The organism is Bdellovibrionales bacterium, assembly GCA_016716765.1.
Classification (GTDB): domain Bacteria; phylum Bdellovibrionota; class Bdellovibrionia; order Bdellovibrionales; family UBA1609; genus JADJVA01.
Genome location: JADJVA010000020.1, coordinates 1441788 through 1490785 on the forward strand (window position 1 = coordinate 1441788; position 48998 = coordinate 1490785).

62 protein-coding genes, 3 tRNA genes and 1 pseudogene (1 of these 66 only partly in view) are annotated in these 48998 nt (G+C 44.7%); 31 read left to right on the forward strand and 35 right to left on the reverse strand.

Annotated elements, in window-relative coordinates; all coding sequences use genetic code 11:
- The 3 genes in view from IPL83_15600 to IPL83_15610 are tightly spaced (at most 1 nt apart) and all read left to right on the forward strand, a layout consistent with a single transcriptional unit that may run on beyond the window.
- A protein-coding gene (locus IPL83_15600) for an ATP-binding cassette domain-containing protein (GenBank protein MBK9040562.1) crosses the window boundary here: on the forward strand, positions 1–134 show its final stretch. Its footprint begins 847 nt before the window's first position; the window shows 134 of its 981 coding nt (coding positions 848–981); its start codon lies beyond the left edge, outside the window; the stop codon is at positions 132–134.
- A complete protein-coding gene (locus IPL83_15605; protein MBK9040563.1) occupies positions 128–934 on the forward strand; it encodes a hypothetical protein in 807 nt (268 codons plus the stop codon). Before IPL83_15600 ends, IPL83_15605 begins: the two co-directional genes overlap by 7 nt.
- A gap of 1 nt (position 935) precedes the next feature.
- Positions 936–1712, forward strand: a complete 777-nt coding sequence (locus IPL83_15610) for an ABC-2 family transporter protein (GenBank protein MBK9040564.1) — start codon at positions 936–938, stop codon at positions 1710–1712.
- A 92-nt stretch (positions 1713–1804) separates the two neighbouring features.
- Here the strand turns inward: IPL83_15610 and IPL83_15615 are convergent, their stop codons facing one another.
- The 3 genes from IPL83_15615 to IPL83_15625 all read right to left on the reverse strand — a co-directional run bounded on the left by IPL83_15615 (position 1805) and on the right by IPL83_15625 (position 5121).
- Positions 1805–4009, reverse strand: coding sequence for a hypothetical protein (locus IPL83_15615; GenBank protein MBK9040565.1), 2205 nt, complete (start codon positions 4007–4009; stop codon positions 1805–1807).
- 166 nt (positions 4010–4175) lie between these two features.
- Positions 4176–4904 (reverse strand): hypothetical protein, encoded by a 729-nt coding sequence (locus tag IPL83_15620; GenBank protein MBK9040566.1) that lies wholly within the window; start codon positions 4902–4904, stop codon positions 4176–4178.
- A gap of 140 nt (positions 4905–5044) precedes the next feature.
- Positions 5045–5121: transfer RNA gene (locus tag IPL83_15625), tRNA-Arg, on the reverse strand.
- 270 nt (positions 5122–5391) lie between these two features.
- On the opposite strand from IPL83_15625, the gene gmhA reads away from it, so the two are divergent.
- Both gmhA and IPL83_15635 read left to right on the forward strand, forming a co-directional pair.
- On the forward strand, positions 5392–5979 hold the full coding sequence (gmhA, locus tag IPL83_15630; GenBank protein ID MBK9040567.1) for a D-sedoheptulose 7-phosphate isomerase: 588 nt from the start codon (positions 5392–5394) through the stop codon (positions 5977–5979).
- 56 nt (positions 5980–6035) lie between these two features.
- Positions 6036–6128 (forward strand) — tRNA-Ser (locus IPL83_15635).
- A gap of 55 nt (positions 6129–6183) precedes the next feature.
- On the opposite strand, the gene IPL83_15640 is transcribed toward IPL83_15635, so the two are convergent.
- On the reverse strand, positions 6184–6399 hold the full coding sequence (locus IPL83_15640) for a DUF2905 domain-containing protein (GenBank protein ID MBK9040568.1): 216 nt from the start codon (positions 6397–6399) through the stop codon (positions 6184–6186).
- Positions 6400–8225: 1826 nt separating this feature from the next.
- Here IPL83_15640 and IPL83_15645 point away from each other — a divergent pair.
- Positions 8226–8417, forward strand: a complete 192-nt coding sequence (locus IPL83_15645; protein MBK9040569.1) for an ATP-binding protein — start codon at positions 8226–8228, stop codon at positions 8415–8417.
- A 164-nt stretch (positions 8418–8581) separates the two neighbouring features.
- On the opposite strand, the gene IPL83_15650 is transcribed toward IPL83_15645, so the two are convergent.
- The 9 genes from IPL83_15650 to IPL83_15690 form a co-directional block, all read right to left on the reverse strand.
- Positions 8582–9343 (reverse strand): hypothetical protein, encoded by a 762-nt coding sequence (locus tag IPL83_15650; protein MBK9040570.1) that lies wholly within the window; start codon positions 9341–9343, stop codon positions 8582–8584.
- 93 nt (positions 9344–9436) lie between these two features.
- Positions 9437–9856, reverse strand: a complete 420-nt coding sequence (locus tag IPL83_15655; protein MBK9040571.1) for a hypothetical protein — start codon at positions 9854–9856, stop codon at positions 9437–9439.
- A 172-nt stretch (positions 9857–10028) separates the two neighbouring features.
- Positions 10029–10724, reverse strand: coding sequence for a nitroreductase family protein (locus tag IPL83_15660; protein MBK9040572.1), 696 nt, complete (start codon positions 10722–10724; stop codon positions 10029–10031).
- A complete protein-coding gene (locus IPL83_15665; GenBank protein MBK9040573.1) occupies positions 10697–11812 on the reverse strand; it encodes a hypothetical protein in 1116 nt (371 codons plus the stop codon). Before IPL83_15665 ends, IPL83_15660 begins: the two co-directional genes overlap by 28 nt.
- Before the next feature lie 3 nt (positions 11813–11815).
- Positions 11816–12271: a YceI family protein gene (locus IPL83_15670; protein ID MBK9040574.1), complete on the reverse strand. Its 456-nt coding sequence runs from the start codon at positions 12269–12271 to the stop codon at positions 11816–11818.
- 107 nt (positions 12272–12378) lie between these two features.
- Positions 12379–13050 (reverse strand): cytochrome c, encoded by a 672-nt coding sequence (locus IPL83_15675; protein MBK9040575.1) that lies wholly within the window; start codon positions 13048–13050, stop codon positions 12379–12381.
- 44 nt (positions 13051–13094) lie between these two features.
- Complete coding sequence (locus IPL83_15680) at positions 13095–13589, reverse strand: YHS domain protein (protein MBK9040576.1); 495 nt, start codon at positions 13587–13589, stop codon at positions 13095–13097.
- Between the two features lie 13 nt (positions 13590–13602).
- A complete protein-coding gene (locus tag IPL83_15685; GenBank protein ID MBK9040577.1) occupies positions 13603–14355 on the reverse strand; it encodes a hypothetical protein in 753 nt (250 codons plus the stop codon).
- A gap of 31 nt (positions 14356–14386) precedes the next feature.
- Entirely contained in the window at positions 14387–14923 is a 537-nt protein-coding gene (locus IPL83_15690) for an anti-sigma factor (GenBank protein MBK9040578.1), read from the reverse strand.
- A gap of 172 nt (positions 14924–15095) precedes the next feature.
- On the opposite strand from IPL83_15690, the gene IPL83_15695 reads away from it, so the two are divergent.
- Positions 15096–16007 (forward strand): LysR family transcriptional regulator, encoded by a 912-nt coding sequence (locus tag IPL83_15695; protein MBK9040579.1) that lies wholly within the window; start codon positions 15096–15098, stop codon positions 16005–16007.
- A 111-nt stretch (positions 16008–16118) separates the two neighbouring features.
- On the opposite strand, the gene IPL83_15700 is transcribed toward IPL83_15695, so the two are convergent.
- The 3 genes from IPL83_15700 to IPL83_15710 all read right to left on the reverse strand — a co-directional run bounded on the left by IPL83_15700 (position 16119) and on the right by IPL83_15710 (position 17656).
- A complete protein-coding gene (locus IPL83_15700) occupies positions 16119–16379 on the reverse strand; it encodes a DUF1398 family protein (GenBank protein MBK9040580.1) in 261 nt (86 codons plus the stop codon).
- A complete protein-coding gene (locus tag IPL83_15705) occupies positions 16327–16452 on the reverse strand; it encodes a TMEM165/GDT1 family protein (GenBank protein ID MBK9040581.1) in 126 nt (41 codons plus the stop codon). The genes IPL83_15700 and IPL83_15705 overlap by 53 nt, the downstream gene beginning before the upstream one ends.
- Positions 16453–16849: 397 nt before the next feature.
- Positions 16850–17656, reverse strand: coding sequence for a DUF4423 domain-containing protein (locus IPL83_15710; protein ID MBK9040582.1), 807 nt, complete (start codon positions 17654–17656; stop codon positions 16850–16852).
- A 149-nt stretch (positions 17657–17805) separates the two neighbouring features.
- Here IPL83_15710 and IPL83_15715 point away from each other — a divergent pair, with 149 nt between their 5' ends.
- Positions 17806–18219, forward strand: coding sequence for a hypothetical protein (locus IPL83_15715; protein ID MBK9040583.1), 414 nt, complete (start codon positions 17806–17808; stop codon positions 18217–18219).
- A 93-nt stretch (positions 18220–18312) separates the two neighbouring features.
- Entirely contained in the window at positions 18313–19788 is a 1476-nt protein-coding gene (locus IPL83_15720) for a hypothetical protein (protein ID MBK9040584.1), read from the forward strand.
- A 20-nt stretch (positions 19789–19808) separates the two neighbouring features.
- Here the strand turns inward: IPL83_15720 and IPL83_15725 are convergent, their stop codons facing one another.
- The 3 genes from IPL83_15725 to IPL83_15735 form a co-directional block, all read right to left on the reverse strand.
- Positions 19809–19946 (reverse strand): hypothetical protein, encoded by a 138-nt coding sequence (locus IPL83_15725; protein ID MBK9040585.1) that lies wholly within the window; start codon positions 19944–19946, stop codon positions 19809–19811.
- A 659-nt stretch (positions 19947–20605) separates the two neighbouring features.
- On the reverse strand, positions 20606–20923 hold the full coding sequence (locus IPL83_15730; protein MBK9040586.1) for a hypothetical protein: 318 nt from the start codon (positions 20921–20923) through the stop codon (positions 20606–20608).
- Between the two features lie 2 nt (positions 20924–20925).
- The gene (locus IPL83_15735; protein ID MBK9040587.1) at positions 20926–21846 is read right to left on the reverse strand and encodes a site-specific integrase; all 921 of its coding nucleotides are present in this window, start codon (positions 21844–21846) and stop codon (positions 20926–20928) included.
- Positions 21847–22992: 1146 nt separating this feature from the next.
- On the opposite strand from IPL83_15735, the gene IPL83_15740 reads away from it, so the two are divergent.
- A complete protein-coding gene (locus IPL83_15740; protein MBK9040588.1) occupies positions 22993–23106 on the forward strand; it encodes an IS3 family transposase in 114 nt (37 codons plus the stop codon).
- A gap of 4 nt (positions 23107–23110) precedes the next feature.
- Here the strand turns inward: IPL83_15740 and IPL83_15745 are convergent, their stop codons facing one another.
- From IPL83_15745 to IPL83_15770, 6 genes are all read right to left on the reverse strand, one after another.
- The gene (locus IPL83_15745) at positions 23111–23335 is read right to left on the reverse strand and encodes a hypothetical protein (GenBank protein MBK9040589.1); all 225 of its coding nucleotides are present in this window, start codon (positions 23333–23335) and stop codon (positions 23111–23113) included.
- Entirely contained in the window at positions 23325–23573 is a 249-nt protein-coding gene (locus tag IPL83_15750; GenBank protein ID MBK9040590.1) for a helix-turn-helix domain-containing protein, read from the reverse strand. The genes IPL83_15745 and IPL83_15750 overlap by 11 nt, the downstream gene beginning before the upstream one ends.
- 5 nt (positions 23574–23578) lie before the next feature.
- Positions 23579–23860: an AlpA family phage regulatory protein gene (locus IPL83_15755; GenBank protein ID MBK9040591.1), complete on the reverse strand. Its 282-nt coding sequence runs from the start codon at positions 23858–23860 to the stop codon at positions 23579–23581.
- The gene (locus tag IPL83_15760) at positions 23860–24276 is read right to left on the reverse strand and encodes a hypothetical protein (protein ID MBK9040592.1); all 417 of its coding nucleotides are present in this window, start codon (positions 24274–24276) and stop codon (positions 23860–23862) included. The genes IPL83_15755 and IPL83_15760 overlap by 1 nt, the downstream gene beginning before the upstream one ends.
- Positions 24277–24290: 14 nt before the next feature.
- Positions 24291–25763 (reverse strand): AAA family ATPase, encoded by a 1473-nt coding sequence (locus tag IPL83_15765; protein ID MBK9040593.1) that lies wholly within the window; start codon positions 25761–25763, stop codon positions 24291–24293.
- 66 nt (positions 25764–25829) lie between these two features.
- Entirely contained in the window at positions 25830–26477 is a 648-nt protein-coding gene (locus IPL83_15770; protein MBK9040594.1) for a hypothetical protein, read from the reverse strand.
- A gap of 277 nt (positions 26478–26754) precedes the next feature.
- Between IPL83_15770 and IPL83_15775 the strand changes: the two genes are divergently transcribed.
- From IPL83_15775 to IPL83_15805, 7 genes are all read left to right on the forward strand, one after another.
- A complete protein-coding gene (locus tag IPL83_15775; GenBank protein MBK9040595.1) occupies positions 26755–27111 on the forward strand; it encodes a helix-turn-helix transcriptional regulator in 357 nt (118 codons plus the stop codon).
- A 5-nt stretch (positions 27112–27116) separates the two neighbouring features.
- On the forward strand, positions 27117–27728 hold the full coding sequence (locus tag IPL83_15780; protein ID MBK9040596.1) for a hypothetical protein: 612 nt from the start codon (positions 27117–27119) through the stop codon (positions 27726–27728).
- Positions 27725–28231: a thermonuclease family protein gene (locus IPL83_15785; protein ID MBK9040597.1), complete on the forward strand. Its 507-nt coding sequence runs from the start codon at positions 27725–27727 to the stop codon at positions 28229–28231. The genes IPL83_15780 and IPL83_15785 overlap by 4 nt, the downstream gene beginning before the upstream one ends.
- Positions 28228–28989 carry a hypothetical protein gene (locus IPL83_15790; protein MBK9040598.1) on the forward strand — a complete coding sequence of 254 codons (762 nt, stop codon included), beginning with the start codon at positions 28228–28230 and terminating at the stop codon, positions 28987–28989. The genes IPL83_15785 and IPL83_15790 overlap by 4 nt, the downstream gene beginning before the upstream one ends.
- Positions 28990–29285: 296 nt before the next feature.
- Positions 29286–29510, forward strand: coding sequence for a helix-turn-helix domain-containing protein (locus IPL83_15795; protein ID MBK9040599.1), 225 nt, complete (start codon positions 29286–29288; stop codon positions 29508–29510).
- Positions 29511–29557: 47 nt separating this feature from the next.
- Positions 29558–29911 carry a hypothetical protein gene (locus IPL83_15800; GenBank protein MBK9040600.1) on the forward strand — a complete coding sequence of 118 codons (354 nt, stop codon included), beginning with the start codon at positions 29558–29560 and terminating at the stop codon, positions 29909–29911.
- A 192-nt stretch (positions 29912–30103) separates the two neighbouring features.
- Positions 30104–30652, forward strand: coding sequence for a recombinase family protein (locus IPL83_15805; GenBank protein ID MBK9040601.1), 549 nt, complete (start codon positions 30104–30106; stop codon positions 30650–30652).
- A 229-nt stretch (positions 30653–30881) separates the two neighbouring features.
- On the opposite strand, the gene IPL83_15810 is transcribed toward IPL83_15805, so the two are convergent.
- Positions 30882–31547: a TetR/AcrR family transcriptional regulator gene (locus IPL83_15810; GenBank protein MBK9040602.1), complete on the reverse strand. Its 666-nt coding sequence runs from the start codon at positions 31545–31547 to the stop codon at positions 30882–30884.
- A gap of 68 nt (positions 31548–31615) precedes the next feature.
- Between IPL83_15810 and IPL83_15815 the strand changes: the two genes are divergently transcribed.
- From IPL83_15815 to IPL83_15850, 8 genes are read left to right on the forward strand one after another with little or no spacing between them, the layout of a single operon-like run.
- Positions 31616–33007 (forward strand): ABC transporter permease, encoded by a 1392-nt coding sequence (locus IPL83_15815; protein MBK9040603.1) that lies wholly within the window; start codon positions 31616–31618, stop codon positions 33005–33007.
- A gap of 32 nt (positions 33008–33039) precedes the next feature.
- A complete protein-coding gene (locus tag IPL83_15820; GenBank protein MBK9040604.1) occupies positions 33040–33756 on the forward strand; it encodes an outer membrane lipoprotein-sorting protein in 717 nt (238 codons plus the stop codon).
- Positions 33753–34985 carry a hypothetical protein gene (locus IPL83_15825; GenBank protein MBK9040605.1) on the forward strand — a complete coding sequence of 411 codons (1233 nt, stop codon included), beginning with the start codon at positions 33753–33755 and terminating at the stop codon, positions 34983–34985. Before IPL83_15820 ends, IPL83_15825 begins: the two co-directional genes overlap by 4 nt.
- 12 nt (positions 34986–34997) lie before the next feature.
- Entirely contained in the window at positions 34998–35681 is a 684-nt protein-coding gene (locus IPL83_15830) for an ABC transporter ATP-binding protein (protein MBK9040606.1), read from the forward strand.
- On the forward strand, positions 35681–36292 hold the full coding sequence (locus IPL83_15835; protein ID MBK9040607.1) for a chalcone isomerase family protein: 612 nt from the start codon (positions 35681–35683) through the stop codon (positions 36290–36292). The genes IPL83_15830 and IPL83_15835 overlap by 1 nt, the downstream gene beginning before the upstream one ends.
- 38 nt (positions 36293–36330) lie before the next feature.
- Complete coding sequence (locus IPL83_15840; GenBank protein MBK9040608.1) at positions 36331–36735, forward strand: hypothetical protein; 405 nt, start codon at positions 36331–36333, stop codon at positions 36733–36735.
- A gap of 8 nt (positions 36736–36743) precedes the next feature.
- On the forward strand, positions 36744–37280 hold the full coding sequence (locus IPL83_15845; GenBank protein ID MBK9040609.1) for a hypothetical protein: 537 nt from the start codon (positions 36744–36746) through the stop codon (positions 37278–37280).
- 16 nt (positions 37281–37296) lie between these two features.
- The gene (locus IPL83_15850) at positions 37297–37677 is read left to right on the forward strand and encodes a hypothetical protein (GenBank protein MBK9040610.1); all 381 of its coding nucleotides are present in this window, start codon (positions 37297–37299) and stop codon (positions 37675–37677) included.
- Between the two features lie 221 nt (positions 37678–37898).
- Here IPL83_15850 and IPL83_15855 read toward each other — a convergent pair whose 3' ends face one another.
- A complete protein-coding gene (locus IPL83_15855; GenBank protein MBK9040611.1) occupies positions 37899–38177 on the reverse strand; it encodes a PepSY domain-containing protein in 279 nt (92 codons plus the stop codon).
- Positions 38178–38375: 198 nt separating this feature from the next.
- Here IPL83_15855 and IPL83_15860 point away from each other — a divergent pair, with 198 nt between their 5' ends.
- From IPL83_15860 to IPL83_15875, 4 genes and pseudogenes are all read left to right on the forward strand, one after another.
- Positions 38376–39104 (forward strand): cytochrome b/b6 domain-containing protein, encoded by a 729-nt coding sequence (locus IPL83_15860; protein MBK9040612.1) that lies wholly within the window; start codon positions 38376–38378, stop codon positions 39102–39104.
- Between the two features lie 33 nt (positions 39105–39137).
- Positions 39138–39680 (forward strand): annotated as a pseudogene (locus tag IPL83_15865) (hypothetical protein).
- On the forward strand, positions 39677–40159 hold the full coding sequence (locus IPL83_15870; protein MBK9040613.1) for a hypothetical protein: 483 nt from the start codon (positions 39677–39679) through the stop codon (positions 40157–40159). The pseudogene IPL83_15865 and the gene IPL83_15870 overlap by 4 nt, the downstream one beginning before the upstream one ends.
- A gap of 170 nt (positions 40160–40329) precedes the next feature.
- A complete protein-coding gene (locus IPL83_15875; protein MBK9040614.1) occupies positions 40330–40707 on the forward strand; it encodes a hypothetical protein in 378 nt (125 codons plus the stop codon).
- Between the two features lie 499 nt (positions 40708–41206).
- Here IPL83_15875 and IPL83_15880 read toward each other — a convergent pair.
- A tRNA-Ser gene (locus IPL83_15880) sits at positions 41207–41296 on the reverse strand.
- A gap of 138 nt (positions 41297–41434) precedes the next feature.
- Between IPL83_15880 and IPL83_15885 the strand changes: the two genes are divergently transcribed.
- Positions 41435–42760: a hypothetical protein gene (locus IPL83_15885; protein ID MBK9040615.1), complete on the forward strand. Its 1326-nt coding sequence runs from the start codon at positions 41435–41437 to the stop codon at positions 42758–42760.
- 190 nt (positions 42761–42950) lie between these two features.
- On the forward strand, positions 42951–43835 hold the full coding sequence (locus IPL83_15890; GenBank protein MBK9040616.1) for a hypothetical protein: 885 nt from the start codon (positions 42951–42953) through the stop codon (positions 43833–43835).
- Between the two features lie 881 nt (positions 43836–44716).
- Here the strand turns inward: IPL83_15890 and IPL83_15895 are convergent.
- The 7 genes from IPL83_15895 to IPL83_15925 all read right to left on the reverse strand — a co-directional run bounded on the left by IPL83_15895 (position 44717) and on the right by IPL83_15925 (position 48826).
- Complete coding sequence (locus IPL83_15895; GenBank protein MBK9040617.1) at positions 44717–45157, reverse strand: transposase; 441 nt, start codon at positions 45155–45157, stop codon at positions 44717–44719.
- 11 nt (positions 45158–45168) lie between these two features.
- Complete coding sequence (locus IPL83_15900; protein ID MBK9040618.1) at positions 45169–45333, reverse strand: transposase; 165 nt, start codon at positions 45331–45333, stop codon at positions 45169–45171.
- Positions 45279–45809 carry a transposase gene (locus IPL83_15905; protein MBK9040619.1) on the reverse strand — a complete coding sequence of 177 codons (531 nt, stop codon included), beginning with the start codon at positions 45807–45809 and terminating at the stop codon, positions 45279–45281. The genes IPL83_15900 and IPL83_15905 overlap by 55 nt, the downstream gene beginning before the upstream one ends.
- On the reverse strand, positions 45802–46053 hold the full coding sequence (locus tag IPL83_15910) for a hypothetical protein (GenBank protein ID MBK9040620.1): 252 nt from the start codon (positions 46051–46053) through the stop codon (positions 45802–45804). Before IPL83_15910 ends, IPL83_15905 begins: the two co-directional genes overlap by 8 nt.
- 709 nt (positions 46054–46762) lie before the next feature.
- Positions 46763–47116: an ABC transporter permease gene (locus IPL83_15915; protein ID MBK9040621.1), complete on the reverse strand. Its 354-nt coding sequence runs from the start codon at positions 47114–47116 to the stop codon at positions 46763–46765.
- A 699-nt stretch (positions 47117–47815) separates the two neighbouring features.
- Entirely contained in the window at positions 47816–47974 is a 159-nt protein-coding gene (locus tag IPL83_15920) for an ATP-binding cassette domain-containing protein (protein ID MBK9040622.1), read from the reverse strand.
- Positions 47975–48523: 549 nt separating this feature from the next.
- Complete coding sequence (locus IPL83_15925) at positions 48524–48826, reverse strand: hypothetical protein (protein MBK9040623.1); 303 nt, start codon at positions 48824–48826, stop codon at positions 48524–48526.
- Positions 48827–48998: the final 172 nt, after the last annotated feature.

Sequence of the window (48998 nt, forward strand, 5' to 3'; positions counted from 1 at the left end):
GAGTGATGGAATTTTTATCTCTGAACTATGGAACCCTCCTGCAAGATATCCAGATCTCTGGAGTTCCTCTGGAAGAGGTCATTCAAAAGCGCTACTCTCGCACACGAATTGAAGCGAAACAGACGCGATGTTAAGATCTGTCTACCAAAATTCAATTCTGGAAATTCGGTACTATTTTTTACTGATGTCTTTTAGTCTCCGCGAAAACTATACCGACCTGCGCGCTACGGGAGTTACCTATTTCCTCTTTTGCTTCTTCATTTGGCTCCTTTCGCTCGTATGGGTAAAGTTTCATCCTCAGAGCAGCCATTTTTCACACGCTCAAGTCTTTCTCTATCTCGGTGTGACAGAAATGCTGTTTATGAGCTTTCTCAGCAAAAAGATGATCTTGCGAGGCACTGAGGATTTCTCTCTTTTTCTTGCACGCCCTCGTTCTTGGCTGGCTCGGGAGATCTGCTCCAATATTGGAAACTGCCTCGGCAAGAGAATCATGTATTCATTATTTCTCCTTGCATTTTCTTTCTTACTCGGCGCTTCCCCAGCCAATAAAATGGAGTTTATCGGAAGAATCATCGAACTCATCCTCCTCCTTGCAATTCCACAAGCTCTGTTGGTCACTCTCTTTAGTGCTTTTCGGCTCTCTTACACGCAAACAGATTATTTTATTCTTCCATTTTCTAAATTGTTCTTGGCCCTCGGCGGTGTTTTCGGTCCTCTCAGTGATTTTGCAGATCCCTGGAAGAAAATCTTTCTCCAGCTACCTGGATCTGATCTCTTCTTTCAGCCCGCCTTTTACGCAGTCCACGGACACTTCTATCAAACAACAGGAAACATGTGGCTTTTTCGACTACTGCTCATTGACTCTGTTTTGATCCTATTGCTCCTTCTTTTCTACAAAAGGGGACGTAAACTATTTCAGGCCTGGGGAGGATGACATGAGTCTCATCGGCCGCTCAGCTCGGTTTCACTTCAACTCTCACTGGTCGAGTCAATCTAACTTCTGGATTGGCATTACTGGTATGCTTGTGAATAATTCCCTGACTCTTCTCGGTATTTGGGCCATGCTTTTCGCGGGAAAAACTTCCCTCATCGAGGCGAGGGACACTTTTTTTATTATGAATTCTGTTCTCATGTTGGCTTGGGGTGCGATTCACGTGTTTCTAGGTGGAGTCGCAAACCTGGATACTCAGATCAACCAAGGGAGTCTCGATCTTGCTATGGTAACGCCAAGAAGCCCCTTCTTGACCCTATCTCTCACCAGTTCCGACTTGCCCGCTTGGGGCGACGTAATTTTGGGAAGCCTGGGTCTGGTTATTTTTTCCTTTCACTCAGGATTTCTGTTTTTTCTTCACAGCCTAGTCATGGTCTTTTTCGCCTGTGTTTCTCTTTACTCCTTTTTTCTTTTCTCTGGATCTTTGGCCTTTTGGTTTCGCCGAACCGAAAATGCTCATGCCGTCTTAATCAATATGTGTTTGGCGTTCAATACTTATCCTATTTTTGGCGGAAGCGAGAGCGGATCGCGTTGGGCCATCTTTCTAACTCCCATCCTTCTCGCTGGTGTGATACCAGCTTCCTTTTTAGTACAACCCACACTAGAATTACTGGCTTTGGAAGTGATTGGCAGCCTAGTTGTTCTATTCGCAGCAAAAAAGTTTTTTTACTTGGGGATGAAGAGGTATCAGAGTTGCTCCATACTCGGACTTCAGAGATAAAGATCTGCGGTTTATCTAAGGTTTATTTTAGGTTTATTTTAGGTTTGTCTTAGATCTATTTTCGAGATATTTCCTGAATTTCTTGAATTAGATTACATCTCTTTTGAATTCTCCAAGCCTTCTCTAAGAACTTGTCGAGTTTTTTCAAGTCCTGGGCTTTCCCGCACTCTTTTTTGGAGCGAATTAAAGATTTCCGAAGCTTCAAACGACTTCCCTAATTGAATAAAATGGAAAACATCACCGAGAATAATATTATCTCGAATTGAAAATCGAAAATCCTCATCCTGGAAGGATTCTCTTGGTTTCAATTCCGGATCGATAGACTGGTAGTTGTCTTTTTCATTCTGCCAAATTTCTCTTGCTTGTTTCATTTCACTTTCTTCAATTGTCCTGTTGATTGTCCCTTCGGCAAATGCCACGTCAACAGTGGGCACCTTGAATTCACTATTTCCGAAAACCCAATTTGCGTATTTCTGATTTGGTTTCTGGTAACGAAGCTTGGCTACAATTGATAATCTAGAAGAATCCTTTCCAATTCGCACCTGAAATGGGATATCTATGAAATTCTTTGTCGGTATTATATTTTTCTGATCTGACGAGAACAGCCAAGATCGATGCCTATCCGTTTCCATCAAATTGCCTTCGACATCCCTTGGTACAGACCTCAATACAACCGTCTTAACTTCATCCAGCAGATTGTCCTTGTCTAGGCTGCCATATTGAAAAATCAGATTTCCCTTTTCATCCTTGATACCTATTTCTGGCCAAGCCAGAACCAAATCGCTCTCTGGTCCGGCAGGGAAGGAATGCCCGACGCCAATGTTGGCAATTCGAACAATAAAATCCACTTTTCGACCCATAAATACACTGGGCGATAATATGCCAATAAAAACTCTTTTATCTTGAATAAATTTTTGAGAGTCCATCATCTGAGTTTCTTTTTCAAACAGTTTGGCCATTGTAAATCCTGCGGATAGAAATCGATGGCTTGCTACTTTTCCTTTTGTCTTAGCTGAAACATCAGCATTCGTACTGATCCCTTCCATATGGCAATTCTGACAGGTTTTAAAATTCGCAGACGCTGATTGTCCATAATGCCCATCTCTCCAACTGGGATACTGTAAGCGCATATGGCAGGCAGCACAGTATTTCGCCTCCTTATAATCGGATTTCATGTACTCCAGTTTATGTGATGAGGGTTTCAGTTTAATAATGCTATTGTGCAACGAAGCAATTGCTTCACTTTTGGATTCTGAAAACAGGAATTCATTTTTTTCCTCAACTTCATAGGACACCCACTGCCCACTCACTTTTACTTTGCTCATTTTATGACAAAGAACACAGGATGCTCCCTCATGCTTTTTGAAATCCCCGTAATTGTGATTGATTTGCCCTGTTACGAGACCCACAGGTGAATGGCAGGCGGCACAAACCTTAAACACCTCAGGCCCCTTGTGATTGGTATGAGGCGTTTTAAAAAGACCCTTGTCCGCCTCTGAATTCAATAATTCTGCAGTCTTTATCACAAAGGGATTAGGCGTTCTGTAGTGCACCGATTCTTCCCACTGCTTATAGATTTCCTCATGACAGCCACTTGCACCGCAACTCTTTGAATTGGTAAAACCATCAAGAGATAGGAGATTCCCCTTAGCAAGAGAAACGTGACTCGGAGAAAGAATACTTTCTGTCTGAGATTTCCGGCCCTTGTTGAGATAGTTTTTGTAAACGTATCTCGCTTCGATTGCCAAACCAAGAGTCAAAGTGAAGGCCACCAAAGTTGCCGTCCAGCGCACCCCTGAGTAGACTATTTTTTTTACAGCCTTGTGAAAGACATTCTTCTGGAACGGCAACAAGGAGTCCCAAACGAATCGAATAATGAAATAGACATAGGCCGAGAGAAATAAAACTGCCGTAAAGGATGAAAGAACATGAAACCACCAAATCCATTTAATTCCTGTCACTCCAACCCACAGCATAGGAAGTGCAGTCCCGTACGAAATAGTCAAATTCACAAGCGAGAGGACGCCAACCCACCAAACCCTCCTTTCGCCTTTTGAGAAACCGTGAATCCGTAGGCGAAAATGGAGCATAATGATCGAGAATATAAGAAAAATACCCAGATAGGCATGAGCTAAAAGAACAAATCCAGAGATAGAATTTAGTCTGTCACAAAATAAAAGAATGATTCCCGTGATCAATTCAAACGCGATCAGACACAATCCAAATCTAAACGATCCCGTTTTCCAATCCCGGGAAGTTTCGATTTTTCTTATCTCCTTCACAAATGAATCCGACAAAAATGTGGCCTTCTGCAAGAGCAGGTTCTCAAGTTATAGAAGCGATTATAATAATATTCTCTCAATACGGAAGAGGATAAGCGCAACCGATGAGAGAATTATCAGAGTGCGCTAAGTCCAAGGCTTGGCATCCCGAAATACCTGGTAAGAATTGAAAAGCAAAACTCTAGAGATTGCGCGTCCAATCTTGATATAACTGTATGGCATCAATAGGCCTTATTTCGCGCACCGGTTCAAGTTCAAGGTCGATTTCAACAGGAGCAGCAGGGTCGGTAATTGCCCGCATCCATTCGGCCAAAGTCAGAGGCTTCGGCGATATCGCTACATCAAAGATCCATATTCCGTCACCGTCACCATCGGACCTTCGCGCGTAAGGCACGATGTGCCAACCCCACTGATACTCATGCTGATCAACCCAAGAAGTTCCAGTTAGATTTCCTGCCGCTATCAAACGGCCAAGATAGATATCGCGATCACTCGAAAAAATTGAAATTTCTTCAGCCCGGGAGTTACACCCCCAAACTATGTTTGCTAGACTTCTGAGTGGCTTCGTTACACAGAATCCCGCCATCAAAGAACTCGCTTCAGAGCCACTTAAAACAGTGGTCAAATCTGGTACCGATTCAAATTTTCTCTTGGTTCTCTCAATAAACGACTGCCTCGCTTCTTCAATAGTCTTCCATTGTGAACGAGGTGCCTGGGAGAAATAGAGATCAGGAGATTCATATCTTAAAGGTGCTTTCCAATTGCGAGGCCGCTTTTTCACAAAGACAGATTCGGGAATGGTGGCCCCTCTTAGCAGATGGAAACAATCACCACGACCTGGCATCTGGCCTTCACCAAGTATAGGAAAAAACAGGAGAACAAATCCAATGAAATATTTAGAATAATTCACTCTATTTCCAACTACTTAGCGCGGCCATCGTCATCCAAAAATTCGTGTCAGAATAGACACTTAACTAAAAAGTCTGGGCTCAGTTTTTAAAGAGCCGTCTTCCCATTCAGGAAAATTCCATACGTATTCAATAATGAAATTGGCGCGCCCGGAAGGAGTCGAACCTCCGACCACATGATTCGTAGTCATGTACTCTATCCAGCTGAGCTACGGGCGCGCACGCAAAGAATCGACTGGCACACTTTTAGACATATTGTGCTAGGAAATCAAGGTCTCTCTTTCGTCTTAGTGTCCAGCTCAAGAGTCCCATCCGGTTTTGCTCAAAAGCCATAAATCCATATATCTGTAAATCTACAAATCTATAAATCTATAAAGCCAAAGGTGACAATCAAGGGTCCTTTAGGCATGTTGAAGTTGATGATTTGACCAGAGGGCCGTTCCTGTTCTGCCGAACAAGGGGCCTGACAAGCGATGCTGAGGTTTAGATATGACATTTACTTCTCTTTGGAAAAATTCCCTGACTGAGTCTCGCCAGATTCTAGATGAATTTATTAATGATTCCAGTCAGTTAGATAAGTGCAGCCAGTTTTCTCGTCTTCTCATTGAGACCTTTAAAAGCGGTGGTCACCTCTTTACATGCGGAAACGGCGGAAGCCACTGTGATGCAATGCATTTTGCGGAGGAGTGGACGGGTCGATATCGCAAGGATCGGAAACCCATGGGTGCAATCGCTCTGGGAGATGCAAGCCACACTACCTGCGTTGGAAATGACTATGGGTTTGACTCCATCTTTTCCCGACAGCTTGAGGGCCTCGGCCGTGAAGGTGATTTGCTCGTGGGACTCTCCACAAGTGGGAATTCACCCAATGTCATTCGAGCAGTTGAAATGGCTAGAAACATGAATATCCGTACTGTAGGCCTCTTGGGACGCGACGGTGGGGAACTCAAAGACATCTGTGATCTATCAATCACAGTGCCAGCAAAAACGTCTGATCGAGTGCAGGAAATGCATATCAAGATTATACACACGGTGATTGAGACTGTTGAGCGGGAGATCTTTCCAGGCAACTATTGAACCTTGATTCTACCAATGTCCTGTGGCAGTGTTCCCGAAAGCTAACAGGGTCACCTGGAGAGGTGGGTGAGTGGCTTAAACCAGTTGTTTGCTAAACAACCGTATGGGGTAAACCCGTACCGCGGGTTCAAATCCCGCCCTCTCCGCCATCTGAATTTTTGACTCTTCAAAAGCTGACAAACCTGAGTACCAAATGTTGGATCTCTAAGGTCTAGAAACAAGCCAAACGATAAAACTCAACACGAGACTTAATAAAATACTTGTCGCTAGCGGAAAATGGAAACTAAAGCCAGGCTTTTCGATATGGATATCGCCCGGAAGGCGACCCAATATATTCAAAAACGGAATTTTGTCAGCATAGACAAAAAAGACCCCAACAATCACCAGAATGGTGCCAGCCCCTATCAGCAGTTTGCCTATGACAAAACTCTTTCGGTCGACTGATAGGAAATTGCCGAATTATCCGGAGGCCCTTTTCCGATCATAGATCTCCGCAAGTCGAAACCAGCAGAAGCCGACGCTCTGCTCGATCGCACAAGAATTGGATCTTGGAGCGACTCCATCTAGGTTGGTCCCACAGACAATCTTCGAAGAGATTCCGGTGTCGATTCCGTGCAAGTTTTACCGCTATCTTGAGAGGCAGCATTTTCCAGTCCGACCGTCTGCTTCGGGGCTCATCACCTGAAATCATTCCTCCCCGGGGAATGCTTGCAGGTGGACTGGGCGAAGGCTCTCGATGTTAGATCAGGACGGTCGCAAACGTACCATATGGGCCTTTATCGGGATTTTGGGTCCAGTCGGTACGATGGTTCGAGTGATGGACAAGTGCGATTTTGTGCAACGGTGAAAGCGATCCAATCAATGCTCTTTGAGGTTGGGTGGGGTTCCAAGGAAAATCACCTCTGACAATCCAAAGGTATTCGTGAATCGTGCCTCGGGCACGAGCCGATTTGAATGCCGGTTGGGATTTGCATCGCATACCGGTTTTACGATAGAGGCCCTCCCTCCGGCGGATCCACAGAAGAAGGGCAAGGGTTGAACGTACGGTGCAATTGGTTCGGCGGCTTTTTGAGTCCTTTGATTTGAAGGAATTTTCAATCGAGAAAGCCCAAAGCCATATTGATTTGAAAATGAAGATTGCCAACTGTCGCAAGCACGGCACTCATGGCGAGAAGCCTGTGGGGTTTTGAGAATCAGGAACAAAAGACATTGCGTGACTTGCCCCAGGTTCCTTATGAGATCGAGACCATTTTGAATGGTTTGTTCGCCGTGATGGATATGTGAGGTTTTTGAATAAATACTATCGAGTTGACTTGAGGTTGTCGGGCCAAGTGTGCTTTGATTGGTAACGGAGAAAAGCTTTCGATTTACTGCGCTGGGAGGCTGGAAGTCTATGATGTAATCAAAGACAAGTTCCAGCGCCAGGCGTGCAAGGATCCTACAATCCTCGAACGAAACGAATTTGCAGAATCACGCCCATTACATCAAGCAGGCAGAGGCTATCGGCGGCAATGTCGCTCGAATGATCCAGATCATTTTATCGAGGGGGAAGGTTTTGAGACACTGGTGGTCTGGGGAATCCTGACGTTGAACAAAATACCAGAATGCCTTGATCGACAAGGCCTGTGCGTCTGCAATTGAAATCAGTTCGATCGTTTTCGCACGGTCCTCGTTTTTGAAGATGACACCAAAAGTAAAAATGGAGACTGAAAATTTTAATACAACGGGCGGCAAGTTCACAAGGCCGATGAGTGAGTATAGGGCTCACTTACGGGTCGTGAAATGATGTAGCCAAAACCAAGAGGGAGCGTGGAGTGAGCATAGAACAATCCGTCAGCAACTGACGATGCTAAGGCTACCGTCGGCAGCTGAGAATTTAGAGTCGGTTTTGGCAGCCAGAAAAATCAAGTCCGATTTTCCTGGCTGACGACATTATTTGAGCATGAGCTGAATACGCGCAAGGAAAAGCGATTGAACGTAGGATTAAAAGGCGACATTCCCAAGAGGAGAACATTGGAGCAGTTCAATTGGAGTTTTAACAAGAGGATCAATCGCGAGAAGATCGAAGGGCTTTCGAGTTGCAAGTTCGTAAGAGGACAATGAAATTGCATTGTTCTGGAGTCCAGGAACTGGCAAAACCCACTGCGCAATTGCTTGGGCATGAAAGCCAGTACTGGGCCACAGTGTGTTTTGTTCGAGCGTAAAAGACTCAGTGCCAAGATCGGATGGCCCGGGAGCGGAACACTTTGGATAAATTGTTCAAACAAATTTTGACGTCCAAACTTTGGATCCTTGACGACTGGGGCGTAGTGACGATGCCACGGGATGTGAGTGAAGAGATATTTGATCTCTTTGATCGACGCAAATACAACTCGGCGATGATCTTGACCAGCACCGAGATGTCGAAGAATGGCCCAAGTCTTTTTGCCAGATATTGACATCGAAAAAACTGAAGTATAGACCTCCAAAAATCAGGCGGTCCAGTTATATGAGATTAGCCGGTCCAAGTATGTGAGACGGGACACTATGGATGAAAATTCCATGGAGATACTGATACCATTGACTTCCCTTAGAAGGCAATGGCTCGAGAATAAAGCGACTGTCAGAAGGAGAGACCGTGCTGCCTGCAGCCCGCAGTGCTGGCAGCCTCGGTTTGAACAAAACCAATTTCTGCAACGTCTTTGAACAAGGGTTTTCTCAGGTAAGAAACCGGTAATTCAAGCCAATCGTCAAAGCCTAAAATATGGGTGGCAGATCTACCTGGTTCATACCAGCTATCGACTACAAAATCTTCCTTGGTTCTCAAATTGACAATCCGAGAGGCCACATGGCCCCCATTTAACCAGTCCTTATGAATCGGAGGACGCTTTGTGACCATTCTGGCCAAAAAGAAGTGTTGTAGGAGTCCGCGCTGAGACAATACTTCGATAAAGGAGTTATACGTTATGGTTCTATTCCAACAGTTGAATTGAAAACCACCAAACAGCTCCCCTTTAATATTAGTCCAGTTGCTGCCTTCCGCATCATCCTTTAAATAAGTGTTTTGCTCAAAAATTTGAGAGGCCATCCTCAAGGCGCGAAGCTCAGAGACTTCGCTCAAGCTGAGACGACCAGATTTCAATGAATCTCTTTCGCTTTCAGATAAATTCATTTCATCTATCCGAATTTTAAACTGCAAATCTATCTCTGCCTGAATGCGGTCCGAAAGGCAAATCCATCGCGCCATTTGCAATATAGGCTCCTCATTGCTCTCAATTTTATAACAATCTCCGATTTCGCCGGCACTCCTTTTTTCTTGGATTTTAGCAACAGCTCGCGATTGAATGTCTGAGAGCCGAACGGAGCGCATTCCTGCAGCAGCCATCTCTGCCTGTCCTTGAAATTAAGAACAACCCCAAAAAGAAGAGATATTTTTGAATGCTTTTGGTTCTCCCCAAGAGGCTTACGTCAGGCTTATTCAAAACAAGCCCTTCACCTCGCTGAGAAAATGAGCACATAAACCTTCAGGCATTGCGATGCCTTGAGGAGCGGCTACCCCCAAAGCCCAAGTTAATAAGGGCCTAATTGCATCTGGCGATACCGGTTCTTCGGATTTCAGCCGAAGAACATACCCGTTTCTTAAGGGGTGGATGCCTACTTTTATCCTAGGCCATCCTTCCACGTCGGGAAAAACAAAGTTGACAGACTGAATACCTTGGCCATCGCTTAACTGACCATTTCGCACCTTGCACTTGGCTCCCGTAAAATCAATATTCCATTGGAGTCTGCCTACGCACTCCTGAGGGTCAACGCTATAACTCCTCGAAGCCTGCGCAAGCGCATCAGAACAAGAAATCAAAGCAACCAGACTTAGGTGAGCCAGAACGAATAATTTCATGGCTCACGTCTACCGCAAGATTTTGAGCATTGGTATAAGATTGAAAATCTTATATAAGCAGATCGATTGGATCTGAATTCAAGGCTCGCGCCAATATTCAAGCTCCATAGGACCTGGAAATTCACAGGAAAATTTGGCCACTGCAAGGTGACTCCCTCAAAATTCAGTCCGGTCAGTACTCCCCCATAATTTGGTCTAAATTTTTTCTATGAATATCTGGAACTTTGACAGGCTTCTTGGCATAGCCTGTCACCACGATCATGAAAGGCCGAAACGAGTGGTTTAGATTCAACACTGAATTTAGGAAAAACATCGGCCTCGGAGTATGGGTCAACGTTGCCAGTCCAGCATTGTGGAGTGCCGTAATCAACAATCCGACAGAGATTCCCGTAGATTCAACTGGATAATAGGTCCGTTGATTATATCCGTCTTCAGTCTTAATTGACACCCGACTAAAAACAGCTATCAAAGCAGGCGCCTCGCTCAGATAGGGTTTTGAGGCATTGGTTTCAAGAGGTTTGAGGTCCCGAATCCACCCCTGACTCGCGCCTTTGGCATAAAATTCCCCTTCGACTTTCTCGGCCGCTTCTCTGATTCTATCTTTCATAGACTGAGAAGTGATCAAAGCAAAATACCAGGGCTGACGATTTGCTCCGCTAGGAGCTGTCCCAGCAGTTTTAATCGCATTCAGGACAATCGCCCGATCTATTGGTTCCGATGAAAACTCACGGATGGTTCTTCTTGCAGACATTTGCTTGAAGAACACTTCTGATCGTGCAACTGGATCAAAATCGGATTCACTGGAAAGAATGCAATTATAAGTATCGATCACAAATTCACCTACAGATAAACATGAAATAGAAACCATCCGCTGTCACTCTGGCCGACAGGAAGGCTCCGATTCACCCCTTTTTTGTACTCGACCTGAAACTCAAAGTGAGGAAGTGGCAAAAATTGTAAACCTATTCCAACCGACGACTGCTGTGTCCCTGAATCATTTAGATCTGTCTGCAAATGTTCTCCAAAAAGGTAGGGGAAAAGTCCCTGAATCGCTTGGTATCCAAAACTCAATGTTGTGGCCGTCAGCTCCTTCTGGTCAGTCGGAAAATCTGAGAGATGAGATTCTTCATAGGAAGTTTCAAATTTTAATACCATTTTTTTGTTTGTGGCAATAATTCCATTCAAATTGAACAGACCTCGTCTCTTCTCCTCGCTCTCCCCAAGCAGAATGTTTGCTCCCAATTTTGAGTTCTCGAAAAAGTATTTTGAATATCCTGCTGATATGGAACGTTCTTTGGACTTTTCTCGTGGAATATCAATTCTGCCAAGATCTGCCGACACAAAAATTTCATCGGCCTCACTGAATTTGGAGATTTCAAGTACATAGGATTCACTGTTTGACCCGAAACCAAGAGGTTGCTTTGTGACCCTTGTGTGATTTGGGTCATTGAGACCAAAGTTAAGCCGAAATTTGCCAAGTCTTAACCTTAGTTCATCGGTCAATTCCCAAATCAGATAGTGACGCTCTGACAAAAAATCGCCCCTCATGGGGGTTCCCGCCGGTCCATCCTGAACACCCGCGGTCCCCACAATCCAGATCTTCGCATAATTTAAACCCAGTTCGATATTCCTTTGCATGACAAACTGTTTGCCCTGTTTGATTTGTGAGTTTTCAAAATAGGTTTGAACAGCACGATAGTCCCCGCCAATTTTTAATTGCTTTGTATTTCTCGCCAGCCCAAACAGAGGGTGTTCTGAGCTTTTCCAACTCCAAGCACTCATTAATTCTTTTGATAGCGAGCGCCCGTAGTCAGTTAAAAGTCCCCCGCCAGAAGGCGAGATATGGCAGGCCATACAGTTCAAATATCCATGGGTCAGAGTTTCAACAAATCCAAACGATGGCACTGCTGACAAAACGAAGCCCGCCAAAAGAATTGCACGTAATGTACCTAACACAATTTACTCCATTTTCATGACTGATGCTTCGACTTTAATCTCCACTTCTTCAGCCACCGTGATTCCCTGAAAACTTGGTATTTCAATATTAAAGTCAGAAAGTTTGATTTTGAAATTTGCAGAGACGATCCTCGACTCCCCACTGACGACGGCCTCACCCTCAATCGGCCGGTCCATCCCATGAAGGCTCAAAATCCCTATGAATCTTCGTGATTCATTTGGCTGATTTGGTATTGCAAAATCTCGAACTCTGAGCGTCGCTATCGGAAATTTTTCGACTTCTAAATATTTGTCTTTTAAATGATTGTCCCTGAGATCGATTCCCGTCTTGAGAGATTTTAGGTGGAATTGAATCTCTCCGGATATAGTTCCATTCATTTCGCTCAAGGAGCCAGTTGCGCCATCGCCAGTTCCCTTGATTGAGATGAGGGCCGGCCTTCCTTTCGCAACAAATTGCACCACACCCTTGTCTGAATGAAAATTGTAAACAGAGGCTTGAGCTATGAGAGAGAGTAGAATAGAGAAAAGGAAGAAGCATATAATAAGATTTCATTTTTAATTCCCTCCTAAGGAAGTCCCATGGCAATCCATGTACTCAGTGCTTTAAATTCTTCGTTGGAAATCTGTGGAATATTCGACCAAACCGGGGGCATGGGCTCAACGTCATACAAAATGTTCAAGAAATAGCTATTCTGTGGAGTATCAATATCCAGTAATTTTGATCCGTTGCCGAAGACGCGATTCCGACTATCAAATATTGCCTGGCGGCTCGATAGATCCAAAAATTTTGCTTGCCCCTCTGGATTGTGACAAACAAGACATTTGGGAAAGAGTATATTTTCTGAAATTGACTTCCAATTCGGTTCTATTGAAATTGGCAAAGACGGTTTGGAGGGTTCTCCGTCAAATTCAGGAGCTCCTCGATCGATCCAATCGATCAGATCTACCTTTTGCCTATCTGTGAGTGGGCCCCCATTTTTAGGCATTCGATTCGTTACCACCGCAGATCGGATAGCCGCGATCTCACGTAGGACTCCTCCATAGGAGTTGTACTGAGAATGACAGGAAATGCATCTCTTAGAGAAAATGGAAGTCGTAATGCTGGCAAAATTGGAGACTAAATTGCTTTGAGTTGATTGATTCTCTCCAATTTCCGTATTCTTTTGCTTCAGGTAATCTCCACAGGAGGATAGAAATGCACAACATATTATCAATGTCAAAAAGCCATTTGGCCGCATACTTCTACCCTCCCCTCTCTTCGCTATTCATTGAGACTCAAAACCTAGTTTCTGGGATCCTCGCCAGAGAATTTCTTCCAAAATTCGTCCGCCCGCTTTTCATACCCGATGACGTCACTGTCAAAATTTTGCTTCGCTCTCTTTGCGATAAAGAAGTGAAGTCGATTTCCGTGAATGGTATAAATCATCGGCTGAATGTCGACCTTACTTCCGGATGCCATCGCATAGGCACACCAGCCACCGTAGGTCGGCTCGTATTTGTCAGGATTCTGAACGAACTGATCTAGGTTTTGAGCTGTGGAAAAGAAATAGACGACACCCATGTACTCCAACCGCAAATCCGGTTGACCGACTTGTGGCTGACTGCCCCCTTCCGGAAAGTAGGAGACTGGATCGTATCCTTTCAGGCCAATACCTGATTGGATGTTGTACTCTCCCACATTTCTTTCCTGTCCGACGGCTGTCATAACCGAAAGCAACCCCGCTAAGGCGATTCCCGCCAACGCCCGTAGATCCAATCTGACCTGAGAGTTATTCATTTCATTCCTCCAGTTAGTGTTTCAACTTTAATTTGGCTTGAATTGCACCGGACACCGGAAACAGAAGGCTCTGGACTTGGAATTCCCCGTATTTCATCTCAAGCGCATTTATCAGACTGGGGAAGTACCCCGCAAAAAAGCGAATTTTACCTTGATCTCGATTAGGAAGCGATAGTTCTCGCAAGCACGAAACTGCATCTTTGGCTGATGGGCAGAGTTCGTCCACGTCTGGATACACCATTCCTGTCGGGATTACTGGTTCCTTAAATCCGCCTGTTAGGACTGGGTGGTCGTTTTGGATAATTTCACTGCTCACATGATGCTTCAGCGCAACCAGGCTATGGCTATTCAGAGAAACAACTCCGCAGACATCTTTTGTTTTTCCATACATGGTCTCAAAATGAACACTCTGCTGCCTTGGATTCATAACCTGAACCTCAATCGACCTGGATTCGCCAGGGAGAATGGGGGTTGTCGTTTCTGCGACAAACTTCACTGCAGCATTCGATTTCAATTCGTTCATTCGAGTCATTCGGTTTCCGGTCTGACACAATTGAGTAAAGCCGACTGATGGAACTGAACCAATTGGTGCTGCCGATAGACCGTCTCCCTTTACATATATAACCGCTGGCGAAAGCGGCATCTGTGATCCATTGGTTATTGTGAGTTCGTATTTTTCAATTGCCTGCGCGAAAGCAGTGGCCGAGACAGCCAAGCAGGTGGCCACCAAAATTCTCATGATTGTTGTTCTATTTCGAGTTGTCATACTATGATCTCCGATCTATTGAGTTATTGAGTTATTGAGCAATGTTATCAAAAATGAGTTCTGTTCCAGGGGCTGTTTCTCTTGGTATGTTGACCTTAAGAACCGCGAGGCCAGATGGATTCGGATCAGAATCTGGATAGGGCTCGACCGTAACGACGACATTGTGGCCCCCATCGACCAGATTGTGGCCCAAGGTAACAAAATCAGATCCTGGTACCTGTGGAAAATTCAGAGCCAATGGTCCTGCAAATTTTCCTGCTGCATCGGAGTCGATTCCGCCGTTTGAACGAAAGAGACCGGTGGAGAACTTTTTCCCGGTGCAATCGTCGACAATCCACCCTTCGTAAACCTGATTTTTTGGCAACTCAGGCAGATCAAGTGAAAATGAGCCAGAGCCTGGATCAATAAACCAAACACCCCTATTTGTTGGTCCATTGATTTCTGTCGGCGCCGCAATCAACACTTTTCCGTTTGCGCTCTTGAGATCCATGCTTCGCCCGTTGGCAATTTGTGTTCCCAAAACCCATCCCAGCAGACCCAGGCTTATCTTTATGTAGCAATGTTTCACTTTCCCCTCCTTTTATGCGTGTATTCGCACAATAGAAAGTACTTTGAAACAACCCGTGTGTAATGATTAGAGATACTTACTATTGAGATTAGCATGGCTAATCTTTAGGATCGTGAAAAGACCAGAAAGTCTACTTTCGTTTTAATCAGCGGCATGATAAACGAATTTGTATATGGCGCGAGACATCCATGTTGATCAAATAAAGAAGCTGTGGATATTAGATCTGGTCATCCAAAAGGGTAGCCTAAGGAAGGCTGCTCTTCATGCGAAAATTTCACCCAGTGCCATTTCGCAAACTCTTTCCTCTTTGGAGCAGGCATTTGGTAAATCTTTGCTTATCCGCGATCGTGGAAAGGCAATTCCGACCCAAGATGCATTAGCAATTCTCGAAATCGTAAGGCCTGCATTTGATGCGTTTGATCGTTTGCGATTTTACACCGGTGCACCTGCTCCAAAGATGAGTTGGCTAAATTTTGGAACCTATGAAAGTATAGCAATGGATCTATTGCCTGGTTTGATTCACAGCTTGAGGGAGAAACTGCCGGATCTGAGGCTTGGACTTCGGATCAGCAGGACTTCTCACCTTCTTACAATGGTGCGAAAGGGCGAACTCTGCTCTGCATTGATCGCTGAGGTCGATGATCTCCAGCGATTTTATGTGAAGGATGTTTCAGAAGATAGGTTGGGTTTGTATGTTTCGAAGGTCCACCCCATTTCAAATTACGGATGGAGCGCCATTCAGGAGTTTGGCTTCGGCTCTTTAGCCCCTGGTAAAGATGGCCTCCCGAGATATTTCACAAAGTTCGTCCGGCAACACGAACTCACAAAGCCTACGATATTGAGTGATAGCTTTGAAACTCTCCGTGCGGCAGCGGCGGCCGGCTCTATTGTAGCGGTTCTTCCCAACCGCGTGGCAAAGAGACTTGATGATTTAATTGAGATTTCACCAAAACGATCTAACGGAAAACTACCAAAGGAGACGGGACAACACAGGATCTACGTTGTCAGTCAGACAAACTGTGACAGAGCTGAAGCAGACTTTATTGCGGAAGTAGCAGGAAAACTCCTGAGCGATCATCGTTAGACGCTGGTGGAGACAAGCTGCTGAATTCAGAACCGAATGCATAGTTTGAGCGACCTGACCCATCCCTCGAAAATAACTGGAGCCTCTCGCAAAATTGGTCGCGTCCCTTATTTACTTTTTTACTTCAACGGCGGGATATTCTTCAAAGTACTTTTCGCCATTCACACCGTAGTAAATGACCTTACGTCCGACAAAATCAGCATCGTACCCAATGACTCCGGCTTGCCATGCGGATTGCAGAAACTCAGGAAACGTACTTCGACCCTCTTGATCAGTCCTAATCGCGGCAAGGAGAGCCTCGAGATTAAACTTTGGAATTTCATGAGTGCCCGTTACAAGAGGGCTTCCTTGTTGATCGCACTGCCAGCACAAGCGCTAGAAGCTGAGTTTTATCTCCCATCTCACTTACAAAAACCAAAATAAACGAATTGATTACCGCTTCTATGAAAACCTCACTTGAACCGAATTTTAGTCAATATGCAAAGTAGATGGTTCGAAACAAAGATTCAAGAGTTCAGTTGGCTCGAATGTTTTAGAAATTGGCGGAGAGAAGTCGGCGAATTTAGAACTGAAGCAATTTTGTGGGCCGCTTAACAGTCAACCCTCTGATACTCCACGACAAGATTCTGGTTCCCAATTTTGCAAATTCTGGTTCCGCGATGAAGCGATTCTGCTTCCCATTGTGGTTCAGAATATGAAGAGTGGCTCCCTGGGGACAAAAATGTCATCGACCAGCGGTCTTTTTGAGAGCCAATAGCTTTTGGGACGGCCAAAACTCGCTTGAGAGAACTACATCGAACGCTAAGTCAGGACAAAAAAATTAATAGACTGTTTTAACGGACTCATTGAATCAATTTATAGAAATCGAAATTCAATACATAGCCAGTTTCAACTTTAGATTCACCAACAATACTGACTGTCTTTTTGAGCGTATCGAGAATTGCTTCCTTTACTCGAAATGCGCCGTCATGGGATATGCTCAGACAGGCTGAATAATGCAGGTCCTCTTTGTTAAGAAATTGTAGGTTGGAAATACAGTGCATTCTCCAGTTGATATGATGCTTGAGAATCATTTCAGATTCATTCCCAAGATGAACATGGCGTGGCCCAGGCAGGAGAAGGTCCTTCTCACTCTTGAGCACTCCAATTCTCAAAAGAAACTCCACAATCTCGGCAACGCGCACCCTTGGGAGACGAAGGGCTTCCGCAAGCGATGGGACGGTCCGATAGTTGGGAAGAGAGCATAGAACGTGTGCGGCTCCATAAACGGCGCTTGAATAGAAGTGCTCCCTGTCTTTCTCCGAAATCGCATTATCGACATTAAGTCGCTTACTAATATTTAATCTCTCATCTCGCATTTTTTGAATTTTGGATTCAAAACGCTTCTTCAGTTTCGACGAACCAGCCCGATCTTGGAGCAATAGCAAAATAAAATATTCGCCCTCCTCCTCTGTGTGTCCAAAGAATGTGTTTATGGCCTCAGCCTGTTCAAGTGAAAACTCAGCTTTGCCTTTGAGGACTTGAGATACATACGTGGTGTGGATTTGAATTGCTGCTGCTAACTCTTTACGTGAACCAGAGCGGCTTCCTTCCGGTCCAAGCCGCGAGATTAAATATGCTCTGTAACTTAGAAATTCCCAGACCTGCATTCAACAATGATATCAATGTCTTGTACGTAAATAAATAAAAACTCTTATTAAAGCATGATAATTTATCAAATTAATCTATAAATATTGATGCATTGCATACATATTGGCCTCAGAAACGCGGCGACAACCGCAAAACAAAGGAGTACGAAATGAAAAAGGTAGTTTTGGCAATGGCGCTTGTGATGTTTGGAACAGCAGCCAACGCTATGAGTCCTGGCCGTTATGAACAGAAGCTCGGCGATGGTTCGACAGATATTCTGTTAATCAATCAAGACGGCTCCATGAGCATAGAGCAAACCAGGCAGATTGGCGGTCCAGGTGGGATTTCCAATGAGGGCGTAGTTCCCTATCCAACTGTGTGCCGAGTGAAAACGTGGGGCAAATTTGTTTCACAGGACGCACAGTACATTCAGTATCAAGCGAAGTATATGCACCAGACAGACTTGCCGGGCCTTCGAGAGACAGAAGAACATTGTGACCGATACATCGGGGAATTCAATGGCCGTGCGCTTACAGGTCAAGTTCGATTTTCCCTCAAAAAGTCTGATTACACTCGAAAGTAATCCGTCCTATGAATAGCTCGGCATCCGCGAATAGCAACGGCGATTCCGAGCTACCTAATTTTAAGCACAATGGTTGCACTAATGAGGCTAGTTATGGGTTCAATAAGGTTAAAAATCGCTATTATCGCGCTTATCGGCGTTACGATCATGTCCTGCACAAGGAATGTGACGAATAACGTCCCTGGTGCCAATCCTTCGACACCTAAATCCCAACCTTCCGGCCAAACGACCGCACCGAATGGGCAGTCTGAATATGGCGGCGTTATCAATGGTGGAGGCGGGAAAGGCGTACTTTGCAAAAAGAAAGATGGCCAGACCCTTGAAACGCTAGACCTCTATGAAGCTCGGACCCTTTATCATCTTACACTGCTTAATCTGGGGACTTCTGAAGAGACCGCGAAGGGAAAACTTGCAGAGCTTTTGGCTCGCCACTTTTGGAACCCATATAACGTCGAGATCTCGCTGTTCACAAGATACATGAAAGATTCGATGATTCAGGAATTTTTGAGCAACATTCGCTTCATTGAGTCAGGCAAAAAACTCAAGCTGGTAAACGATTCGTTTGAACCGACATTAGAAAACGGGTGTGAATCGGTTCAGATTGCATTCTACTACGATGAAAGCGTTCTGCTTGTAGATAAAGCTCTCTGGGAACAATTGAACTGGACTAACAAAATGGCTCTCATTGCACATGAAGCTTTGTACTTTTTGGCTCGTCAGAGTGGAACCAAGAATTCAATGAGCACCCGCAAGCTCGTTGGGTTGTTATTTTCTACAAAAGGGCTGCGGCCTTTGGCTGACGGTTCTCCGCGTGATTCTAAGAATTTCTTGGATTGCAAAGTAGAATCTAATGGCTTTTCTCGCGGGCATTTCTTTATGTACCCAGGGCAAGATCAAGATGGGACAAAAGGAATCGATTTGCTGTTCTTTGACCTGGGAACTGACGGCTCCTTGTTCAGGACGTCAGCGTTTGCGACAGATCTTTCCTTCGTTCAAATTCAGTCACCCCGATTCCTTGGCGTGCGAGAAGCTGCATTGATTAAAGATACGTATCTGGTTCGAGATCGAATCCGCCTGAACTTCAAAGGCATACGCGATGGTAGCCTCAAGGCTGACCTAAGAATTTTGCAAGGTGCGGGAAGTTCTATTGCGGCAAATTTTGATGTCACTTGTCCATTGCCCGCCGACTTCTCTGGCTTAGAGCCACAAGATACCGAGCCAGGTCGATTTGAACAAAAACACGGAGATGGTTCTATTGATGTTCTGACAATCAATCGCAATGGCTCTTTGATTTTAGAACAAACGCGCCAATTGGGTGGAACGGGTGGTGTCACCAACTTCGGCGTGGCTCCCTACCCAACAGTTTGCCGTTACAAAGAGTTCGGCATGATTCTTTCTCAGAATGACAACGAGATTCAGTACATGGTTACTTCCGGTGAGCTTGGCGATCTACAAGGACTTCGTGATACGCAACATTGCACTAGCTACATCGATGCCTTTAACAGGGAAGCTGCTGATGGTTCGCTTCGGTTTACAATTCGGAAGTCCGAATTCATCAAGGTTCAATAATAGAAAAGAATCGCTCCTTATTACCAAGTGAAGGTGTACTGCCCATCAACGTAGAAAATTTGCCCATAGATTGTGGCTGTTGACCCATTGTCGAGAACCACTTCGAGCTTTCCGTCGTAACAAACGGGAGCAATGCCAACGCTGGCGGTGTCAGGCATACCGAGACCGTTCCACCTTATGTGATCGCGCCAAGGGAGTTGATCACAAAAATGCCAAGATTAGTTTGGCCCGGAAAATTGCTTCGATTGCATTGTGCCTCCTGAAAAACAACGACAAGTACAACGAAAACTATTCTGATTATTTAAAGGAGCGCAAGAAGTTACGAAAAGAATTTCTTGAACAAAACTTCGGATGAAGTTCAAGGTGCAGGATAAGGCCCAATATTTTCTTGACGGTCTAACGATAAAATACGTCCATTTGAAGACTGGCACGCCTGCGCTTTTAATCCAGCATTGTTATGGCGCGAAATATCCAATGGAGCGGCATTATTATAAGTTGTCAGCCATCCCGAAGGGGACTTGGAGTCTGAAGAGGCCCAAGCAGAAGAATGAATGCGCTAGAAGCATAAATCCGATCAAAACAATGGAAGAGGTTCATAGAAAAACTTCCATGCATATTCGAACAAGAAAGATACTAGACACGACGACCGGGGATGCAAGCCTCAGATCTCAGTTTAGCCCAAGAAATTGGGACATGGAATACTATTACCTGAAGAAGCTTGCTTTCTTACAGAAGAGTTGGCGGATTCTGGAACCCGCTTTACATTTCAATAAGTTAGGTTTTACCGAAGCGAGTGTCTCCCAAAATCGTAATTTCGTCATGTGACGTCATTGCCTCTCGGCGATTTTAATAACCTCAATTTGATGAGTCCATTTTTTTGATAGTACTCCTCCCTTATCAGTTCAGCAGTTCGATCTAAATCAGCTTCATACTCCTCGACAGTAATTCCAGGAGACTCTTCCTGGATCGTACGCCAGTGATCCTCCCACTCCTCTTTTTCTAGTTTTTTAATCAAACGCTTTAACGCGGCTAGATGGCCACTCGGAAGTGAAACGATCTCTTTGATTCTGCCCATAGCAATCGACCTAGCTTCATTGTAGCCAGCACGAAAATTTGAAATATCCGTTTCAGTCATACTCAACTCCTATCTCCAAATAGCTTAACAACCTTTGCCATTGCCTCGTCGGCAGTAGTGAACTTCAACGAATCAGTGACACCTTCAACCTCAACCCCTGCCAAACGAATATATCGCTGCATGGTTTCGAGTTCCTTCCATCCACATATCTTCATCACCCTTGCGGCCTCGACGCCATTACGGAGCAGCTGTGTGGCAAAACAGGCGCGCAGCGCGTGAAAGTTCACTTCGGGGATTCCAATCAGTTTGCAGAACTCTCTCAGTACCCGTGCTTGTGACCCACGCTCCCAGTTGGTGATTCGCGGTAGGACGTAATTTGATGTTGCCGAATGCTTCGCTCGAAGCTCTTTCAGCAGTCTCGCAAGTTCGTCATTGATCGGCACTTCGCGCCAGTATCCGCCCTTTGTCGGTCCGATTCGTTTGAACCTGCCGTTGTATGACTTATTGATAAAAAGTCTCCGGCTATCAAGATCAACGTCACTCCATTCGAGAGCCAAGGCTTCACCGCTGCGGGTTCCAGTATGAAGACTGAATAACCAAATTGGATACCAGGGGTGGTTGTAACCTTGGGCTGCTTCTAGCAATTTTCTGATCTGCTGTAGATTGAGAATTGGCTTTTGCTTTTCGTGTTTGCGGCCGACCAGGGGGACGTCTTTCGCGGGACTATGCTGGATCCCTTTAATTCGGCCAGCAGTGATTGCCCAATCGTAGATCGTGTTCAGTGCACTTCTTAGCTTAAGTTGAACTCCACGCGACTTTCCCATCTCGAAATGAATATGGTGCAAACGCTGAACTATTTCAGTGGCGGTAATCTCAGACGCTGATCGCTTCCACCAGTCAGAGATGTACTTGCGAAGCACCTGACCGTAATCATCGAGCGTGGATTTTGTAATTACTCGAACGGTAAAAATTCTGTTTGTCACAACCCCGGTCTCCCAGTCTTCAATGATCTGACCAAGTGCGGAGCCCAAGTATTTAGAGTTCCCCAAAAATAGTGGACAGTTTTCTTCGAGCGGTTTAAACAAACCGATGGGAGATAACAATGAGTTCAAAGAGAAGGGTTTTTTCAGAAGAGTATAAGGCCAAGCCATTGATTTAGCAGAGAAAATGGGAACAACAAAGGCCTCACAAGATCTAGGTATAAATCCGGCAAATATTCGTCGATGGAAAATCGAAGCGCAATCAGGTCGCGCCGCTGCGAGCGGCGCAGAAACTATGAAGAACTGGAGCTTGAGGTTCGAGAACTCAGAAAGGAAAATAGTATTTGAACAAAGTCAGCGATGTTCTAAAAAAAGCCTAGGATCATATCAAAGGATCAAATGAGAAATTCCAAATGATTTTGGACCTTTCAAATGAAGTTCCTATCAACCGCCTGTGCAGACATTTTGGGGTGAGTACCAGTAGGTATTACCAATGGAAAGCGAATAGTCAGTTCAAATTCTTGACGAAAAAAAGGAAATCTGCAAGAGTGAGGAGATTTTCAAAGCTAGCAAAAGTACCTATATGGCTCACCAAGGATCTTTCATGAGCTGAGGAGCAAGGGATTTTCTGTAAGTGAAAATACTGTTGCGAAGTATATAGGGAGATGGGATTGGATGCCCGATTAAAGAAAATATCGAGTGAGAACGACTAATTCGAACCACGAGGGCCTAATTGCTTCCACGAGTTTTCAGGATCGAGGATGATCTGCCCAAAGACTCTAATCAGGTCTTTGCCGGAGATATCACTTATCTGAGATTTGGATCTGGCTTTTTCTATCTGGCCATAGTTCTCGATGTTTGTACCGAAAGTTGTGGGCTGGTCGGTCACTGACAGTTTAGAAACCACCGGGGTCTTGAATGCTCTGCAGATGGCATTGGCTAATTGCGGAAATAGAGCGAAGATCGTCTTTCACTCGGACCGCGGGATTCAGTACGCGAGCAAATTATTTTGGCTTTGCTAAAGAAGAAGGATGTGATTCCGAGCATGAGTCGCAAGGGAAACTGCTACGACAATTCGATTGTTGAGAGTTGGTTCAAGTCATTCAAGTCTAGTGTCTTTACCGTCATGACTACAAAACCGAAGCAGAGTTGAGAATCTTAGTTTTTGAGTATATTGAAACCTGGTACAATAAAAAAAGATTGCATTCATCGCTTGGCTATCAAAGTCCTTTGGAGTATGAATCAACACTAAATGCCGCCTGAGAAACTATCCAGTTTTTCTGGGGAATTCCATTTCACGGCGAGCTACTTCTCGTTGAGCCTCATCAATTAGCGCATCTCTGATTTTGATTGCCTGTTCAATCGTGCGAATGTTCTTACTACTCTCGCGCTGGGTAACAATCGCCGGATCGATCTTGCCCTTAACTTTGATCCTCACTAAAAACTGATGGGGCCCACTTTCTGCAATTTGCTTGATGCCTTTAGTATCCATACAAATTTCCGACCCGACATTTCTCTATCCACCGGTCCAATTCAATTTTCTTAAATAAGAGCCGACGGTTAACCTTGTATGCGGTGATTTGTTTGCGAAGAACTAGGTTTCGCATGGCTCCCTGTGATTTTCGCAAATAAACTGCGGCCTCCGGACACGTCATGTATGGGCTCTGGGGTTTGTTGAGACTCAAATTTTGCCCCGTGCCTTCGGCTCTGAGTGCAGATATCTTGTTCATGGACTTTATTCCCTTCTGCCCACGCTAAGTGGGCTCAAAGAAGTTGGATCATATCCCTCGACATCCCGGACGGCACCGGAGTGTCGATGCTTTTTTGCGGGCTCGTGAACCTGCTGCGAAAGCCATTTCTGAATTTCACTTTCATACCAACCCACAGCCCTAATGCCGATTCGACGACGCTTTGGGAATAGGCCCGCTTTTTCTTGGCGCGAGATTGTTGCCGTACTCAATCTAACCAATGCCTCTACTTCGGGACCTCTGAGTATTTTTTCTTTGAGGAGTTCCATTAGTGTAGCTCCTCAGAAGAAGTTGTGTCCGCTTCATTGAGATACCACTCGTAGTGGCCTGAGCCTATTTTGCCTTTGGTACCGACTCTTCGAGCCCTTAATCCCAAAGCGGCCTTAGCTCTTTCAAGTGTTCGCTCGGATATACCAAGCACAGCAGCTTGCTGCTTGAGATCCTTTGTCTCTGCTGGACCAGAAGCAACCGCCTTCAATAGGAAATCTTTAGCCTTCTCAAGGAGTTCTTGCTCGGCCTCTCTATTCGGATAGAGAACATCTTCAATAGTCAGGTCACACTTACCAGCCCAATCAAAAACTCCGTCGTCCAATCTGAATTGAACTGCTTGCGCCCTCTTTGACAGATTGGATTTAACATGGAACACGACGCGTATAGATTCATCCGTAGGATGTTCGCCCACCATTAAGATTGATCTTGCTACGGCAGCAAATCAATGGATCCAAGCCCCCGATAGATGGCGTGATCTTTGGAGCCTCCCTTGTTCAGATGACGTACTATCAATACGGAGCAAGAGTGTTTTTCTGCAATTCGCGCAACAGCCGAGAGTCGTTCCCGAACCTCATTTGCGCGATGAATATCAACCCGCCCCCCGATAAAGGATGTCATGGGATCAAAAAGCAGCAGTGCAGGTTTTTGAGCTGCAACCATCGATTCGATTTCAATAAGCCCCTTCTCATCAAAGACAATCGGCTTACTATAGATATGCACATGGTCCAGATTTGCCTTTAGCATTTTCAATCGCGGCACGATCGTATCTGCAGCACCATCTTCGCCACAGAAAACTATAACCTCATGGGAATCAATTTCAAAATCGAGGACCGGCGGCCAAGGATGCTCCCCTCTACTGATTGCAGCGACAATGGCCAGTGCTAGGTGAGACTTCCCAACGCCCGGATTACCGTCGAGCATAGTGATCTTGCTGATGGGGATTCGTGAGTCCCATAAGAAACTGATTTTTTCCACCAAAATATTAATTGCCCTCTGTAAGCCGCTAAAGCATTGATGAAGATCAAATTGTTTGGCGGCCTTCATTAGTTTGAGAAAGTCTGACTTTGTATGCCGTCTATCGAAGAAATACTCATCAGGATCTTTTGCATCTGGAAGTACTATGTTGAAGCATTTGCCGACTCCAACCCGCTTTGCGATCTCCAAGGCGGCATCTTGCCCAGGCTGATCAGAGTCCAGACAAAGAATGACTCGCTCCTTTTCGCGCAGCTGATCAATCCATGTCTGAGGAATGTTGCTGACTCCACCAGTAAGTCCCACGGCGTTTTTTATTCCTACCTGGTGAAGGGCAATCGTTTTAATCTCCCCCTCAGTCAGGATGATCTCATTAGAGTTCTTGAGAGCATCGTTATTGAAAAGAGTTTTTTGAGTTCCCTTCTCCTGTCGCCATTTTTTCTCAAGTGGCGGCAGTGATCGATACTTTATGTTTACTGCAACGCCGTCTTTGAAATGCGGTATTGATGTCCAACGTTCAGAGCCGCGTTTTTCGATTCCTAATTTGAAGTAATCAATCGAATCTTGATTGATCCCGCGAATTCGGTAAAACTGCTCCCCATCTAGGTTGCCCTTCAACTCACTGTGAAGCCTTAGTGCTGTCTTGGTTAGATCAACAACTTTATTTGCTTTTGACGGATCCTCCGTGAGGTTCTCAGTATTGCCCGCATGTTCCTGACTCCTAATTTTCGACTGGAGTTTGGAGAATGAACCAGACTCATCACAGACCCAGCATTTGAAGCATCCTTTTGTAGCATGGACTTCTAACTTTGAATTGCTGCTGCCGCAAAACAGACAGATCTTTAATTTATAATTGTTCTCGCTGCTGTCCATCTCATATTGGATTTGATGTTTATCCAGCAACTCTTTGACGTTCTTGTTTTTAGGCATTGTGCCTCCTTGTTGGAAGACAACCCTAAAGTAAGTGACCTTAAAATACTGTACGAGTATGAATTTTTATTTCTCTGTGATTTTTGGAACCTTTAGATGGCTGCGCATCTTGCCCAGCACTTCCGTGAAATTGCGATGGGATGTTCCGAGTGGTTCCCCAGCTAAATCAGGCCACCGGTTTCTTTGTTCATGTAAGCCTTTCGCCAACTTAGCAACTACAGGATTACGATTTTTATTTATGTATTTTTCTGGACCTTCTTTAAGAAGTTCCTTGGCGGCGGACAAAATGGCTTGATGGAGAGTTGGCCATTTTCGCCCTGTTCTACGGACTTTCTTAACTCCGTAGTTTTCAGTGACAACGCTGCCAATGTCGGAAATAACTGCATCTTTTATTCGCTCAACTTCTTGAGCTGAGATTCGCAGATCTCCTCTTGATAGAGAGTGATCATCAAAACGGCTGCTACCTTTGAGACGGAACTTTTTGATCTCTGGCGGATACTTAAACACAACTCGGTCGATCGTTTTGTCCGCCGCCGCCAAGAGCGGCCGCCATGATTCTTCGTCAAGAGGGTGATAGTTGTCGTGGTCATACTCTGACCGAGCTTCAATCCTAACGGGGTTATCGAGCAGCCAATCGCAGAGGGTATCAGTTGTAGTATCAAAATGCTTAGCAGCATCCCTCAATGTGAGGTATTTGACCTTCTTCAAGCTCATTGTGTCTCCCAATCACATCCCAAAAAGAAAACTAGTGCCAGGTCGGTGGGATACCAACTCTTCAAGCCGTCGCTCTAGGCACAGTGACCTTATAGCTTAAAAGAGACGGGCTGATCAAGCGACCATACTCTAAGCACAGCATCCCAAATCAGTTCGCTCCGGTGCTATTTGCAATCACCTCATTGAAAATAAGAAGAACCGAATCGAAACGGATAACCGAAACTGACCTCTTGGTCGATTTTGATAAGCCCGAGAAGACTTTTGGAGGAATTCGTCATTGGCAAAGCGTAAACCTGCAAGAAAACGAATAGAGAGTCCATTTCGTAAGAATCTAAAGAAGATTCTTGAGGAGCGGGGCATAGCTCAAAAGGCAGCTGCAGCTATTGCAGAAGTGACACCTGCTACCATGTCGGACTGGGTATCGGGTGGTTCAGTTCCACACGACCATCAAAAAATACAAAAACTTTGTCGAGCTTTGAAATGTGACTTTGAGTGGCTTCTTACTGGTAGCCAGAGCCGCACTGACATTAAAGACATCTCAATGACCGAACTATTTGACAGTGAGCCTGACCCGTCCTTCAGCGGCATTTTTGAAATCAGCGCAAAACGGTTGCGGCGTAAGACTAAGGAGTAATACCTATGAAGACGATATTGTTCATCCCCTTATTGATGACGTCGATTGCTTTTGCAGAGGGCAAATACAACCCTGTTGTGATCGGCGATAAGAACGTTGAGACCACTGCGACCAAAACACCATCTGCCATTGAGTCGGCCATTCAAGATCATGTAGTTGCCGAACTCGGAGACCAACCAAGATATAAAAGTGGCGGCAAGAGGATGCTATCGATCAATTTGATCGAACAGGTCGCCGGACCGAACAAGGGCAAAATCCTTGCGGATGTCAGTTACATCGCCGACCCCAACATCGTTGGTGTGATCAACAAAGACGGGCTGATCATCGATGCAATGAGATTGCTCAAGGTCATTTCTCAGGACAAGAGGATCAAGGCGAAGAAGATCGTCACTGTCCTGCTACGACCATACGTGGTCACAATCGACAATAAGACCTCTGAACAGGTCGCCAAATTTCAGATCGACTTATCGGCCCTCGCCGGAATCAAATGGGACCAGATCGACGGCGCAAAATTCGAAACGATCTTAAGCTCCAAAGGCAGCATCACGATGGCTCCCTACATGGTTCAGAACGGTGGTAAATTTCTGATTCTCAAACGGGAGCAACTCGATCTATGAAAACACTTCTCTTGGCTGCCATCTTGATGATTGCCGCTCCGGCTTTTGCCGAACTCGACGAGGTTCTTTCAGTAACCAAAGACTGCAAGCACGATTCGACAACTTTCCGCTGCGTAAAATTCATTAAAAATTATGATGCTGACACGATCACCGTGAAGATTCCCGATGTTCATCCACTGCTTGGTGAGAAAATATCCGTCAGGGTTCGAGGAATCGACACCGCTGAAATGAAGGGCAAGTATCCTTGTGAAAAGGATCGGGCCCGTGAAGCTCAAGAGCTTGTAGGCAAGACTTTAGAAGCAGCAAAGCGAATAGACCTCAAGAATGTTGATCGAGACAAATACTTCAGAGTTCTGGCCGATATATTCATTGATGGCAAATCACTGAAGGATCTGCTCACGGAAGCAAACCTTGGGTATTCCTACAACGGTGGGACCAAAAGAGATGTGAACTGGTGTGAGTTCGGTAAAAAGAGAATCCCGGCATCAAAGGACACTCAATGAAGCGGATGATTCTTTTAGCTCTGTTGATTACGGGGTGCTCATCGGTTCGGAAGATTGATGGCAATCAGTTTTTAGATCACGAGGCCAACGAGCGGACAAATCTTCCACAGCATGGCTTCCTTAAGGCCGATCCTAACCAAGATGTTTGCGGCAAGGACTCAACCATTCGCGGTGGATATTTTGTCATCCCCAGAAAAGCCAGGTCCGGCGAGACAGAATCTGAATTTAACAGGTACCTAGTTGCCGAACAGATTAGAGCTCGAGTTTGCGCCAAGGTCAGCCTGTGGTGCTCAACTCAAACCGATCTCTTATGCAGGGCCGATGACCAAAATTGCAAAGATGAGAACGGCCGCATGGGACAACGATCAACTTGCAGAGTAAAGCCCGGCGACTTGTCCGATGGCAAACTCAGTCCCATCCTTGATAAAAGCGGTGATGAGCCCCGTATAATGTGTGGGACTGCTCAAGATGAATATATCGCACCTCTTGCGTGGACCACATCGACCAATAAAGCCTTTGTCAGAGATCGAACCAAGTGGATCCAGTTCTGCCAGAAGTTCAGGCCAGAAGACGAGTGCGCTGCAATCATTAAAGAGAATGAAACATCATCTTTTTTAATCCAACCGGATGCAACTCGTTGGGTAATTGATGTGCTTGTGAATGAGAAGGCTGTCGTAAAAGAAGACGGAGATGCGATATATTCGACTATGGAACTGAATGTCGCGCCAGCTTGTGAACTGATGGAGAAGCGGCACTAGGCAGTCAAAATAGGCACCCCCAAATTCTGATACAAATCCACCCTATTTTGAACGTTTCACCCCCTCTTACCCCCATCACACCCTAACGAACAACTTTTCAGAATAAACGCTATTTTTAGGCATAGCCATCGTCGTGCGCCGCTGTAATTTACTGAAACCTTGAATGATTTTGTCATCGTGTTCAAAAGACGTGGGGTATGCGTTCTGATTTTCAAAACCCGGGAACTCGCCCTTGTCTTGATGGTGATCAAAATTGCTCAAATGTGAGGTTTGGTTTACACTTTCAACAGGGGGTGATGATGAAAAATCCACTGAGAGCAGCCAGAGATTTCTACAACGAGAAATATAAACGAGATCAACTCACTCAGACTGAACTTGCTCGCCGAGCAGGAGTGAGCCGAGAGACTGTCATTCAACTCGAAAAGGGAACGACTATGCCGAGAGTCGATCTAGCAATAAAACTTAGAAGAATCTTGAAGGTGCGATCCGTTGAGACTTTGTTTGTTGTGCCAATGGAATAGACTAGGCATACCCCTTTTGTTACAATTAAAAGAGCCAAGGAGGGGATATGCCATACGACCTAGACAACCCATTCAAAGAAATTCTTGCTCGCAAATCGCGGCCACTAGCCAACGCTTCCAATGATGCGAAGAGGATGTACCGCTGGGAAAAGCAGAGGCACTTTCGAGCACACCTGCCGCTGACGTTTGATTGCCTTAACAGCCTCGATATGGGAGCCCTTCGCTTTCTTGGTAGTCAGTTCAGAAGTTACATCGGTGAAGAGGCGCAGGAGTGGACGCATAACGATTACGTCAGGTTCATTGGTGGGGTTCAGCATGAACCGATCAATCTGATTCCAGCAGACCCAATTCCATTTGGAGAACTGCCGGTACTTAGAAAAGCCGAAGGCTTTGGGATCTGATCATCGCGCAGGACTTATAGCCACAGCTCGTAAACGCCCTCTCCTGCCACGCAAAATCGAGTTTGCGCCATACCCTCTTTTGTTCCTTTGCCTGGTCCCTTTTGAACCGGAAGATCGGTCTGAAAACGAACGTATTGGGAACTTCGGTTCGGAGGCCGTGTCTTCATTCACATAACGGGAGAGAATAGGGACATGGCAAAACAATATGTGTACGCGAGAGTCTCGACCCAATCTCAAGAAACTGAAAATCAGGTGATCAATCTCAAGAGGCAATATCCAGATGCCACGTTTGTCGAAGAAGTTGCCAGCGGCGCGAAGGCACGGCCCGAGCTTGAAAAGTTGGTTCAACAACTTCAGCGCGGGGATGAACTTATCGTATCAAGTTTAGATCGATTGGGTCGCAAGACGGCTGAGATCCTGACATTGATTGATAGCCTTGAAAAGCGAGGGATCATTTTGAAGAGTCTGCGTGAGGGGCTCGACTACTCGACAATCAGTGGACGGCTGGTCACGCAAATCTTGGTATCGGTGTCAGAACTAGAAAGATCTTTGATTAGCCAAAGAACTAAAGCGGCATTGTCGGCCAAGCGTGAAAAAGGAATCATAGGTGGCCGACCCAGAATTCACGGCCAAGAAGTTGTCGCTCGTGCTCGCGCACTAAGAGCGGAGGGTAAATCCCTTGCGGCCATATCTCAATTGGTCGGCATTTCAAAGACGCGATTGCATCAACTGCTGAAGTAACCCCCCCGGTGTCTTTATTTAGGATAGTTCTCAGGGGATCAAGGCCACTCTGGGCTGTCAGTAATTTTTTTATTCTAGTGCTTAATCTAATTGCTATCCTCTTGTACATCAATTTGGAAGGTTAAATGTCTGGATGAAGTCTTATAACATTCTATAAAAACCAATAACGATCATAGCTTCCCCTATGTACCGTCTGTAGAACCCATTCCTAGACAGTTAGAGAGAGGACTCAGCGCGGGCCGATTCCATTCATTAAAACATCAAAAATTTCCGCAATTTCATCTTCGTCGTTCCATTTTGGATTGGATCCCATCACGTGCTTTGCCAAAACATAAGCCATGATGATTGACAGCATGGTTCTTGCGACAGTAGCAGATTTAAGGTTACTCCTGATTTGACCTGACTTTTGCAGACTCTCCACGGCTTGCACAGCTTCTGCCCAGAGCTCTTTTTCCCACAATTTCACGACTTGGTCCCGCAGCGCCTCGTTCTTCAAAATTTCGCCCAAGATAAATCGAATCTTTCCTTTATTTTCACTCGCCATATTCAGCCGATCACGAAAAATATTTTTAAACATTTCTGCAATGCCCGTATCTGAATTTTTCAAAAGAACTTTTAACTTATTAATCTGGATCGGTACCACAACCTTGAGCAAGACCGGAAACATCACCCGCTTAAGCAGGTCATCCTTCGACGGGAAATAGCGAAATAATGTACGCTCGGTAACTCCGGCCTTTCTTGCGATCTCTGCTGTCGGTGTATCAGAGGCCCCTTTTTCTGCAAACAAGCCTTCAGCCGCAGAGAGTATCGATTTCTCTTTTTGAGACAAAGCTTGGTCATATCGCGCGGCCTCTTCAATCAGATCCTGCATGTTAATTCTTTTATCTTTTCGCACCTTTAGCACCTCGTTTATGAAATTCACCCAACGTTATTTTGGGCATAAGTATAGTATTCACTATACTTATGAAAAACCTCTGGTATAGTAACTACTATACAACAGAACAACTCACACAGCAAGGTGGGCAAGAGATGTTAGACCTTATTAAAGTAGCTATACGCAATGTCGGTCGTAATACGAGGCGAGCCCTTATCACCATGATCACTGTTTTTATCGGGGTTTTTGTGGTGGTCGGAATTCGAGGCCTATTGAATGGCCTACAAGACGAAATTAAGGGCGGGCTGACTCGAAAAATGCACGGTGACATTCAGGTTCATCGCTTAGGATATGAGGATACCCTAGAAGCCAATCCTTATAAGATTCTTCTTCCATTTTCAGAGACCATTATCCAGACTATAAAAAACACAGAAGGTGTGGCCGAATTTACACCTCGCCTTAAAGTTATGGCCCTTTTAAATCACCAGAAAAGTCAGTCGACTACTCCGGTCATTATTAATGGGTTTTCTTCTAAGACAGAACTTGCCGTTGTACCACGGTTTCAGGACTCTTTGCAGCAGGGTAAGATGATAGACTCTGAGCTAGAAAAAGCAGCCGAGACTGTTCAGGATGACGATTTAAATGAAGCCAAAGGCCTTGATGATCCGGCACCACAACACAAAGTTTTACCCAAAGCCGTGGGCTACCATCAACTGATGGTTACGCCTAGTTTAATGCGCGGATTGAGTGCTGAAATTGGTGATGAAGTTGTGGTTCTTTTGCAGGACAAGGACAATATGCAACAAGCCGTGGTGGCGACACTGGTGGGCGTGATCGATTTTGCCATGCCTGGTGCCCAAGCTCGGATGGCCTGGATGGATTTTAGCACGCTACAGGCGACAGCTGGGGTAATGGGACAAGCTTCTGAAATCGCCATCCGAATCCATGAAAAAGCAGAGGATGAAGTTGTCAAAGAAAACTTAACGAAAAAACTGGATGCAAATCTAACAGTTCAAACGTGGGTAGAGCTTGCCGGCTTTTTGCGGGATTCGCTGATCTTGCAGAATGTAATCTTCAATCTGGTGTTGTTTATCGTATTTTCAATTATGATTTCTGCCATCGTGAACACGTCACTGATGACCGTGATGGAGCGTACTCGTGAAATTGGAACATTGATGGCGTTGGGTTATCGAAGAATCCACATCACTCTTCAATTTCTGATCGAATCCGTGGTCATTGGACTGATTGGTGGTATGGCCGGAATGATATTGGCTGTTTCGATCTTGCTCTATCTTAATGCGAAGGGCTTGGTTTTTGCCCTGCCTGGCCAAACCGTCGCGACGGTCCTTTACCCTAGTGTCAGTATTTGGTTCCTGATTAATGTTTTTTTTCTAGCATTGGCTTCGGCTTTAGTGGCTAGCTTTATTCCGGCCTACAGAGCTAGCAAAATGAAGCCCGTGCAAGCTCTGACCTCTAATTGATTTGGATTTTATGGCTTCGCCTGGAGGACACTATGAAGTACATGTTTTTAACTCTTATACTTTCTTTGACTACAGGCTATGCCTATGCCGAATCTGCAACCGAGATTGTTGCTAAAGTAGAAAAGAATTTGTCGCCACCCAACTTTCGGGCCCTTTATCAATTCACAAATCATCGCTTAGACGGCACGGTTGCAACCTATGATGTTCGATTTTCAATCAAAGATGCCAACCATAGCCATGGCTACTTTCTAAAGCCCGAGCGCGAGAAGGGCCGCGAAACTCTGCGCTTAAAAGATACAATCTGGACCTACATGCCCAGTGTTGCCAGAGCCGTTCGAGTTGCTGATCGCGAAAGTTTTGCTGGCGGCGATTTTTCAAATGCTGACGTACTACGGGTCGATTGGCTTGCGCAGTACAATGCCACCTTAGCGAAAGACAGTAAAAATCAAAGCATTATTGATTTGGTCGCAAAAAACAGCGATGCGGCTTACGCCAAGATGCGACTTTGGGTGGATAAATCCACAACACAACCGGTGCAACAGTATTTTTACGATACCAAAGGGACACTTTTGAAAATCTGCAAATATGGATCAGTCAAAACCTTTGGCAGCATCTCGCGCCCTACGCGAATGGAAATGGAAAACGTGATCACCAAACAGAAATCCGAAATGCAAATTATTGAACTTCACTTTGATAGCAAACTTCCAGACGGACGTTTCGTCGTCGATAATCTTGGAAAAGAAATATGATCCCCCTGAATCGCCAGATAATGGTAATTGGTCTTTTTCTACTTTCCCTAGGAGCACTGAATACTTTTGCTGCTGCCCCCGAGGTTATCGAGGAGGCAGAGGGACTTGCTGAAGAAAACCCAACGACAGAGGTGCCTCACGACCAGGCTTCATCTGCTCTAAATCAGCATCGTACCAGAGCCTATGTTTTAATCGATGGCTCACAATCCATCGGTGGTTCCGATGATCAAATATATTTTCCCAATGCTCAGCTGAGTTTCTCGGGGGACTTTCAGCTCAAGACACAAAGTTTTCTTCTCGTTGATGCGGTCGGAAACTATGACAACAAAAATAGAGAATTTGATTACCTCCTTAAGCAAGTTGGATTTCGCTCGCGACTAAGCGAGAGCGTCCAATATTTCGTTGGCAAAGAGCGAAATCGCCGATCTCCGGGATTGATTGTGTCCCCAAGTGATTTTATCTATTCAAATACGAATCTACCTGGCCAGCGAGAGGATCGAAAAGGAGTTTGGCTTGCACGAGTTTCATATCAACAAATCAATCATAGCTTCGATGTCATTGCCTTGCCCGTTCAATATGAAACCTCTGAAGGATTGCCTGAATCTCGTCAGGACAGCACCGACGGTGCCGTTCGTGGTTTAAAACAGTTCGACAATCTCGATATTAGCTTCATGCTGGGCCGGTATCTGGGAATTCGTCGAGCTGGAATGTCTGCTCAAACCCTTCTAGAAAATAAATACAAATTCTATCTAGAGCTCGGCACGCAAGAAGAATCAAAGCTCTACAATAATACAACAAGATCAAACCCAATCCAAACTCTTCTCGGCGCGGACTTTGAAGGCAGCGAAGATTTTTCTTTACGCATAGAATATTATGAAAATGGTCAGGGACTCAACGCGGATGAATTTTCTCAAATGGTGCGAACTTTTGCGCTTTTTCCTGCTATCACGGCAAGCCGAACAGGTCCGCTAAATCCTTTTTTACGTCAAAAATATCTTATTGCGAGCCTGTCTGTGCCGGAAATTCACGACAGATATAACCTGACGCTATCAGCAATTAAAAGTCTCGAGGATGACTCAAGCCTTGGGATTTTTAGATTTGAATATATCGCCAGTGACAAACTTCTGATGGGTCTGAGCCTAAGCCAAGTTCAGGGCGGAATTGGGTCACAATATCAATATCGTAATTATGACCATCAAACCACAGTGGATCTGAAATACTCTTTTTAAAATGGAGAATTTATGATTGAACTAAAAAATGTCTCGAAGACCTACAAAACCGGAAAAACTTTCGTGCAAGCGCTAAAGTCAGTCAACTTCAGTATTCACAAGTCGGATTTTGTTCTGATCCGAGGCCCTTCAGGGTCAGGCAAATCTACATTACTCAACATCGTTGGTCTGTTGGACAATCCCAGCGAGGGCGAGATACTGCTGAACGGAAAGCCTGTGAGCTTCGATGATTTTGATAAACTAGCCACTTTGCGCTCAAAAACAATTTCATTTATTTTTCAGTCGTTCAATTTAAATCCTGTACTGACACTTGAAGAAAACGTCATGGTGCCACTTATGATTCGCACAGACCTTACTCGAGAAGAAAAGAAGCGTCGAGTTTCTGATTGGATTAAGAAGACCGGGCTTTATGAACACCGCCATCATCGCCCCGATGAATTATCCGGTGGTCAGCGCCAACGGGTGGCGATCGCGAGAGCCATGGTGACTGAGCCCGAACTGGTCATTGCTGATGAGCCCACGGCTAACCTAGACTCTAAAACAGCACGCTCAATCTTAGAATTTATGAAACAACTCAATCAAGAAAAAAAGGTGACGTTTCTATTTGCCACCCACGATCCGGTGCTAGACGAATTTGCGAAGACGCACGTTGAGATCAAAGATGGAGTTTTAACCATAACGGGAACAAACAGCTAATGACAGCGTTCACTCGAAAATCAAATATCATCACATGGATATTTGTTTGCTTAATCGCGAACTACGTGTGCTCTGCACAGGCGGTAGAGTTCGAGGGCTTCGAGTTTCCTAGTGCTATTAAAATTGAAAATGAAACATTGGTGCTTAACGGTTTGGCGATTCGCAAGGCGACTATTTTTAAGATCAGAGTTCTGGTCGCGGCACTTTATTTGCCCGAGGTATCGAGTGATGCTGAATCTATTCTGAATTCATCTGGACGCAAACAATTGCAAATTCGCTTTCTCAAAAATCTGAGCGCAAAAACCATTGGTAATACCTGGGCAGAACAACTGATGAAAAACTGCACTAAGGATTGCAATCTCATTATGCAAAAGTCCAAGGAATTAGAGGGCCTTCTAACCGACATTAGAGATAAAGATTTGTTAATAATCACCTTCTCCAAGATACAGGTCACAATAGCTGGGAGCAATCAGAAGGGCGGCATGATTGAGGGTGCCGAATTCGCACAAGCTTTTCTGCAAATATGGATCGGATCAAATCCTCTCAACGAGGACTTAAAAAAGAGTTTGCTTACATTACCAACAAAAAAATTAAAAGGAGCCGTAATATGAATAAAAAAGAAGAATTAATAGATGGTAAAGAGGGCATGTTGATTGGTCGGAAAAACTTGATTGCGGGTTTTTGGGTCATGGCTACATTTATGTTTTTGGGATTTATATTGGTCTATCTTAGGGACTTTGCGCCGGGGGCTGCGGAATGGGCCGCGCAATACTCAACGGGCAAGCATTTTGAAACTCGCTTGGCGCACGTACATGATACTTTGTTTGGATTTTTGAATATAGTTATTGGGTATTTGCTTTTCCAAATCCGAATTTGTAGAAAAGGCGCCAGAGTCATATCCATTTCGGCACGATTAGGAGTGTTGATGCCATTTGGAATTTTGGGAGAGGTCACATTGGGAACATCGCCCATCTTTGTACTGGTTGGCGCCGGCAGCATGACTTTCTCGATACTGCTTTTTGGTTTTGCAATTTTTAGACACAAACAAGCTTGAGGGTAAAAATGAAAAATAAACTTGGAATAATTTCTCTGATTTTGTGGGTCCTGACCGTGGGTCTATTTGCCATATTTTTTGTCAAAGGTACGACCACTGTTAGTTCAGACCAGCGACGGGCAATATTGTTATCACCTAGTGAAAAGGACCTTGTCCTAGGTGAAATGCGAACAATGCTGACAGCTGTGAACGGAGTGCTTGGGGCATTGAGCGAAAATGATATGAAAAAAGCGGCTCTAGCGGCGTCTTCAGCTGGAATGGCAATGGCCGTCGACACCAGTCCCATACTAATGGCAAAACTGCCCTTAGATTTTAAGGAATTGGGAATGGGAACTCACAAAGCCTTTGATGATATTTCAACTGCCATTGGTAAGGGTACCACTCTGCCAGAAATTTTAAAGAGCATGCATCAAATTACAAATAGATGCGTGGCTTGCCATGAGGTTAATCGATTGGCTTCTACAGAGTTGCATTTTAATAAGATGCAAAATCAATTTGCTCTAAATATGGAGAAAAACTATGAGTGGAAAAATTATAAGCACTAAAAGTCGACCAAAATGGATGATGCCATTGGCGATAGTGGCGATGGTTTTTGGACTCGCTACTGTCATAAGTGGTGGCAAATCTTTGTTTACAGAGGTGGGAAGTGTCGCCGCAGGAAACTATGTACCGTTTGTTCTTTGGTTCAACTTCGTAGCTGGTTTTGCATATATTTTTGCGGGTGTAGGGATGGCTCAAGACCGAGCATGGTCTAAGAAATTAGCTGCTTCTATTGCGGCAGCAACGTGTCTTGTTTTTGTATTTTTTGGGATTCATATCGCAATGGGCGGGGCTTACGAAAACAGAACGGTTATGGCAATGGTCCTACGTTCAGGGTTTTGGCTGATTGTGGTGAGGCTGTTGTACTTTCGATTTAAGATGGTTAATCTGTCGAGCCCCTAAAGCCCCCAAGAAATAAAATATTAATGGTTCTTGTGTAGCTCTCGGTGGTCTTTGAACCTCGGAAGGTTCTACACAGGAGAAATTGGCGTCCCTTGGCTAGTCTTTGTAGAACCCATCTGGAAAAATTCACAAAGAAGGCTGTTCGGAAAACTCTTCTATCTTGTGCATCGCGCAGAGAGAGGGCTGGGCAGCTGCGGGCGCAGCCGCCCCTGATAAGGCACCTATTCTTCATCATCTCCTTCTACTTCTTCTTTTACGATGCTGCCGTCTACAGGGTTGAAGTAGATCTCAACCTTTTTGCCCTCTTTGTTGGTCCCGTAAATTTCATAACAACTCCCTGGTTGTTTGAACTTTCTGATTTTGTAGCCAAGGTCTTCGGCCTTCTTTTTGAACGCTTCTTCCGACATCCATTTGTTCTTGGGCTCGTCGGTGCAATTCTTTTTAGCAAAAGCCGAGACGCTGGCCAATGTGACCAGGGTTGCGAAAATAAGATGTTTCATTAGTACTCCTCTGTGTGTCATGGGTTCATTCCCATGTACCGACAAATTATCGTCATTCGCCCCCATTAAGAAATTGGGCAAATGATCTAAGGGCCTGATTTCACGTGCTTTAGGTCATTCGGTCCATAGACATAAGGGACTATGTTTTCATACTCTCACCAGAGGGCAGTGAGCCATCTTTTAAAAAGGAGTATTAATATGAAACGTGAGCTTGTTTATGACTTACCAACCAGGATCTTTCACTGGATGTTTGCCGTTCTTTTTTTAACTGCATTTGTCATTACTAAAACTGTCGACGATGAGTCTGCAGTCTTTTCGTATCACATGCTGGCCGGCTTAGTTCTTTCTCTCCTTGTCACACTTCGGATAATTTACGGGATTTGGGGCACAAAGCATGCGCGGTTTTCTGGCTTTGCACTCAATCCAAAAGATCTCTTCAACTATTTTAAAGGAATTCTAAGTGGCTCAAAAACAAAGTGGGCGGGGCATAACCCTGCATCCAGCTGGGCCGCTATTCTAATGATAGCTATGGCGGCAGGACTTGGCCTCACCGGCTACTTGATGACGTCAGGTCCTGACAAAGAAGCTTTTGAAGACATTCATGAATTGCTGGCCAATGGATTATTTGTTGTTGCGGTTTTACATATAGCTGGCATCGTTCTGCACACATTGCGACATAAAGAAGCGATTGGACTCAGTATGATTGACGGAAAAAAAACTGATATTGCTACAGATGATGTTATCTCTTCGTCACGTTCCGGATTAGGCGTATTGTTGCTGGGAATGGTTGTGGTTTTTGCTTTCCACTTGAACCGCAATTACGATGCTAAATCGGGAACGTTGCAATTGCTGGGTGCAACGTTACAACTGGGCGAAAATGATGGTGGTGACGATAATGGTAACGGCGATGACGAGGATGAGGATTGAAATCAAATTTTCTCAATCAGTGAGGAGTACGACTTGAGTCAAAAAGAAAGATTAATCATTGTAGGCGTTCTCGCGCTCGTTTCAGTAATGGTCGGAGTCGATCTCATCTCTGATTATCGTGCGAGTCAGTTCACTTGGCATATTTTTGTTGAAGGTGTGATAGGATTTGCTGCTGCCTTCGGGATTTTTTACATTCTGCGCGGTTCTTATAATCTAAAACACCGATTGGATCAGGAAATTCGCGACTACTCAGAATTCAAGAAAGAGGCTGAGGCTTGGCGGGCCGAATCTAAGAAGTACTTGGAGGGTTTATCTACGGCTATTGATCAGCAGCTTTCAAGGTAGAGCTTGTCGCCAGCCGAGAAAGAGGTCGCCTTCTTGCTTTTGAAAGGTCTAAGCCTTAAAGAAGTTGCGAGCATTCGAGATACAAGCGAAAAAACTGCACGCGTTCAGTCGATAGCTATATATTCTAAATCTGGCTTAGCTGGAAGATCTGAACTCTCAGCTTTTTTTCTAGAGGATTTGTTAGCGCCCCATCTTGAGAAAGATCAATTTATAAAGGAGAATCGAACATGAATAATTTTTTGAAAGCACTTCTATGCGCCATAATTTTTATTTTCTCTGGCGTCGCGAGTGCCGGCGATGCACATAAACATCCGGACAATCACGTACCAGTAAAAGGCTCTGCAGGGCATTTTACTGGAAAAAAGTATGAGAGCGATGCGCCACTAAGAACACACATGAGTGCTATTCGTACTGAGATGCAAAGTAAGATAGGCGACATACACAGCGGCCGAGTCAAAGATGAGGATTACCAGCGGCTTTCAGAAAAAATCGATACTTCGATTCAGTCAATATTCAAAGACTGCAAGCTTAATCCCGAGGCCGATGCGGCTCTGCACACGATTCTGACAGAAGTTATGGCCGGTTCTGCAGCTATGAAGACTGGCCCTAAAACTGAAGCGCGCGCACAAGGATTTCTAAAGGTCATCAAAGGCCTAGACAGTTACGGCCAGATGTTTAACCACGCTGGTTGGAAGCCGATGACGCATTAGTGTGCGTGCTCAATCTATTTCTGGTTATTCCAAATCCGGACTTGTCGGTCGTTCCGAACTTTCTACCTTATTTCTCGAAGACCTCGGGACACAAAATCGGTTTGCTTTTAGTACGGAGGGAAATTATGAGTGGAAAAATCATAGGCACTAAAGGTCGGCCGAAGTGGCTAATGCCAGTAGCAATATTTGCAATAATATTTGGGATAATTACGATCATAAGTGGTGGAAAATCTTTGTTTACAGAGGTGGGGCGTATCGCCGCTGGAAATTATGTGCGGTTCGTTCTTTGGTTTAATTTTATCTCAGGCTTTGTCTACGTCGTAGCTGGCGTCGGTTTAGCACAAGATCGTGCGTGGTCTGGGCGTTTAGCGGTTTTTCTCGCCGCTGTAATCAGTCTTGTTTTTGTGTTTTTGGGCATTCATATTTTAACGGGTTGGGCCTACGAAATTAGAACAGTAGGTGCAATGGTCCTACGTTCAGGGTTTTGGCTGATTGTGGCGAGGTTGTCGTACTTTCGATTTAAAAAGGTTAGCCTATCGCACCGCTAGAGCCACGCTTCTAAAAAAATAAAGTATCAACTGAAGGTGACGCGGTTAAATTAAAGGCAAGCAAAGATTCGAAGATGTCAGAATAGCTCTCCATCAATTCTAGTCACGTTTAACTATAGGAACGAGATAAGCAATATGCTGACAGAAATTTTCGACCAGATGGGTTTTACATCAATTTTTTGGTCCACTTTATTTTCTGATTCTGTATTGGATCCAGCAGCCCTGCTGCTATCTAGACTCTTCGCCCAAGAATTCCGGCACTTCTGGCACCCCATCAATCTAGCAATTCTTTCACAGAAAATAAGATGTTAGATCGCTTTTTGAGAACTCATCCATCCAGACTTATCCAGACCAAATCCAGACTTTTACTGTCCAAACTTACGAAAAATCATAAAACATCATGTGACGTCACCGAATTCGGCGAGCGTAACCGTTTGATTTACCTAGTGTTGAGATTCTGGGTGCTTAGCTGATTAGAGAAAAAAACGAATGAGTAAATTGGCGGAAAGACAGGGATTCGAACCCTGGAACGGGGTTAACCGTTACACGCTTTCCAAGCGTGCGCCTTCAGCCACTCGGCCATCTTTCCGCTTTCTATTATTAGAATATCTTATATGACCTAGCATTGATGGTTCCTGATGTCTAGTGGGTTGCTTCGTTCTTGACATGGGCCCCGAGAAAATGTGTTTTGCAGGAGTCCGGTTACTTCAAATTCGAGGACATTGCGATGCACACAAGGGCTTTTTTTTGGCCATTTGAATTCGGATTTAATTGTAAAATCTTGTGGTCTTCACTGTTCATCGTTCACATGCTGACAGCCTTGACCTGCCTGACAGCTCTTGGGCAAGATGAGATCTCAGCCTGTCTCAAACTGGTGGCAGACTCCCAAGATGCGGCGTCTCGAGCCGATCCCTTGAGTCAACCTATGGACCTAGCAGGTCCAAGGCTGAGAATCGGTTTTTTTAGGCAATTTGATCTACCGGAATTCAATCGCTTCCGCGCTCATTATTTAGAGCAATTGAATCGACGCTACCCACGAAAACTCCAAGAAAATGCACAATCTGGCGAGGGTGCTGAATCCCAACCTGGCGAGCGTGCTGAATCACAACCTGGCGAAAATGAATTTGATATTTCCAAAAGCTCGCCACCTGAGCAAAAGCTCGCATTCCTAGAGGCCCTGGGTCGTCATTTTATTTCGAATTCAGTTCATAATCCTCTATTGGCTGAAAAAATATTGAATACTCGATGGGTTGACTTCCTTAAGAAACGACGGTTTTTTATTAAGCTCAAAAAACTACAGATCGGCGCATTAACCTCAAGGGAAATTGAGGAGCTTTTTGTCGATCTTTATACTCTTCAAAATCCCGGGACAGATAGTCTTCCCAAAAGGATCCGTGCCCTTGTCGGCATGATTATTCCGTTTAGAAATGGAATCTATGAAACTTGGTACACTGATATTGTTCTGAGGAGATTTTACGTCGAGGTCCTCAAGTCCGGCCTGACTTCTGCCTTAGAGGCCACTAACTTCCGAGTCAAGACTTCCTTCTTTGGTGATAGCCATGAATCGAAGATGTACAAAAAAATCGCCAAGCTATCTTTGAGCCTCGCGATCAATTGGTATGTACTCATCCCCACTGCTCAATTATTTGGCTACATTCATCTTCCTGAAATCAATCTTTCTGAGTGGTCTAACTTGACCAAACTCATTCAAGACGAAGTTAAGAGGAATCCTAAAATACTGGATCAGATTATCTCAGGAGAATTTCGGCATGAACTCGTAGAACAGTGGGTGAATAAATATGGCGGAAGCTATTATGGAGCGAAAGCCAAGTTCGATCTCTTTTATCGCACTCTCAGATCTCTCTATCTCCGACTCATTCTCTCCTCCGCCATTTATCTTTTTGTTTCACAATTTGGATTTTTCGACCTTCCCTGGCTTGATCACTTCATGGGACAGATCATTACTTTTCGAGATGCTCTCATTCCGTGGATATTTCATGAGGCTGGGGGCACTTCTGGTCTGGACAACCTAGTACGACCCGATGACTGGTAATGGTTCAATTTTGGTTTGTCGAGACCCCTCAAGACAAAGTGAAAAAAATATAAATAGTTGTAATACTTCTCTCGTAACTTAAGAATTTTTTTTAATTTTTACTCAAACATCACCGGGAGTTGGAAAGGATCAGATTAATCATCGAGTATGTGCTTTCGCAATATGGTTTTACTAAACAAGAGGGGTAGCTATGTTCAAGGTACTTTTTAACTTCGTTGCAACAATAGTTTTTCTCAGTGGTTCACTGGTGGCCTGGGGAGACATGACAGTCGATCAAGACTTAGATACTCCGGACATTCACATTTTGGACGGCAGCCATCGTCTTTATGTAGATATTGAAGTTCCCTTCCATGAAATGGGGGATGCCTCTAAGCGTCTGGCTACAGCTCGAGCAATTATTTTCCTAAAAAAGGATTTGGCAGACTTGTGGAAAGACGGGAAAATGCCGAAAAACCTACAGGATCTCATGGATTCAGCAATTGGCTTGGGAGATGTTCACTATGATAAAATCTACGAAAAACTGAAGGCTGCTACGGGGGATAAAGTCCGTGCTGCAATCGAAGAGGCTCTCCCTGATTCGGCAGATCATCTCAAAGGAAATTTTTCAAAGGTCGATTGGTGGAGACCGTCTGGCCTCCTCGTTGAAACGGGTGCTACTGGGAAATTCCGCATATCGCGGCTGAACGGGCTATCAGGAACTTTTGCAGAAGTGGTAGTTCCTTACTGCGTCCATCGAGTGAGAAAAATCCCCCTTCAAGAAGTGGAAAAAGATAAGGAAATGATGGAAATACTCAAAAATGGAGAAAGTGGCATTGTTGAAAGATCGCGCAACGCTATTCTGACCAAGATCTACGGCACGCCATGCACTGAGAACCTTGAAGCTCTCATTAACAAAATTCAGGAGAAAGAGGGAAATGATTTTTATAACAATTTTTACTTTGCCGAAGAGTCCCTCGTTAAGGAAGCTCGCAAATTTATGGTTTGGACGGATGCACCTGTTGGGCTGAAAGGGACTTCCAGAAGATCGCACGCTGGGAATCGGTGGCAAATTTTCTGTTGGCTTGATTTATGGTGAACTCAAGCGTCCAGAAGATTTCACTGGAGCCACAGCGTCTATTTCAAAACATTTTTACTCCCGGAGTCAATTCGAACGAGTGTCAAAAATTGGATTCTTTCTACATTTCCCCAACTGTCTGCTCTCGCGAATCTAGGCTGGGGATGGCAAGCAAAAACTGGAGTCTTGTATTGGGGAGATCAAGTCTACCCATATTTCCTCACAGGCCCTGAAGTTGGTAATAACATCAGAGCCAAGACAGCGTTTAGCCTAGGGTCCGCGATAGACAGTGACGATGTCGTCAAATACGGTCGATCTCTCTATGTCGAAGTCAGCGATGGAATTTCTGCTCTTTATAATTGGGTGAAGCGGCCGTAGTCCTGTAAGAAAGCCATTAGAGATGGAGGCAAGATAGGGACAGAGGGTCCGTCTTGCTCCTCCTCATGATATAATGATATGAAATTCGAAAATTTCGATTAATCGCTAACTTGGGAAAAGGGGTTTTAAAGCTCCGACGATCTTTCTCAAAATACCAGTATTTCCCTCAAAGTGGGTGATAACCCATATCATCGGAATCCCGAGTCCAAGAAAAATGAGAACTGTGAGAAGGATTTCCTCAAAGTAATCCACAATAACAAGAGCTATCAACAGCCCAAGGGCCGTGCCTCCGCAATTTGTACCATCAAAGCATAAAACGCTCCCGCGCCCTATTGTTTCCAATTCTTATGCCAATCAAAAAACAAGAACAGCTTCTCCCCCTTAATCTGAATTCAAATTTAGGGCTGTCTCATAGGCGTTTTAGGTCTAATGCAGCTCCTCTTAAAAAGAAACGAGCCGCAAAAAAGTCACCTCTTCTCCGCAAAAGCGCTCCTTATAGAAACAAAATTCAGCCTCTCCGTTTATTAGAAGGGGGTATTTTGTGCCAACCTGCTATTTGGCCCCCAAAACCACCCTGTCGTATCGATATGGGTAGAGTTTAAGTAGCCGCATCTTTGGAGGATTTTATTGAGGTAGGAGGTTTCATTCGTATAGCCATAAGCTGATCTCCTTAAAACTTTTATTTTATTATTGATCCCCTCCGACTTTGCCGAGGTAAGGCGGGAGGTAATATAGCTTTCAATCTCTTCTCGGTACTTTCTAATCAAAAGGGCCATCTTTTTAAACGGTTTGAGGTTGGATTCTCTCACTAGGCGATACCACAGTAGAAGTGATTTCCTAAACTCGATTACTTCCGTTTTATCAAGAATGGAGTGAAAGTGTTCGACCAAGATCATTCCATTTAGAATATTTTTATTTATCTCTTTGAGTTTATCCAACATGCGTAGGTCTTTCTTCGAGAGCATCTTTTCACGCTCTACGAGTACAAACCGCCTGTGAGGAGCAAGCATATCCACTTGAAACCCATCTTTGTTTTTCCTTGGCCTTTCGGAACTCGCATTTTTCTTACATCATCAAAGACATTATTTACATATTCAGCCAGGTGGAATCTATCAATGCAGATTCTAGCATTGGGGCACATTTGCGAACGGCCTTGATAAATGGTTCGTGCATATCGAGGGAAAAATACTTTATCCTTGCAAGCTGCTCAGGAGATAGCTGATTTAAACAAGTGAGTAGGGATCTTTCCGATCGGCCAGGAGCGTTGGCTAAAACCTTTGACTGATCGTAACAGACAAGGTTGGTGACATACTTGATCTCAGGTCGGTCAAGGCTATTCTCCTTCGGCATCGTTCGGAAGTGAACCTCATCTCCACTCATTTTTTCTAGATCTATATTTTCTGGGAATTTCATGAGTGGTTTTAGCTTAGCCATTCGATTCTGATCCAGTGACCAAAGTGTTTTTGACGATGCATTTAAAAATCTGGCTACAGCTTCGCAGGGCATTTCCTCCATAAGTCGACCCGCAAACTCACAAAATGAATAAGTTAGAGTGTCAAAATCTGGATATAGAAAGGAAATATGAGCCGACCTAATCTTATCGTCACACCTAAACAATACCCTCTCCGAGTTGAAAGAGAATCACCTCCACATACAAAAAGGCCCCAAACGGCGGGGCACGCAAAGATCGCTCTTTCCACTCATGTACATAGCCTATCTGATTGCCACATTGATGGCAGAGGCAGAATGCTCGATCTTGTCTCGCGAATACTCTTAAACTCAACTTTGACCGGTCAAATTCAAATTTTCGATAGTCACATCTTGTAAACCAAGAGCCGTCGTGATGAGATGAGAAGTCCATCCCTGTACCTCCGCGAGTTTTTTTTTCTGCAAATTAAAGCTTATGCGAAAGGTCTTGTTTGATGGACTTTTTTATTTCAGCGACAAGGCTCGACTTAGGTATTAACAAAATGAGTCACCTTCTATAATTCGAGACCCCAAAATTCAACTCGCATTTATGAATTTCTCCTCCCGATTTCAGGAAAGAGCTCCTCTATTCAGATCTCAGTGCTTCTATGATTTGAAGTTTCTCCGCCTTAACAGCAGGAAAAATGCCACTGACGAGACCAACGACAAAAATAGAGAATTGATAAAAGAGGGGCCATGCCATCCAAAGTCCATTCGAAATTTAATTTATCAACAAACTCGTGGCCACCCAAATCGCTATCTGATAGGACAAAAAACCGAGAATCAATCCTATAAACCTGCGATAAAACACGATCATCGACTCCACTAGAAATTGAGTTCGGAATTTCTCGGCTCGTTGCCCAAGTGCTTTTCTCAATCCAATCTCTCTAAATCTCTCTGAAATTGCACAAGCATCATATTTGTAATTCCAACTCTCCCACCAAAAGAGGATAATGCGATGATGAAAGAAGGATCTTAGTAAAAGAGTTAAAAACTGTCTCATTTGGTTTACAAGAACACTATCACTGTCAACTGAGAACGTCCCAGAGGAGCCATACTTCCTGCTCAAAAAAGGCCTTGATTCCCGCCCAATCCTTTCCGCGTCAGCTCTTCATCAATTTGTACCAAGATTTGCTTGAGCTGAGAAGGCCACCAATTTCCCGACTGAGCCTGAAAAAAGAATAGGGGACCACAACCTGCAAGTTCGGCCGGAGGCCTTGACCCCACTTGTTGAGGTTCCAGACACTAATCTTACCCGGACAGCCATAAAGACTCTTTCCCTCACTGATCCATAGAACTTGTCCAAGAGGCTGACTATCAAAAAACAGCCGCTCCGCAATTTCGTATCCGATAATGCAAACAGAACTTTTTCTGCACAATTTCAACCTGCGAAAAATTTCGACCAAAAAGCAAACGTCATGGGCAATACTTAGTCCATCCTCGCCAAACCCTATCATCCTTGTATCTTGGTCGATCGCTCGTCCCCATAATTCAGTGTAATCCTGCTTCTATCTAAGAATCGGTGACATCCTATCAATCACCAGGAAAATCCTTTAAAGAACAAATTTACACCTTCCCAATCAAAAAAACGAAAGGGTGTTGGAACGAGATCAGTGGCTTTGATATCCCAGTTAGGAAATACCATTGAATACAATGGTATTAACCTGCATGTCGGAACATCCGCAAGTATCTTTCCTTTGTGAACTGCCCAAGCTAATCATCGCCAAAACGGCTGCGATTCCTACTGAAACACCAATCATCGTGAGGGGCTGTTCTTGTCTTATGTCTCTTCAAAATTCCAAATAGCCGAAGGCAAATGTCCCCAAACACCCTCAAGGCTTTTTGGGATCAAGTTTGAGTAGACCAAATGAGCACAGGGATCGGGGAACATCTCTTTGAATGGCTTTCTCTGATATATCTGATACTGCTAGAAGGCACCTGTAAGGATGTTCGACTGATCAAATCCAGACTGATCAACTTTGCAGACCTATCAAGAATTCTCCCGTCCTTAATTTTTTAGCCGACTCTATCGCATTGATTCCAACCCTCGTTGTCATGGGTGATAATGATAATGGTCTTATTGTGATTTTTATTCCAAGTCTCTCAAAAGCTGCAGTATTTGCTTTCAGCGATTCGAATCTAGATTTCCCGTTGGCTCATCGGCAAAGAATCACTTTAATGTCGCTCATTAGTGCGCGACAAATGGCTACCTTTTGTTGTTGTCCACCGGACAGTTGATTGGATAAATTGCAGTCTGTCTCCCAAACCAACCAGTTCCGCGTACTTCTTTGCCCGATCGATCTGATTGATCCCATTCGGAACCTCTCGTCGAAGTAGCGAGTTGAAGTATATTATCAAGCACACTTGTTTTAGGCAGTAGGTAAAACTGTTGGAAAAAAACCTATGTTCCGATTACGGATTTTAGAGACTCCACTTCCGTACAGCTAGATACATCTTTTCCCAAAATGCGAATGAGCCCACTGTCTGGGCGCGATAAAGTCCCAAGGCGTAAAGCAGAGTGGATTTACCAGATCCAGATGGCCCTTGAATCGCAACCAATTCTCGCCCACTTTTACAGAAAAACTGAGATCCTTCAATATAGAATTGATGGATGTCGAGCACCCCGTAGCAGAAAATAAAGATGCTCAACTTCGATTGCATTCTATTTAATTTATTCCGCTGAGTTGAGCTCTGAAAAATTAACCTGCTAATTTTCTGACCTTCACTCCAGACCAGACAGGTACAAGCCCTCATTTTGAATTCCAACCTCCAGTAGTCTGCCGATCACTGATTGCAAGACAACAAAATAGTGATCATTGTCTCTCCGAATAAATTCATGCCGAAGACTTAATACGTTTTCCTTTCTAGCTGTAATCCACATCTATGATAGCTTGACATCCCTGTTTATCATTTTCGTCTCCATCGGTTATTTCTATCTTGATCGGAAGATCAACAACCTGACTGTTTGCCTCAGATTCCTTATCTCTAGCTGCCAACGAAAGCTCACGAATAAGACCCTTATATTTTCGATCAACCATCAACAAGAAGCCCAGGCCTGACGGCCTCTGACCAAATCGCAGCTTTGCCCGATCCATCTCTGGAGCATTGGCAACAACGAACAGTCTGCTTGTATCATCGATCCTCAAAAATAAACTCTTTGTAATCACCCTCTCTCACATACTCGCCCTCTGACCTCTCAGCAGAACTACAAGCTCCGTTCAAAGGGGATCTCAGGGGAAAAAGGACTATCCCCTGACTGAAGCAGTTGGACCACGCTGACAACAGGATCGCCCACCGCTTTACGGGATCGCCCACAGGGAAACAAAGCTTGCTGACATA

Excerpts from the sequence above, each read along its gene's own strand:
- IPL83_15915 (MBK9040621.1), bottom strand. The coding sequence starts at position 47,116 with ATGATAGGGTTTGGCGAGGATGGACTAAGTATTGCCCATGACGTTTGC.
- IPL83_15720 (MBK9040584.1), top strand. The coding sequence starts at position 18,313 with ATGGGTTCAATAAGGTTAAAAATCGCTATTATCGCGCTTATCGGCGTT.
- IPL83_15805 (MBK9040601.1), top strand. The coding sequence starts at position 30,104 with ATGGCAAAACAATATGTGTACGCGAGAGTCTCGACCCAATCTCAAGAA.
- IPL83_15675 (MBK9040575.1), bottom strand. The coding sequence starts at position 13,050 with ATGCGGCCAAATGGCTTTTTGACATTGATAATATGTTGTGCATTTCTA.
- IPL83_15845 (MBK9040609.1), top strand. The coding sequence starts at position 36,744 with ATGAAAAATAAACTTGGAATAATTTCTCTGATTTTGTGGGTCCTGACC.
- IPL83_15680 (MBK9040576.1), bottom strand. The coding sequence starts at position 13,589 with ATGAATAACTCTCAGGTCAGATTGGATCTACGGGCGTTGGCGGGAATC.
- IPL83_15770 (MBK9040594.1), bottom strand. The coding sequence starts at position 26,477 with ATGAGCTTGAAGAAGGTCAAATACCTCACATTGAGGGATGCTGCTAAG.
- IPL83_15650 (MBK9040570.1), bottom strand. The coding sequence starts at position 9,343 with ATGGCTGCTGCAGGAATGCGCTCCGTTCGGCTCTCAGACATTCAATCG.
- IPL83_15910 (MBK9040620.1), bottom strand. The coding sequence starts at position 46,053 with ATGGACTTCTCATCTCATCACGACGGCTCTTGGTTTACAAGATGTGAC.
- IPL83_15875 (MBK9040614.1), top strand. The coding sequence starts at position 40,330 with ATGCCAGTAGCAATATTTGCAATAATATTTGGGATAATTACGATCATA.
- IPL83_15795 (MBK9040599.1), top strand. The coding sequence starts at position 29,286 with ATGATGAAAAATCCACTGAGAGCAGCCAGAGATTTCTACAACGAGAAA.
- IPL83_15850 (MBK9040610.1), top strand. The coding sequence starts at position 37,297 with ATGATGCCATTGGCGATAGTGGCGATGGTTTTTGGACTCGCTACTGTC.
- IPL83_15835 (MBK9040607.1), top strand. The coding sequence starts at position 35,681 with ATGACAGCGTTCACTCGAAAATCAAATATCATCACATGGATATTTGTT.
- IPL83_15685 (MBK9040577.1), bottom strand. The coding sequence starts at position 14,355 with ATGACAACTCGAAATAGAACAACAATCATGAGAATTTTGGTGGCCACC.
- IPL83_15610 (MBK9040564.1), top strand. The coding sequence starts at position 936 with ATGAGTCTCATCGGCCGCTCAGCTCGGTTTCACTTCAACTCTCACTGG.
- IPL83_15745 (MBK9040589.1), bottom strand. The coding sequence starts at position 23,335 with ATGGATACTAAAGGCATCAAGCAAATTGCAGAAAGTGGGCCCCATCAG.
- IPL83_15885 (MBK9040615.1), top strand. The coding sequence starts at position 41,435 with ATGCACACAAGGGCTTTTTTTTGGCCATTTGAATTCGGATTTAATTGT.
- IPL83_15895 (MBK9040617.1), bottom strand. The coding sequence starts at position 45,157 with ATGCTCTCGAAGAAAGACCTACGCATGTTGGATAAACTCAAAGAGATA.
- IPL83_15765 (MBK9040593.1), bottom strand. The coding sequence starts at position 25,763 with ATGCCTAAAAACAAGAACGTCAAAGAGTTGCTGGATAAACATCAAATC.
- gmhA (MBK9040567.1), top strand. The coding sequence starts at position 5,392 with ATGACATTTACTTCTCTTTGGAAAAATTCCCTGACTGAGTCTCGCCAG.
- IPL83_15815 (MBK9040603.1), top strand. The coding sequence starts at position 31,616 with ATGAAAAACCTCTGGTATAGTAACTACTATACAACAGAACAACTCACA.
- IPL83_15870 (MBK9040613.1), top strand. The coding sequence starts at position 39,677 with ATGAATAATTTTTTGAAAGCACTTCTATGCGCCATAATTTTTATTTTC.
- IPL83_15890 (MBK9040616.1), top strand. The coding sequence starts at position 42,951 with ATGTTCAAGGTACTTTTTAACTTCGTTGCAACAATAGTTTTTCTCAGT.
- IPL83_15725 (MBK9040585.1), bottom strand. The coding sequence starts at position 19,946 with ATGCCTGACACCGCCAGCGTTGGCATTGCTCCCGTTTGTTACGACGGA.
- IPL83_15780 (MBK9040596.1), top strand. The coding sequence starts at position 27,117 with ATGAAGACGATATTGTTCATCCCCTTATTGATGACGTCGATTGCTTTT.
- IPL83_15660 (MBK9040572.1), bottom strand. The coding sequence starts at position 10,724 with ATGGTTTCTATTTCATGTTTATCTGTAGGTGAATTTGTGATCGATACT.
- IPL83_15730 (MBK9040586.1), bottom strand. The coding sequence starts at position 20,923 with ATGACTGAAACGGATATTTCAAATTTTCGTGCTGGCTACAATGAAGCT.
- IPL83_15830 (MBK9040606.1), top strand. The coding sequence starts at position 34,998 with ATGATTGAACTAAAAAATGTCTCGAAGACCTACAAAACCGGAAAAACT.
- IPL83_15605 (MBK9040563.1), top strand. The coding sequence starts at position 128 with ATGTTAAGATCTGTCTACCAAAATTCAATTCTGGAAATTCGGTACTAT.
- IPL83_15755 (MBK9040591.1), bottom strand. The coding sequence starts at position 23,860 with ATGGAACTCCTCAAAGAAAAAATACTCAGAGGTCCCGAAGTAGAGGCA.
- IPL83_15655 (MBK9040571.1), bottom strand. The coding sequence starts at position 9,856 with ATGAAATTATTCGTTCTGGCTCACCTAAGTCTGGTTGCTTTGATTTCT.
- IPL83_15800 (MBK9040600.1), top strand. The coding sequence starts at position 29,558 with ATGCCATACGACCTAGACAACCCATTCAAAGAAATTCTTGCTCGCAAA.
- IPL83_15920 (MBK9040622.1), bottom strand. The coding sequence starts at position 47,974 with ATGGGATCAATCAGATCGATCGGGCAAAGAAGTACGCGGAACTGGTTG.
- IPL83_15825 (MBK9040605.1), top strand. The coding sequence starts at position 33,753 with ATGATCCCCCTGAATCGCCAGATAATGGTAATTGGTCTTTTTCTACTT.
- IPL83_15790 (MBK9040598.1), top strand. The coding sequence starts at position 28,228 with ATGAAGCGGATGATTCTTTTAGCTCTGTTGATTACGGGGTGCTCATCG.
- IPL83_15695 (MBK9040579.1), top strand. The coding sequence starts at position 15,096 with ATGGCGCGAGACATCCATGTTGATCAAATAAAGAAGCTGTGGATATTA.
- IPL83_15855 (MBK9040611.1), bottom strand. The coding sequence starts at position 38,177 with ATGAAACATCTTATTTTCGCAACCCTGGTCACATTGGCCAGCGTCTCG.
- IPL83_15760 (MBK9040592.1), bottom strand. The coding sequence starts at position 24,276 with ATGGTGGGCGAACATCCTACGGATGAATCTATACGCGTCGTGTTCCAT.
- IPL83_15860 (MBK9040612.1), top strand. The coding sequence starts at position 38,376 with ATGAAACGTGAGCTTGTTTATGACTTACCAACCAGGATCTTTCACTGG.
- IPL83_15785 (MBK9040597.1), top strand. The coding sequence starts at position 27,725 with ATGAAAACACTTCTCTTGGCTGCCATCTTGATGATTGCCGCTCCGGCT.
- IPL83_15715 (MBK9040583.1), top strand. The coding sequence starts at position 17,806 with ATGAAAAAGGTAGTTTTGGCAATGGCGCTTGTGATGTTTGGAACAGCA.
- IPL83_15710 (MBK9040582.1), bottom strand. The coding sequence starts at position 17,656 with ATGCAGGTCTGGGAATTTCTAAGTTACAGAGCATATTTAATCTCGCGG.
- IPL83_15820 (MBK9040604.1), top strand. The coding sequence starts at position 33,040 with ATGAAGTACATGTTTTTAACTCTTATACTTTCTTTGACTACAGGCTAT.
- IPL83_15750 (MBK9040590.1), bottom strand. The coding sequence starts at position 23,573 with ATGAACAAGATATCTGCACTCAGAGCCGAAGGCACGGGGCAAAATTTG.
- IPL83_15900 (MBK9040618.1), bottom strand. The coding sequence starts at position 45,333 with ATGTGCCCCAATGCTAGAATCTGCATTGATAGATTCCACCTGGCTGAA.